The sequence below is a fragment of the Anaerococcus sp. Marseille-Q5996 genome, assembly GCF_946893725.1.
GTDB lineage: Bacteria > Bacillota > Clostridia > Tissierellales > Peptoniphilaceae > Anaerococcus > Anaerococcus martiniensis.
Genome location: NZ_CAMPPE010000003.1, coordinates 1 through 57,671 on the forward strand (window position 1 = coordinate 1; position 57,671 = coordinate 57,671).

The window sequence follows — 57,671 nt, forward strand, 5'->3', positions numbered from 1 at the left end:
GAAGCAACCCTCAAGATAAGATTTCTAAAAGTACGTAAAGAAAATACGTTAGATAGGTCCAAGGTGTAAGTGCAGTAATGCATTAAGCTAATGGATACTAAACTTTAAATCTTGACTGGAAATATTGATTGCTATTGCTTGTCCCTAACACTATTTTACTAAGTAAAATGGATGGTAGGTCAGCCGCCAGAATTCTTCAAGGTGCGTTAAGCAGCTTGAGTACAATTTACGGCGTGTTTTAAAGACAAGATAAAGGTTCAAACAAAAACTTAACCATTGAGGTTAGGTCAAGAATACAGTGGCGATGGCGCTAGGGATACACCTGTTCCCATACCGAACACAGAAGTTAAGCCTAGCAACGCCGATGGTACTCGGAGGGTGACCTCCCGGTAGAGTAGGAAGCTGCTGAATAAGACAAGCCCGTCCGGCTAATGGAGGACCCTCCATGGAATGGTCGAGCGAAGCGAGAGACTTAGTCTTTTGACTAAGTCTTTTTTAGTAAAAACAAATACACCTGTCACGAAAAGTCGCCTTCTACGAAGGCTTATCCGCGCTCCCGCGCTACTTTCCGGGGCAAATATGCCAAATCAAGGCATATTTGCCTATACCGAACACAGAAGTTAAGCTTACTAACGCCGATGGTACTCGGAGGGTGACCTCCCGGTAGAGTAGGAAGCTGCTGAATAATTGGACTTAGTCTTTTGACTAAGTCTTTTTTAGTACAAATATACACCTGTCACGAAAAGTCGCCTTCTACGAAGGCTTATCCGCGCTCCCGCGCTACTTTCCGGGGCAAATATGCCAAATCAAGGCATATTTGCCTATACCGAACACAGAAGTTAAGCCTCATTACGCTGATGGTACTCGGAGGGTGACCTCCCGGTAGAGTAGGAAGCTGCTGAATAATTGGACTTAGTCTTTTGACTAAGTCTTTTTTAGTACAAATATACACCTGTCACGAAAAGTCGCCTTCTACGAAGGCTTATCCGCGCTCCCGCGCTACTTTCCGGGGCAAATATGCCAAATCAAGGCATATTTGCCTATACCGAACACAGAAGTTAAGCCTCATTACGCTGATGGTACTCGGAGGGTGACCTCCCGGTAGAGTAGGAAGTTGCTAAATAAGACAAGCCCGTCCGGCTAATGGAGGAAAGTCCCCCGACATATTTGGGGCTCCATGGAATGGACGAGCGTAGCGAGAGACTTAGTCAATTGACTGAGTCTTTTTTTAGTAAAAACAAAAATATACCTGTCAAGGCATATTTAAGCTCGGTAGAGTAAGAAATCGCAAAATAACTTGAGAGCTGGTCAGATGACTAGTTTTTTTATTTTAAATCAAATTTCACAAATTTACCTTTATCTAATATCATTTGAAAAATCTAATTATTTATCCTATAATAAAGCTATTAATGAAAGGAATTTTTATGGTTAGTTTTAAATATAAAATTTTGGGTGTGGGACTTGCTCTTATTATTTTAAGTCCAAGCACTGCTTTTGCTGCAGAGATAATAAAATATGATGATTCTGACTTAGATCAAGTTTTTGTTGATAATAATATGGAGTATGATAAGAAAGCTGTTGAAGATCGTAAAAATGAGTATTTAGCAAATCCCAACAATGCTATTGCTCCTAATTATGAGGTTGAAAAAGTAATAATTACTGAAGAATTGACTGAAGATGATAATGGAGACATTGAAAAAACTGTGACTACGGAAACCCATTTAGAGGATACAAATCCATCACCTTTATATTCTAAAACTCCTGTTTATAAAAAAGTGGTAGATATATCTGAACATCAGAATCCTAAAAATATAAATTATGATAAATTTGCGGATGATATTGATGGGGCAATCCTGAGAACTTCAATTACCGATGCTAAAACCCTAAATATCCGCCACGATTACCATGTAAATAAGCACTATAATGAACTAAATAAACGTAATGTACCAATTGGTTTTTATCATTATTCACGTGCTATAAATGCAAGTGAAGCTGTAAGAGAAGCTAATTTTGTTTACGATTATATAAAAAATAAAAATGTTCTATTGCCGGTTTACATTGATATAGAAGATGATAATAGACAAGCAAAGGCAAGTAAGGGTGATATTTCTGCAGCTGCAGAAGCTTTTGTTACCTTTATGCAAGATAGAGGATATGTCAGTGGTATATATTCATATCCTTGGTTTGCCAATAATTATTTGACCCGTGATGTTAAAAATAAATATGAATTTTGGATAGCTGATTATAATTCTAAAGATTTTACTTCTTACAATAAATCAGACTTTTCATCTTGGCAATTTACCCACCAAGCTAGGGTAAATGGATATAATGGAAATGTTGATATGAGTGTGCATTATAAAGATTATCCTTATATGAAAACTGGTGTTTCTAGAAAACCAATGAATGTCTTGGTTGATGAAATAATTGCTGGCAAATGGGGAGTTGGAGCTGAAAGGCAAAGAAGACTTGTCTATGCTGGGTATAATTATGATATAATTCAAAAAGCTGTCAACCAAAGATTGGCAAATGCATAAAAAGGAGAATATAAATGGCTGAAATTAAATATGATATTGTTGAGACTCTTGGTGTACTTTCTGATAATGGCAAGGGTTGGACAAAGGAATTAAATCTTGTAAGCTGGAATGAACGTGATCCAAAATTTGATATTCGTGATTGGAATGAAGATCATACAAGAATGAGAAAGGGCGTAACCCTTACAAATGAAGAAGCAGAAGTATTATTTAATGTACTAAGCGAAGAATTTGGTGAATAATACTAGGACCTTAAGGATTTATTTCCTTAAGGTTTTTTATTGTCCAAAGCTTTAAAGCTCAAGCTTTTGAAGTATATTTAAAAAAGGTGATATAATGATTTATTTAGATAATGCAGCAACTGCAATCAAAAGAGAAGAAGTAATAAAATACATACTAGAACATACAAAAGAATTTGATGGTAATCCAGAAAGCACCCACGCTATGGGCCGAAATGCAAAGAAAATTTTGGAAGATTCACGTAAAAAAATTGCTGATTCAATAGGAGCCAATCCTAAAAATGTGATATTTTCATCGGGGGCTACAGAAGCAAATAATACTGTAATCAATGCCTTTCGAAACAAGGAGATTATTACAAGTGCCATAGAACATGATTCAATTTTAAATAGTATTAACAAAGATAATGCTATTTTGCTTGATGTTGATAAAAATGGACAAATTTCTGTTGATGATCTTAAAAGCAAAGTAAATGATCATACAAAACTAGTTGCAATTATGTATGTAAATAACGAAACTGGAGCAATCCAGCCGGTTAAAGAGATTGGAGACTACTTAGCAGATAGGGATATTTGGTTTCATATAGATGCAGTCCAAGCTTATGGTCACTTGGATATAGATGTAGATGAATTAAACTGTGACTCACTAGCAATATCAGGCCATAAAATTGGTGGACTTAATGGTTTTGGGGCACTTTTCTTAAGAGAAAATATTGACTCTTTTATGAAGGGTGGAGAACAAGAGAAAAATCGTAGAGCAGGCACATCCTTTGTGGCTGGGGCTTACTCAATGGCAGCTTCTTTTCCAAAGATGCTAGAAGAACGTGATCATATAAAGGAAGTTAAATCCTATTTTATAGAAAGATTGGAAAATACAAATATAAATTTTGAAATTAATGGGGATGTAGAAAAATCTTCTGCCCATATTTTAAATATTTATTTTCCTGACCAAAAGTCAGATTTCTTGCTTACATATTTAGATATGAATGGCATTTGTGTATCTGCTGGATCTGCTTGTAGGGCGGGTAGCTTTTTGCCAAGCCATGTAATTTCAAATATGTATGATGAAAATCGAGCAGAACATTCGGTAAGATTTTCCTTTGGTTATCAAAATACAAAAGAAGAAATAGATAAAGTTATAGAAGTTTTATCAAAATTATAGAATCAGCCAATATGGCTGATTTTTTTGTGCCAATATTTAAGGAAGATTTAAGCTTAGTTTAAGTTTAATCAAATGTTAGTATTTTATAATATCCATAAGGAGGAAGGGAAATGCTAACGATAAAAAACTTAAATAAAAAATTTGATAAAAAAATTATCTATGAAAATTTAAATTTAGAATTAAAACAAGGAGAAATCTTTGCCCTAATAGGTCCAAATGGTATTGGAAAAACTACCCTTATTCGCATGATGCTAGGGCTAGATAAAGATTATGAGGGAGAAATTGATAAGGGCCAAAATAAAATTTCTTATAGCCCAGAATCTCCAAATTTTTCAGAAATATTAACAGGTAAAGAATTTTTAGAGCTTATAAAATATCATCATGGATCAGATGATAATATTGGTCAATTAATGAAAAAAGTTGGACTTGATCCAGATAATAGAACTAAAATTTTAAACTATTCAAAAGGGATGCTTCAAAGGTTAGCAGTAGCCCAATCTCTAATTGGAAATCCTGATATAATTCTTTTGGATGAACCATCAAGTGGTTTAGATTTTTTTGGGCAGATGGCTATGCAAGATTTGATAAAGGGCTTAAAAACCTCGGACAAGGCAATATTATTAAACTCTCATTTGCTATATGATGTTGGAAAGATTGCAGATAGGGGAGTAATCATTATGGGTCCTAGTAATTTTAAAAAATTTTCTAAAGAGGATTTTAAGGAAAAATCACTAGCTCAGATATTTTTAGACTTTGCAAAGGAGATTGGCTATGAACCTCACTAAGTTACATATAAAGGAAAATTTAAGTAAATCTTCATTCATTATTTTTGCCATAATAGGGTTAATAATTACATTTTTAGCTAGAGGAATGAAAGTTACTGCCCCAGGAGTAAATACCAGCGGAGATTTTGGAAATTACGGTGTCCAATGGACGATAATTAGTCTAATATCTTCTCTTGCTTGTGTAACGCTAACGACTGGTAGTTTTAAAAACTATCTAAAAACTGACTTGCCAGATATATTAAAAGTACATGGGTTAAACTTAAATAAACAAATAAATCATATATTTAAGGCTAATGTAATTATTAGTATGATGATGGGTATCCTGCTTTTACTTGGATTGCTTATAAATATCTTAATAGAAAGACCTAAGATAAGTCTAATAGGATTTTTACTAGCCATTATAATTTACCTTTTAACAATATTTGTTGTAAATTTGATAATGGGAATATTAAACCTAATATTTAATTCTGCGGCAGCATCCTTATTTGGAATATTTTTTGTAATTGTTGGGGCGTTAAGAGGCATACTAACCTTTGTTTTGGAAATGCAAGGCGGACTTTTTGCTGAAATCTTGGTCAAAGTTCTATATATTTTCCCACCAATTAATGACTTGAGTAAGATTGCTCGCGATTTATTTTTAGGAGATTTTAATAATTTTGCATTAGTTGGTCAATGTTTGCTCTATGTTTGGATTTTGATTGGCTTATATTATTTAGTAAAGAAATGGAAGGTGGGAGATGAAAAATAAGATTATTTATTTTATTATTGGGCTAATATTAATTATATTTAATTACCAAAATCGTATCACTACTATTGATAATACTACCTTAGATTTACTAGAAGATGTAAATAATTATGATACGGAAAAACTATGGCCAGGATTTGAGAATAAAGACTATATGAAAGATATTAGGTATAATTCTTGTAAAGAGTATAGATATGATAAGGGAAATATTACTTTTAAAAATCCTGATCAACCAGTAGTAAGTATTGAAGCTTTAAAAGATGGTAATATTCCTTTAATAAAAGCAGTTCCATTTGAAAAATTTAGAGACATAGCCGACCAAGCTGGTTCATCAGGTGCAAATATAGAAGCAAAATATAAGTCAGTAATAATCCATGAATCATTCCACTGCTTTCAAATGGAACATGGGCTAAGTGAAGTGGCAGATATTAGTGATACAATTGATATAGAAGACCCAGATTATGAAAAATTTGTAGAAGCTTGTAAAAAATTAAATCAAGATGATACATATAAAAAACTCTGGGAAGATGAATATGAATCTTTACTATATTTATATGAAAATAATGATGCTAGCAAGTATAAAGAATCTAGGAGTAAACGATTTTCTTATGTGAAATCCAATTTTCCTGATGAATTTGATTATTTTAATAAACTAGTAACTTATAAAGAATTTATAGAAGGTAGTGCCAGATTTGTAGAGGAAAAATATATGGTAGACCTTTTAAATGACCTATATATCAATTATGAAGATAGGATTTTCTATAGTATTGATACCTCTCTTTATTCAGAAGGGTCATTAAAGGCGAAGATACTTGATAAATATTATCCACAATGGAAAGAAAATATAGATTTTTCTAGGGATAATAATTTTGATAAGATGTTTAAAAAAGGAAATATTTTGTGAATGAAAAAATTTTAGTAGTCGATGACAATGATGAAATACGTGATATAGTTAGGCTCTATCTTAAAAATAGCAACTTTGAAGTGTTTGAAGCAAAAAATGGAAAAGATGCCTTGAATTTTTTAAAAAATAATAAAATTTCTTTGATGATCCTAGACATAATGATGCCAGAAGTAGACGGGATAGAAGTTTTAAAAGCAATTGGTAATGACAGAGATTTTCCTATAATATTTCTATCAGCAAAATCTAGTGTAAAAGATAAGATAGAAGGTCTATACCTTGGAGCGGATGATTATTTATCAAAACCCTTTGACCCAGGAGAACTGGTGGCAAGGGTTATTGCACTTTTAAGAAGAAATAATCGAAAATTAAATAATAATATAGTAAAAATAGGAAATCTAAGTTGGGATAAGGAAAATAGACTTGTTTACAAAGATGATAATCTTTTGACTTTACGATCTAAAGAATATGAATTACTTACTATGTTTATGACAACCCCTGGCAAGGTATTTACCAAACAAGAAATTTACGAAAATTTATGGCAGGAGTATTATTTTGAAGATGACAATACAATTATGGTTCATATATCAAATCTTAGAGAAAAAATAGAAGATAATCCCAAAAGCCCAGCAAAAATAATTACCATAAGGGGATTAGGATATATGCTTAGGAAAGAATAATGAATACAAAAAAGAATATTTTTAAAAATACTATCATTTTTATAATAGTTTTTTTACTGTCTACAATTATATTTTTTGCAAGTCTATTAAAGATTTTAGATGGAGGCCGTTTTGAAAATTTATTCGGTGAATACATGCCCGTATCCGATAATATTGACGAAAGCTTATTAAACTGGCAAAAGATAGAAGAACTTGGTGGATCTGGTTTTGTAGTGGATGGGAACAAGGTAATAAGATCTTACAATAAAAAATATAATAAAGAATATTCTAATTCTCAGCTCTTAGATTTTGCAACAATAGATGGGAAAAATCAAAGCACTTTTGTCTTTAACACCTACGATGGAAATAAGTTTTTTTTAAATTATCCTAGCGATAAAGTTTCTACATCTATAAATATTAATTTAAACGAGGGCCAAAGCACACTTAAGACCAGTTTAATTGTTTTGTTGCTTTTAATAATTGGAATTTATATATTTATAATATATTTTATAGTTCGTTGGCTATCAAATAAGATAAGTAATGAATTGAGAGAGATATATAAAAAACAAGAAAAAGATAAGGATCTTTTATTTAAGGGCATAGCCCATGATGTAAAGACGCCTTTGTCAGTTATATTATCTTATAGTAGGGCAGTTGATGAAAATGTAATTGATAATGAAAAAAGAGAAGAATATCTAAAAGCAATAGGAAGAAATGCTGAGATTTTAAATCAAAGGGTAGATGAACTTTTAGAATTTTCAAGCTTAGATAATTTTTCTATTAGCAAAGAAAACAAAGATATTTTGGAACTTGTAAGACGATATGTCGGAGATAATTACTCATATTTTTTAGATAATAATGCAAGTGTAGAAATACTTTTTGATGAGAATGAAAAATATTTTGCCCTCGTTGATGAAAAATTATTTCAAAGGGTACTTCAAAATTTATTACAAAACTCCATAGACCATAATAAAGAAAATGTTATAATTTCAATTGATTTTATAGACGATAAACTTATCATAAAGGATAATGGTAGGGGCATAGACCCTAAAAATATAGAAAATATTTTTGACCCACTTTTTACCGAAGATTCTAGCCGCCAAGGAGAAAAACTTCGAGGTATGGGTTTATCTAATGTTAAAAAAATTTGTGAGCTTCATAACTGGCAAGTTTACTATAAAAATGGCTTTGTAATCAGCTTCTAAAATAGTATAGTATTTTTCTGATATATAGGGAGGGTGCTAATGAAAGATAAAAAAGATACAAAAGTAGTAGTAGGTATCAGCGGCGGGGTAGATTCCTCAGTTGCAGCCCTGCTTTTAAAAGAAGAAGGCTATGATGTAGTCGGAATATTTATGAAAAACTGGGATGACACAGATGAAAATGGTGTGTGCACTGCAGAAGAAGACTTCGAAGATGCAGTAGCCATTGCAAATCAAATCGGAATTCCTTATTATTCGATAAATTTTGAAAAAGAATATTATGATAGAGTATTTACCTACTTTTTAGATGAATACAAAAAAGGTAGAACTCCAAATCCTGACATAATGTGCAACAAGGAAATAAAATTTAAGGCATTTTTAGATTATGCTAAAAACCTAGGGGCTGATTATGTAGCAACAGGACACTATGCCAGAGTAGATAGATCTGGGGATGAAACAGTGATGCTACGTGGACTTGATAACAACAAAGACCAAACATATTTTTTAAGTCAATTATCCCAAGATCAAATTAAAGATGTATTATTCCCAGTAGGAGAATTACAAAAATCTGAAGTAAGAGAGATAGCAAAAAAATATAATCTTGCAACAGCAAATAAAAAAGATTCCACAGGAATTTGCTTTATTGGAGAACGCGATTTTAATGAATTTTTAAGCAACTATATGCCAGCCCAACCGGGAGATATTGTTGATACAGAAGGAAATGTTTTAGGAAAACACGATGGACTAATGTATCATACCATCGGCCAAAGACGTGGTCTGGGAATAGGTGGCGATGGAGCAGCTTGGTTTGTATGCGGCAAAGATTTAGAAAAAAATGAGCTTATAGTTTGCCAGGGAGCAGACAATCCACTTCTATTTTCAAATAAGCTATATGCTAGCGAATTTTCTACCTTCACAGATAAAAAAATCCCAAGAGAATTTGACTGTACAGCCAAATTTAGATACCGCCAAAAAGATATAAATGCCCATGTAAAAGTTTTAGATGACAATCATGTAGAAGTGACATATGATGATACCAAGGCAGTAACTCCTGGCCAAGCTGCAGTATTTTATATGGATGAAATTTGCATAGGATCAGCAATAATTGATGAAGTATATAATGGGGAAACTAAGCTAAAAGTTTAATTTTTGGAAAGATTTATTTATGATAATAGACAATGATTATAGTTTTATTGGCTCTGATATCAGAAAAATTAGAGAAGCAAAGGGTATTACTCGCAAGGAAATAGCTGAGAATATGTATGTTTCTGAAGAGACTATTAGGAGAATAGAAAAGGGAGAAAATGACCCTAGAATCTCTACTCTAGTACCTATTTGTAATTATATTGGTATTGATATCAAAGATTTAATAAATGATAGAGAATTTGAATATAATAATTTATTATCATTAAGAAAAGAAATTGGTGACTTATTAAATAATGCCTCAATTGACAAGGCAAAAATTTTAATTAGAAGCCTAGATGACTTGGATTTTTCTAAAAATTTAGCCCATGAAAAAGAATTATATGCTACAAAACATTATTTTAATGGATTGTTGGCTATAAAAAATAATAAAGAGGGATCTAATCCTTCTGATCAACTAGAAAATGCACTTTCAGATTTGAATACTAAATTTAAAATAAATAGATTTAAGAACTACAAATACGATGAGTTTTCTCTTAGGATTTTATTAGCCCTTGCCTTAAATGAATATAAAAAAGGAAATTTTGAGCTTTACAAAGACATTATGACCGAGATGAGTAGCTATATAAATTCAAACATTGAAAATTATTTTGTTTTTTGCTACAATTTAGCAGTTTTTTACACAAGAATTAAAAAATATAATCAGTCTCTTCAAATTTGCAATCAAGCCATTGCGGAGGCAAGATATGTAAAAGAAAATTCATATTTAAATATGCTTTATTATGCAAAGGGGATTAACCACCTATCCTTACACGAATATGATATGGCAAAAGAAAGTTTTGATTATTGTAAAGTATTAACGAACATATTTGCATCAGATATTATAAAATCTAGCTTGTCAAATCAAATTGACAGCTTACTAATAAAAAACAACTAATATAAAACATAAGAATCCACAAAAATGTGTATTTAAATCATTTTTTCTATATGCTACCATGTAAGCAACAAGGAGGTAGTAATATGAAAAAAATTAAAAAAGCTATAGTAGTCGCATTTTTATTAATGCTAGCATTTAACCTTAACCTAAATAAAAGCAATCAAGTAGCAATCGATGATCTTGATGAACACATCATCGATATATTTTACCTAGCATAAAAATTAGCATTGAAAATTAAGGCACATAGAAAAATGATTTATAGATAGAAGTATAGAGATAAATATTATTTCGTTTACCTCCTTAGTAAATAGCTTCTATTTGGAGATTAAACACATAGTGTAAGGAGATATTATGAAAAAAAATAAAGTATTAGTTGGCGCATTATCAATCACATTATTAACAAATACAATTTTACCAGCAACAAATATTGCTACAAAATCAAATACACCAATTGCAAGTGTTGCCTATGCTGCAAGTAATTCAAATGAATCACAAGAAGCTGTTGAAAAAATTAATTACTTAAAAGAATTAACTACTAGCCTTGAAAATATAAGTGGTGGCCTAGGAGGCAAACAAGTAAGCTGGCTAAAAGAATTAAATCACGCTGCTGATTTGATGACAAAAATTGTAAAAAGTGGAATAAATAGTGCATCTGAATTAAGAAATAAAATTATACCAAGAATTGACTTGCTAATAAATGTAGCAGAAACCATTACAGCTGATGCAACAGAGCTGGCTGATAGTGAACAACAAGCTCACATAATAGTTGGATTTTCAGTTACACGTGCCATACTTAAAGCAACAGATTTATTTGAAAACGCAGAAGGTCTAACAAAAGCATCAGAAAACTTGACAGCATCCCTAGAAAAAGCTCGCCAAGTGCCAAAACTAACCGAGGATTCAAAAAGAACCCACTATACTTTACAAAAACTTGATAAAGCCATTGCAAATGCTAAAGGAATAAGAAACAAAGAACTAAAAAATAAACTTGATCCAGCAATCCTAGCGGAAGTGGATATTTTAATCAGACAAGCTCAAGAAGTAAAAAGAAATACCTCATCAACTGTAGCTGAAGTTAACGCTATGACTCAAAAATTAAATGAAAAAATAGAACAAGCTATTTACGCCATTCCAGAAGGTGAAAGAGCTGCAAACAAAATTCAAAAAAGAGGACTTGAAAAAGATATACAGGCAGCCAAAAACCTACGTGACTTTAGCCTAAAAGGGAAAGTTGACTCATCTGTAATCAGAGAACTAAACAGAGAAATTACTCTAGCAAGTAGGGTTTTTAATAATAGCAAATCTACTTTACATCAAGTAGAGGCAGCTGATCAAGCAATTGTAGCCGCAATGAATAATGCACTTTCAAAAGCAGAAGAAATAGAAACAAAAGATGAAGAAATCCCAACTGAAGAAACTGCTCCAGAAGTAGAAGAAAACATAGATATTGAAAATGAAAGTATAGACGAAATAGAGTCTGAAACTGAAATTGAAAGTGATGATAAGGAATCGGAAGAAATAGAAGATACTGAAGCAATTGATGAAATAAACTAAATTGAAGAATAGTAGCATAGTAAAGCCTCTAATTGTAGAAAAATTAGAGGTTTTTTATTATAAAAAATTAATAAAAAAATCACAAAATTAAAGATTAAATATAGAATATAAATTATAATTTAACAAGTGATTGAATCATATTTTACGGGGTATTTTTTACATAAGTATAAAAGAAAACTTATACTTATAATATATCAAGGAGGAAGATATGAAAAAGTCACTAAAAGTAGCAATAATTACTTCACTATTATTGGTACCAACTACAGTTGTAAAAGCTGAGAATACTGACAATATAGTTCCAATTTCATCAGAAAATAAAATGGAGTTGAAAGAATACATCTTCCAAATTTTAAGTATTGATGAAAATGAAAACGTTAAATTAGTATATGTCGGCCAAGTTGATGGTAATTCATTTAGCAAAAATCTAAAGGATAACGTGAAATTAACCCTACCTAAATCATATTTTGATGAAGAGGTCAATGAAAAAGATAGAATTTTATTAAAATCTAATAAAAATCCTGAAGACCTAAATGAATTAGATATTAGCAAAGAAGACCTAAGCTTATACGAAAAGTATAAAAAACCAGAAAATAGAGAAGTAGACAAGGTTCCAGAAGATGCAACAGTAGGAACATTTGTTGTAAAAGAAGTAAATAATGAGGCAAATACACCTACAGCTGTATTAATAGATGAAAATAATCCTAGAATTGAATATGTAATTGATACTGATCAATTACGAGATGATGATGTAAAAGTAAATGATAGGTACAAAATCTACTGGAATGGAATAGCTTTCCAATCATTCCCAGCAAAATTTGGTGAAATTTATAGGGTTGAAGAACTAGAAAGTAAAAAACCTGATAATGACCCAACTGATGAAGTTCCAGAAGATGCAACAATTGATGAATTTACAGTTAAAGAAGTAAACAAAGATGGCAATAAACCAAGTGCTATCCTTTATAGTAATTCTGATAAATCAAGCGAATACTCTATCACTTTCGAACAACTAGGTGATGAAAATGTTAACGAAAAAGATAGATATAAAATTTATTGGGATGGAAAAGTTTTAAGCTCAAACCCAGCACAATTTGGAAAAATTTATAAGGTTGAAAAACTAGAAAAAGAGCAGACAGATAAAAAGAAAGAACTAGCTATCAAAATGTATGATAGTTTAGTACAATCACAGGCTGCATCAATTTTACTAGAAAAAGCTCCAAAAACTGTTGAGAGTATAAGAGATAAATTAGGTGATTACATGGGTAAAGCAAATGGGATTATGGAATATGCTTATTCAGTTTTCTTAACAGAAGAAGAGAAAAAAACTGGTAGTAGAGATTCAGCTATAATAAAGATGATGCAATATAAATATGATAAAAAATTAGAAAGTCCAAGTGATCAAGAACTGGCAAAATCAATATTCTTAAACACAATAAGTGCAAATGCTGGTAAAAAATTACTAAATGATTTTCCAAATTTATCAAAAGGTATCTCAAAGGAATTAAAAGCAAATGTAGAAAAATCAGATGAGATTATTAACAGAGCTTTAAAGAACCTTAAATAAAAATAAATAATAATAGCCCCGTTAGTTCGGGGGCTATTTTATTTAAAAATTAACACGGATTTAACATCTGATTTGATAATATGAAATTAGCAAAGGAGGTATTTATGAAAAAAATTGCAAGTTTAGCACTAGCAATGCTTGTTATTCCAAGTGTAAACTCATTTGCAGCTAGTGAGAACAATCAAATTAACGAGAATAATCAAAAAATGGAAATGAAATCCGAAAGTAAAGAACAAAAAGAAAATCAAGAGGACCTTTATGAAGTAATAGAAGTTTTTGACAATACTGTTACTTTAAAATTTATTGAAACTCTAAATGGCAACCAAATTCCAACTTACATTGGTGCAGAATTCAATGTAGCTAAAGAAAAATTCTCCCAAAAAGATATAAAAGTTGGTGATAGATTCAAAATAACCCACGATGACATAATTATGCCATCAAACCCTGCACAATTTGGTAAAATTTTTGCAATTGAAAAAGTTGAATCCAATAGTAACGAAAACGATGACGTAAAAGAAGAACAAATTACAGAAAACTTTGTAGTTGAAAAAGTTAATGAAAATGGATATACAATAGCTGATATAAATAATTTAGAAAATAAGTTCAATATCAGCAAAAAAGAAGCCAACAATATGGACCTAAATATTGGAGATAAACTAGAAATTACCCACAATGGTGTAATTTTAGAATCATATCCAGCTCAATTTGGAAAAATAATTGAAGTTTTAAAATATGATGATGAAGAAAAAGAAGAAGAAAAACCAGAAGATAATATTACTGAAACATTTATAGTAGAAAATGTGTCAGATGGTGGATATACTATTTACGAAAAATCCAACAAAGACAATAAATATTTTATTTCAAAAGATGATACAAAATCTATGGATTTGATGGAAGGTGATAAAATAGAAATCACCCATACAGGCCTTGCTACAAGATCATATCCAGCACAATTTGTCGGTGAAATAAAAGTTCGTAAATTAGATGCTGAATCAAAAGAAAAAATGCCAGCAAAAGATAAAAAAGAAGATTCAAAAATAAAAAATGAAGATAATAAAGATGTAAAACCAGCTGGCAAAGTTAGGGAAAAAGACCTTGAAAAGTCAAAAATGGATATAATGGATAAAGAAAAAATGGAATCCATGGACAACAAAATGGCGGGAGAAAACCCAAAAACTGGAATTCTTTCATCAATTGGACTAGTAGGTTCAAGTGCGGTAGCAATTGCCCTAGCAAAAAAAATTAGAAATTACCAATAAAAATAAGCCCTTGTGTTAATTCACAAGGGTTTTACTTTAAATATTTATTTCCAACACTATAGGAGTATGGTCTTGGCGTTTGCCAGAGTCAATTATATCCGAACGAGTCACATTATCCTTTATCCTATTGCTGACTAAGAAGTAATCAATTCTCCAGCCTGAATTATTGATCTTGCTTGTTTTTACTCTTTGTGCCCACCAGGTGTATTTTCCTTCTACATTTCCATGTAGGTATCTAAATGTATCAGTAAATCCGCGGCTAAGTATATAAGTAAAACCTTCACGTTCTTCATCGGTAAATCCTGCAGACATATGGTTATTTTCTGGATGAGCTAGGTCGATTTCTTCATGGGCAACATTAAAATCTCCCGCTGCAATTACAGGTTTTTCTTTATCGAGTTTTACAATATAATCAGAATATTTTCTATCCCATCTTTGCCTATCAGAAAGTCTCTTTAGCTCATTACCTGCATTTGGAGTATAGACTTGAGTAAAATAAAAATCTTCAAACTCTAAAGTAACCATTCTTCCTTCAAGATCCATAGGCTCTGGGGCATCTATAATTGGGAAATTGCTGTTACAATCCAAATCTTTTTTATAAAGCGTCATACAACCTGCATAGGATTTGCGGGCTCCCTCTGCAGAATTGATATGAACGTAATTATAATCTGGGAAAAATTCTTCTAGTTTTTCTTTATGTTTTTTAGAAAGTCCTGTTTGTGGTAATTTTGTCTCTTGAAGCGCAATTACATCAGGATCTTCTTTTTTTATAGTTTCAATAACTTCACGAGTCATAACAGCTCTGTTTGAATCACTTGTCAGTGCTGCATTTAGTGAATCTATATTCCATGAAATAAATTTCAAATTAATCTCCTTTATAATTTCTATCTTACTTTAACTATAAAATTTTTATAAATAAATGCAAGTGAATAGAGATTTAAAATTTGTAACAAATATGTAGAATGTTTTATTGTGGGTATAATAAATATAAGAAAGACTTACAAAGGAGGACATTATGAGAAAAAAAATTTTTGTATTAGGTCTTAGTATGGCATTTGTTTTTTCAATTGGAAATAATGTCTACGCTAATAATACAAGTATAGAAAATCAACAAGAAGAAAATCGTACATATGTTTATGAAGTTATCAAAGTAGGAGAAAAAAGTGTAACTTTGCTTTATCAAGAAGAAATCAAAGATGATTCTATTATTATAGAGGAGATTGATAGTAATACTAATCTAGACCTTGATAAGAAATATTTTGAAGATGATGTAAATATTCACGATATGTATCAAATCAAGAGCAAAGAGAAACTTTCTAATTTAGATAAGGAAAATATCAAAAAAGAAGATATTAGCCTTAAGGAAAAGTATGTAAAACCGACAAATATGGCCAAGGAAGATTTGCCAAAAAATACAGAAAAACTGGATTTTATAATAGAAAAACTTGAAGGCGATAAGAAAAGTGGATATGAAGCTACTATAGCCGAAGTGGGTAATAAAAATAACAAGTATTTTATAAATAGTGATAATTTGCGTGATGAGAATCCACAAAAAGATGATAAATACACTATTTATTGGGACGGTGTGACCTTAGAATCATATCCTGCTCAATTTGGCAAGATTTTTAGAGTTGAAAAATTAGCAAAAGAAAATCAAGAGAGTCTAGAATTTGAAATTGATGAGATTATAATAAATAAAGATAATAAGACTGCCATAGTTTTTGAAACAGAAAATAAGACCAATGTATTTTCAATCGACCTAGAAGATTTGAAAGATGAAAATGCAAAAGCTGGTGACAGATACGAGATTACTTGGAATGGAATAGCTACTAAGTCAATTCCAGCTCAATTTGGCGAGATTTATGAAGTAAAGAAAACTTTTGATAATAAAGAAGAGATTAAAGAAAAAGCTGAATTTGAACTTGTTGATATCACTGATAGCAAGGAAGGTAAGGATGCCAATCTTAAAAAATCTGATTCTTTTGGTGGGATTAGCCTAGTAATTCTATCAGAACTAGAAGATGACAAGGCTCAAATCGGGGATAAGTATTTGATAACCTACACAAAAGATTCGCTGGGTCACATAGGTGTCATAGAAAAGGTCGAAAAAGTTAAAAATGAAGATGATGCTGATGTAAAATTTGACGAACTTAAAAAGAGAGTTGATGAAGCAGGAAACATAGTACTAGGTGATGGCACTTTTACAAAAGAAAGTGCTGAAAGATTCCAAAAAGCTTTTGAAAATGCTAAGGAAATTTTGAATAAATCTGATGCGACCCAAGAAGAGGTTGATAAGGCGGCCAAAGAGTTAAGAGAAGCTATGGATGGACTTAGCGAAAAAATGGGAGTTATTACTCGTCAATTTGTCCTAACAGAAATTGTCGAAAAGGGCGGCAAAAAAGCTCGTCTTACTGATATAGAATATAAGAATAAGGAATTTACCATAGATTTTGAAAGCTTAGGAGATCCAAATGCCAAAGTTGGTGATATTTACAATGTCACCATGGAAAATGTTGATCCAAATGAATCACCTTATCAAATGGGCAAGGTTACAAAAATAGAAAAAGTTCCAAATTATGGAAGACTAATTGATGCTATTGAAAAAGCTAAAAAAGCCTATGACAAAAACAAAACTTACACTAAAGAAAGTTTAGCAGATTACAACAAAGCCTTTGAAACTGCACAAGATATGATTGCCAAGAATTCACTGGATAGTCCAGAAAATATCGACAAAGCAGCAAGTGAACTAGAAAAGGCGGCTGATGGTCTAAAAGAAGTCAAAAAAGACCCTGCCAAAGAAAACAAAAAGGCAAAAACTGTAAAGGGTTGGAATCCTAATACAGGCATTACTCCAGTAGCTCCACTACTTGGAATAATTGCAGGGGCCGGATATTTATTAAAAAAGAAAAAATAGATAGAAATTACGGGTAAGAAATTGCCCGTAATTTTTTTGCTTAAAGATATATGCTATAATAAAGTTATGATATTAGAAGCATTTGAAAATATCCGAATTGATAAATATATTTCTGACGAATTTGAAGAAATTCCAAGGGAGAAAATAAAAACTTTTATCAAGGATAATAAAATAAAAGTTAATAATAAAGATATCAAACCTTCATATAAGCTTGAAATTGGTGATGAGCTTGAGATATCTGATGAGCTTTTTGAAGTCCCAGAAATAAAACCAGAGCCAATGGATTTAAAGATAGTTTATGAAAATGATGATTTTGCAATAATTGATAAGGATGAAAATGTAATTGTCCATCCAGCAGGATCCATAATTACTGGGACTTTGGTAAATGGTTTACTTGATAAATACGGCTACCAAGGACTTTCTCATATAGGTGGAGATGACAGACCAGGCATTGTCCATAGGCTTGATAAGGATACGACTGGACTTATGGTTATAGCAAAAAATAATGAATCCTACAAGTATTTAAAAACTCTTTTTGAAACACGAAAAGTAGATAAGGAGTACCTTGCAATTGTTCACGGAAATTTTGAGCAAAAAACTGGCAGGATAGAAAACTTTATGGACAGGGATCCTAATAATCGCAGAAAAATGGCGGTTAGTCCTAGTGGAAGGGTTGCCATTAGTGAATATGAAGTTTTAAAAGAAGTTTCAGGATATTCTCTTATTAAAATCCATATCATAACCGGTCGTACCCATCAAATTAGGGTTCATATGACTCATTTAAATCATCCTCTTGTGGGAGATCCAGTTTATGGTAATGTAAAGACCAATTTTAATTTAGACCATCAATTGCTTCATTGTACTTATTTAGGTTTTACTGATAAAGATGGGCAATACGTCAGCTTTAATGCAAATCCCCATAAAACTTTCTTAAAATATCAAGATGTCTTAGGACTTGGAGAATAAAATGTATTCAAAAACAAACACCTGCTCACTTTTGGGTTTGGCAGGAAATTTGGTAGAAGTAGAATCAGATATCACTTCTGGCTTACCAGCATTTTTAATAGTTGGTTTGCCAGATTCATCTATAAAAGAATCAAAGGAAAGAGTAAGAGTTGCCATCAGTAACTCTGGCTATTCCTTTCCACCAGGTAGAATTACAGTTAATTTATCACCAGCTGACCTTAAAAAAGAAGGAACTCAGCTTGATTTGCCAATAGCAGTTTCACTTTTAAATTCCATGGGAGTAATCACATATCCATATGATGATTATGTATTTTTGGGAGAACTTGCTTTAGATGGAAGGATTTTGCCAGTTAGGGGTGCCCTTGCAATGGTAATTTCTATGAGAGAGCTTGGTTTTAGTAAATTTATAATCGCGGATGAAAATAAAGAAGAATGTGCAATTATAAATGATGTCGAAATTTTACCATTTTCAACTTTAAATGATATAGTTGCATTTATAAACAAGGAAAAGGAAGTAAAGGCCTATCAGTTAGATTTGTCAAAAGCAAATCAAGAAGTTGAATACGATTTGGATTTTGCTGATATTAAGGGGCAAGAAAGTCTAAAAAGAGCCCTGCAAATTGCTGCAGCCGGCAACCATAATTTATTGATGATAGGACCGCCAGGGTCAGGAAAAACTTTTTCTGCCAAACACCTACCTACCATACTGCCTGATATGAGCTTTGATGAAAAAGTTGAAGTAACCAAAATTTATTCAATAATGGGACTATTGAACAAGGGAAGATTAGTAAATGAAAGGCCATTTAGATCACCGCACCATTCAGCTAGTGAAGTAGCCCTAATAGGTGGCGGGCATTCAATACCTAAGCCTGGAGAAATTTCTCTTGCTCACAGGGGAGTTTTATTCTTAGATGAATTTCCAGAATTTAATAAAAAAACTATAGAAGCACTCAGAGAACCCCTTGAAAATCGAGAAATAAATATTTCACGTGCCCAAGCAAGTTTAAAGTATCCTTCAGATTTTATATTAATTGCTGCAATGAACCCTTGTCCTTGTGGAAATTATGGTAATCCTTTAAAGGAATGTAGCTGTTCTCAAAATGAAATTAGAAGGTATTTAAACAAAATTTCAGCTCCAATTCTTGATAGGATTGATATTCACATTGAAATATCTCCTGTTAAATACGAAGATTTGAGAAATAATACACCTTCAAAATCTTCAAAGGAACTCAAGGAAGAAGTGGTTAAAGCTAGAAAAATCCAAGAAGACCGCTACAAATGCGAAAAAGTTTCTACAAACTCAGAACTTTCTACAGCCCAGATGAAAAAATATATAAAACTTAGCCCAGAAGTTGAAAAAATAGCAAAAATGGCTTTTAATAAATACAATTTTTCAGTAAGAAGTTTTAATAAAATAATAAAAATGGCTAGAACTATAGCAGACTTAGACCAAAGTAGCAATATCGAACAAAAACACCTCTTAGAAGCAGTTAGATATAGAACTTTGGATGGGAAATATTGGGGAGAATAATATTTTGCCAATGTTTTTTATAATGGTGGTATATTCTATCTGCAAGATAAAAAGTTAAAATAATCTCAATAACGGAGGAGTTATGAAAAAAAGCAATAAAGTAAGTCTTGTTATTGTTTTAACATTGAGTTTATCATATTTACTCTTTTCAAATGAAAATTTTGTAAAGCAGAATTATAAAACTAGCGAAGAGACCTCTGTAAATATAAATGAATTTGCTGTCAAAGAAAAAATAATGCACGGTGCAAGCATAGACATAGACCGCCTTGCATTTAGAAAATCTATTATAGACAAAAATAAAAGTAATAAAAGGTCCTTGTTTGTTGATAGCAACGATGGATATAATTATGAAACATCTTTAAATATTAATGAAGAAAACGAATTGGAAGATAAGAATAGCCCAGTTTTAGTAGAAAATTTATTTACTGAAAACAATATGCCAATAGTAAGCTCTACTCAACCAGAGAATATAGAGAATAATTTGCTAAGCTCCAACGATAATCCAAGAGAGAATGACAAATTGACTGTTAGTAATGAAAATCTAACAGAGAATGAAAAATTAATTATTAAAAATGATAACAAAATAGAATATTTATATCAATTAGATAATAATGATTTTGAATATAATAAAATAGATAGTAATTCTCCTATTTTAATAAATGAAATTAATTTGCACCAAAACCCGTCAGCTGATACTAATGAAGGAAAAATTATTGAAACTAAAGTAAATAATTCTTTTGTAGAGAATAAAGAAATTAGAAACTCTCTTATCGAAAAATCTAATTCTAATATTATTGAAAAAATTAAAGATACTATTATAAAAAATAGTGAATCTATCGAGGAAATCACTTCTAATAATCTAGAAAATAACAAAAATAAAGACGCAAAGAAAAAAGAAAATTCAAAATACGGTCCTAAAGAAGATAAAATTAAGAAAAATGAATTAAAAGAACAAAAAAAGCAGTTTGATGAATTAAGTTCGAATTCAAATAAAGCAAGTAATGATAATCACTTTAAGGCATCTTTGAATAAATTGGATAATGACTTAGAAAAACAAGAAACCATTAGAAAAAATAATAAATTCGACTAAAATGAGAATTTTTGGAAATTCGAGTTTTTATCAAATCTGACAAATATTAATAACAAATAATTAAATTTAAGAGACCAGAGAGACCTGAAAGCAAGGGTTCTTTTTTTATTTATATTATCTAATTTCTATAATATAATGTAATTAAGAATAAATATTGGGCGGGAGAATTATGCTTGATCAACGTGATATATTAGAAAATATTGATAAATTTGTTTACGACTTGTTTGACTACGCTCTTTATTATCGAGCAAGTGACATACATATTGAGCCTGAAGAAAATTATGGCAGAGTAAGGCTTAGAATAGATGGTAGACTAGATGAAATACTAAGGATAACTAGGAAAAATTATGAAATGCTTGTATCAAAACTAAAGCTTCTGGCAAATATGGATATAAGCGAGCATCGAAGACCTCAAGATGAAAATTTAAAAATTCCAGCATATGCAAATGTGGACTTTCGAGTTTCAGTAATTGGCACCATTAATGGAGAAAAATTGGTAGTTAGAATCTTATCTTTGGGAGAATTTAAGGAAAATGCAAATTTACTAGGATTTAGTCAAAAATCAAAGCAAAAATTAGAAGAGGCTATGAAAAATCGTTCTGGAATGATTATTTTTTCTGGTCCAACTGGCTCAGGAAAATCTACATCTCTTTATTCTTTGCTTGAAGAACTCAATAATGATTTTGAAAATATTATAACCGTTGAAGACCCGGTAGAATACAACATCGAAGGAATAAATCAGATAAATATCAATGAAAAAATTGATTTTACTTTTGCAAAGGCCCTAAGATCAATTCTTAGACAAGACCCTGATATAATCTTAATTGGAGAAATCAGAGATTATGAAACAGCACAAATTGCAATTAGAGCTGCTATTACTGGTCATTTGGTTTTGACAACCCTACATACAAACAATGCACTTTCATCTATTATTCGTTTAAAAGATTTGGGAGTTGAAAATTATTTATTATCATCAGCCATAAATTCTGTTGCCAGCCAGAGATTAGTAAGAAAACTATGTTCTTGCAAAATTCCAGATAAAATGACAGATTTGGAATATAATTTAGCAAAAAAATATTGTGATATTGATAGAAGCCAAGAAATTTTTAGAGCTAATGGATGTCCAAATTGTAATGACGGATATAAGGGAAGGGAAGCCTGCGAAGAAGTATTTACTCTAACTGATCAATTTCGAGATATGATTAGAAATGGTAATATAGATTTGGTTAGTGTAAATGAATTTGTAAAAGAAACAGATTTTACTCCTATGGTTCATAATGGACTTCAAAAAGTTTTTGATGGAGTTACTAGTTTTGAAGAGTTAATAAATGTTATGTATGACCAAATATAAATTTACAAATTAATTAAGAAATTAGATAGATCATACAATTTTTATTAATATGATGTGGTATAATTATAAACGTGTTTTTATATTTGAAGGTTTTATGACTTTAAATGATATTATGGCGGCTTTGGGAGTTGTAATTAATGGTATCCCTCAAGCGCTTTTAGCTTTATCTGTGGGCTTTGCTGCTTTTCCAACTTCACTGGGTTTTGCGGTTGGAGTTATAGCTTGTACCATTTTACAATCACCAATTCCAATTTCTATGCAAGCTGAAACTATTGCCTTAGCAGGGGCTTACGGTGATGATGTAAGAGAAAAATTATCAGTTGTATTTTGGGCTGGGGTAATAATGACCATCCTAGGTATTACTGGTAGTTTAAATTATATTGTGGATTTAGCTGGTGAGTATGTCCTAAATGGTATGATGGCTGGAGTTGGATTAATTTTAGCGAAAATTGCTGTAGATGGATTAAAACTTGAAACAAAAATGGTAACATTAATTTCTATCCTGACAGCTTTTATCACTTATTTTATCTCAGGAAGAAATTTAGTTTATACCATAATTATTTCGGTAATTATCTCTTCAATTTATGCAAACATTAAAAAAATGGAAATCGGGAAAGACATAAATGAAGAAGAAAGAAAACTTTCTATAAAAAAACCGATTTTAAATAAAAAAGTAGTTAGGGGAGGTCTTTCTCTATCATGTTTGACCATTGGTGCTAACATTGCTTTTGGGAACATTACTGCATCATTATCAGATGGAAATGTTGTTGCAAATATTGACCACTTAACAATATATTCAGGGATCGCTGATGCTGTTTCATCTCTATTTGGTGGAGCACCAGTAGAAGCAATTATTTCTGCAACAGGAGCAAGCGATAATCCAGTAAATTCAGGTATTTTAATGATGGCAATACTTGGAATAATTATGTTTATGGGACTGTTACCAAAGCTTGGAAAATATGTACCAGGAGAATCAATCCATGGATTTTTATTCGTACTAGGAGCTTTAGTAACAGTTCCTACAAATGCAAACATTGCCTTTGCGGCGGGTGGCGATACAGCCTTAGTTGCAGGTATTGCTATGGCAACAACTGCAGCAAGCGATCCATTCATTGGACTTATATCTGGAATTATTCTTAAGCTTATTATTTTATAGGAGATTTTATGGATAATTATAAATTAAATGTATGTGGACTAGAAAGAGACTTACCTATTATACAAATATCAGAAAATTTAAAAATTGCATCCTTTGTTTTATTGGGAGATGCAGAACTAGCAGCAAAAGCAGGCTATGAATTAAGTAAGAAGATAAATTGTGATATTATCATCACAGCAGAAGCCAAGGGAATTCAACTTGCTCATGAAATTGCTAGAAACTTAGATGAAAAATCATTTATAGTGGCTAGAAAATCAGAAAAAGCTTATATGAATGACCCAGTAAGTGTAGAAGTAAACTCTATAACAACTACAAATGTACAGAACTTATATCTCGATGCAAAAGATGCAGAAAAAATAAAAGGAAAAAGAGTAGCTATTGTAGATGATGTAATATCTACTGGCCAATCTATAGCAGCTCTTGAAGCCTTAGTAGAAAAGGCAGGTGGTGATGTTGTTCAAAAGCTTGCTATCCTTGCAGAAGGTGATGCTGCAAATAGGAAAGATATAATCTACTTAGAAAAACTTCCCTTATTTGAAATATAAATTTTAAAAGCTTCCAAAGAAATTTGGGAGTTTATTATTAATTATAAATAATACTAGTTTAGTAGTGAATTTTATAAGAGTTTAAAATCTTGATTATTTTTGGTAAACTTTTTTAATTCTGGGTATATATTATAATAACGACATAAAAAGGATAATAAGAAAGGAATAATAATGAAAATTACAATTGGTGACTATATTCTTAAAAGACTTAAGGAATTAAATATAAAACACATTATCGGAGAACCAGGAGACTTTAACCTAGAGTTTCTAGAACAAATTTCAGAAGATAAAGATATAGAGTTTGTAGGTATGTCTAATGAACTTAATGCTGCATTTGCGGCTGACGGATATGCAAATGAAAATGGCATTTCAGCACTAATGACGACTTATAGTGTAGGAGACCTAAACGCACTTGGAGGTATAGCTGGATCTGTTGCTGAACACAGACCCATTATAATTATTTCTGGTACACCACCTTTATTTGCTATGAGAGAAAGAAAAATGACCCACCACACTCTAGCAGATGGAGATTATGAAAATGTACGTCGTGCTATGAATGAGTTTGTGGATGATTCTGTTTTAATTACTCATGAAAATGCAAGATATGAGATAGATAGGCTAATTGAAAGAGCTGTAACATACAGTAAATCAGTAAACATAGAATTACCATCAAATATTGCCTACCTTGATATAGAAATAGAAGATGATTTAAAACCAATAGAAAAAAAGAAAACTAAATCAGATGAAGAAAGATTGAAAGCAGCTGCTAAAAAAATTGCTCAAAGATTTGAAAATGCAAAAAATCCTGTAGTTTTAATTGATGAGGCTGTTGATAGATATGATGTAGCTGACAAAGTGTTAGAATTAATCGAAAGAGCCCAAGTACCATTTGCAGCTCTTGCTACTGCAAAAGCATATTATAATGAATCTCACCCTCTATATTTAGGAATCTACCAAGGTGATGAATCAGATGAGGGAGTTCAAGAAAAGATAGAAAATTCTGACTTTCTAATCTCAATTGAGCCTGTGTTTATGCAAGCAAATAATGGTGAATTTACAGCAAAATTACCAGAAGATGCAATTATTATCAATGCAGATTATACAAAAGTCGGCGAAGAAATCTTTGAAGCGGTTTATGTAAGTGATTTAGTAGAGCTTGGTCTAAAAAACATTCCACAAAGAGAAAAAATCGAAAGTGTAAACAATACAAAACAAAAAGAATACAATTTTGAAGCTGATAAACTAATCATGCAAGAAGATTTCTATGCACAAATTGCAAGATACTTTAAAGAAAATGATGTAGTTTATGGAGAAACTGGTACAGCAAGCCACGGTCTTACAGAAATAAAAATTCCTGACGGAGTAAAACTTGTAAGAAGCCAAATTTGGGGCTCTATTGGAGCAATGCTACCAATGCAAATGGGTGGTATGCTTGCAAGTCCAGAAAAACGCCACATTCTTCTAATGGGTGATGGCTCATTCCAAGTAAGTGCTCAAGCTCTATCAAGAATGATTTATAATGAACAAAATCCTATTATTTTCCTAATTGATAACGACGGTTATACAATCGAACGTTACATTATGGGCATGAAAAGAGATTATAACGATATTCCAAAATGGGATTACTCATTGCTACCACAAGCATTCAGCAAAGGTCAATCAAAAATGAAAACTGCTGAAGCAAGAACTCAAGGAGAATTAGAAGAAATCTTAAAAACACTTGATGATGTAAATGAAGGAATTATTATCACTGTTTACATGCACCAAGAAGATTCACCAGAAGTAATGGTAGGTTATGGTAAAAATAAAGAAGAATTTAACTTTGGAAAAAGAGGTCCTGAAAACCCAGAACCAGACTTTAAAGCTTAAGAAAACAAAAATAAAAACTGCAGGAATCAACCTGCAGTTTTTTTATTTATTTAATTCAAAAATTTTTTGTAATCCGTAAAGGCCTAGATTTTCTAATATTTCAAAATTGTACTTTTCTATATTTAGAATATCAGCAAAAGAACCAGTTAAAATTATTTTTACCTTATCCGCTTCCAATTTATTTTCTATTAATATCTTTTCTATAATTCCATTTATAGCAAAATTATATGCATGATAAATTCCACTTTGAATTGATTTTTTTGTAGTGTTTCCTAAAACATTATTAGCCTTCAAAATTTCTACTTGGGGAAGTTTTGCACCTTGTTCATTTAATGATTTTGCATATAAATCAATGCCTGGTAAAATGACACCGCCCAGAAATTGTTTTTTATTATTAATAAAATCAATTGTGGTAATGCTTGCAGCAGAGATGATTATCAAATCATTATTAAAATCATTTGCACCAACAGCCCTAATTATTCTATCAGATCCCACATCTTTTGGATTTTCACATTTTATATTAAGACCTGTTTTTACTCCAGATGATATAAGCATAGGATTTTTGCCTATAATAACCATAGCGACTTTTTGATAAATATCCAACAACTCTGGCACAACTGATGAAATTATAATATTGTTTATATCTATAAAATAAATATTATTATCATTTAACATTAATTTAAGAAGTAATTTTACCTCATCACTAGATTTATTTTTATCAGTATTAATCTTAAAATCAGCTATTAAATTTTCATTATCAAAGACTCCAAAATTGGTAAATTTATTGTCTATATCAATTGTAAGTAACATTTATCTCTTCACCTTTAATACTGATTTTACAACACCTGTAACAATAATTATTGATAAAAAGGCCTCAGGTAGTCCCGAGCTAATAGAAACTCCAAGTATGGCAGACCTAGCATTTTCTAATGGGATATTTAAAGCTTCTACATATTTTTGAGCATACATTAAATATATTCCGCCTAAAACTAAAATTGTATTTGTCATTGACCCTACAAAAGCTCCTATTGCTATGGGAAAATCTTTTGTTGATGTTTTGATAGAATAATAAAAAAGTCCTAAGCAAAGAAGAATTAAAATTATAATTAATATAATATTTACTTTTGAAGCACCAGTTTTAATGTTTTTGTAAAGGATATAGGATAAAAATATTAAGATCAAGGACCAAAGAATTTTGGATGCGATTTTTAAGTTTTTATCATCAAATCTTTTCACAGACTGGTAGGCATAGTAAGAAGTAATACCTATCAAAATACGTGGAATGACTGAAATGAGTGGATTGTAAAATACAAAAGAAATTGGTGTTGGCCTTAAAATAGCATTTATTAGGGAAAATACTCCAAAAATAAGTCCAACAAGTCCCCCAACAACGGGTCCTTCTACAATTGCTGCAATAATTACTGGAATATGCATTGTAGTTGCATTTATGATTCCAAGGGGAATTAGTCCAAGTGGTGTAATGCCCAAAACAATTGTAATGGCACCAAGAACAGCAGCAGTGGTTAATTTTCTGCTGGTTAGAATTTTTTTATTCATTTTTGCCTCCTGATACGGTTCGATAATGATACCGTTCTTTTTTGTTACTCCTGGTTTTAATTTTCTCATGGCTAGAATCAGATGTATCCTGCCTCAAAATTTTTAAACCCATTTGATTATAACATAAGCAAAAATCTTGGTAAATATTTGCAAAGTGGAGTCCGAAATTTGCCTTAAAAAATGGTATAATATTGCTAGACTTTTAAAAGAGGAAATTATGGAAACTTTAAATATACCAAATCACCTTGCAATTATCCTTGATGGCAACGGACGCTGGGCCAAAAAACAAAATAAGCCAAGAACTTTTGGTCATAAAAATGGAGCGGAAAATGTCGTAGATATTGCAATACATGCAAAAAAACGTGGGGTAAAATACCTTACTTTATATGCTTTTTCTACTGAAAACTGGAAAAGACCAGCTAGTGAAGTGGATTATTTAATGAAACTTTTAATTAAATTTGTAGAAAAAAAGATAGATCAACTTATGGAAGAGGATTGCAAAATTAATTTCTTGGGAGATTTGTCTGCTCTTCCAGATGCAACTAGAAAGGCAGTTAACAAGGCTTTAGAAAAAACAAAAAATAATAAGTCTTTGTATATAAATATTGCCCTAAATTATGGGGGTAGGGATGAAATTGTTCATGCTGTAAAAAATATTGTTGAAAAAGGATATAGGCCAGATGAAATCACAGAAGAATTAATTTCTGAAAATCTTTATACAGCAAGTATTCCTGATCCAGATTTACTGATCAGACCAGGGGGAGAGTTGCGCATATCAAATTTTTTGATATATCAAATCGCCTATTCTGAATTATATTTTACTGATGTTTTATGGCCAGATTTTGATGAAGACGAGCTTGATAAGGCTCTGGAGGCTTTTGCAAATAGAAATAGAAGATTTGGAGCACTCGATGAATCTAATTAAAAGAACTTTGGGTGGAGCTATCATCCTTTTAGTTTTATTTGCGGTAACTTTTTTTGGAAAAACTAGCCTAGCAATTGGATTTGCTATTTTTTCGCTAATTGCAATCAAAGAGCTAACAGATGCTTTTTCTAAGATAGGATTTAGGTTTAATAAGCCTTTACTGTATTTTTCGGATTTGTTGGTTATGGCAGCTAGTTTTGCAAAAGAAAGAGAACTTTTTGCAGTAAGCATCACCCTTTCATTCGCAATAATATTTGGAATATTAATCTTTGATGAAAGAAGAAATCTATATGACATTCTAGTTCATATTTTTATTTTGATTTATGTAGCTGGACTAATGGGTTCTATTGTAAAAACCCATGATGTGAGATTTTTATGGATGCTTTATCTTACTGCTTGGGGCTCAGATACCTTTGCATATCTAACAGGATCAACAATTGGAAAAAGGAAGATAGAATCAGTAAGACATATTAGTCCTAAAAAAACCCTTGAGGGTTCTATTGGAGGAGTAATTGGGGCTGTGATTTTAAACTTAATTTATAATCACTACTCAGGACTTCATATAGATATTAGTTTAGTAATTATATTTTCAGCACTAGGTGCTATACTATCACAAATTGGTGATTTGGTAGCATCATATATAAAAAGAAAAACAGGAATAAAAGACTTTGGTAATCTTATTCCAGGTCATGGGGGTATAATGGATCGCTTTGACTCTATGATATTTATCGCTCCATTATTTTATTTATTTTCTGTTTTGTAAGGAGAAAAAATGGGAACAATTATTATTGCCCTAATAATGTTTTTAGCCTTGGTAACCATCCATGAGTTTGGACATTTTATTGTGGCAAAATTATCAGATATAAAAGTAAATGAATTTGCTGTTGGCATGGGACCAGAAATTTTTAGTAATCAAAAGGGAGAAACAAAATATTCTTTGCGCGCCTTACCAATTGGTGGATACTGTGCCATGGAAGGTGAGGAAGAATCTTCATCTGATCCTAGAAGCTATGACAATGCGCCTGCCTATAAAAGATTTTTGACAATTCTTGCAGGACCAGTCATGAATTTACTTTTAGCAATTATAGTTTTTACTATTGTATCCTTTAATACTGGAACAAGTACAAATTTTGTAGGAGGATTTGCTGAAAATTCTCCAGCAAAAGAAGCTGGAATTAGCTTAGATGATCAGATAGTCTCTATAAATAATAAGGAAATTAAGGAATTTACTGATATTTCAAATGTGCTTAGAGATTATTATGCTAGCAACGCAAAAGACAAAGCAGTTGAAGTTAAAGTAAAATCTGCTAACAATGGGGAAACTAAAAATTATCATATTACACCAACTTTTGAAAATGATATTCCACTTTTAGGAATCACTTCAAAAATGAGAAATGTAAGTTTTCCAGAGGCCATTGGCCTAGGATTTAAAGAAACCTGGCGCAATGTCAAAATGATTTTTAATATTTTTGGCATGCTTTTTACTGGAAAATTATCTTTTGGTGCACTTTCAGGACCAGTTGGTGTTGTAAAAGAAATTGGCAACCAAGCTCAAAGTGGGGTTATGAATGTTTTATATTTCCTATCCTACATTAGCGTAAACCTTGCTGTTTTTAACTTGATACCATTTCCAGCCCTTGATGGATCAAAGCTTGTAACAAATCTTTATGAGATGATTACTAAAAAAAGGGTTAACAAAAAAATTGAAGAAAGAGTTACTATTGTTGGTTTTATAATATTAATTAGTTTAATATTAATAATCACAATTAAAGATATATTTACACTTTTTTAAGGAGATGTAATGAGAAGAGAAACTAGAAAAATTTATGTAGGAGATGTTGCAATTGGAGGTAACTCTCCTATTTCTATCCAATCAATGACTACAGCAAAAACAAGTGACATTGATGCAGTTGTCAAGCAAATTAATGATTTAGAAGAGGCAGGATGTGATATTTCAAGATCAGCTATAAATGATATGGATGATGCAAAAGCAATTAGTGAAATCAAAAAAAGAACTAATTTACCATTTGTTGCAGACATTCAATTTGATTACAAATTAGCCTTAGCTGCAGTTGAAAATGGCTGCGATTGCCTAAGGTACAATCCTGGCAATATTGGTAGTGAAGATAAGGTGCGTGAAATTGTTGAAGCATGTAAGGAAAAAAACATACCAATAAGAATCGGTGTAAATTCTGGATCTATTTCCCGTGAAATAGTAGATAAATTTGGCGGAGTAAATGCTGATAGTCTTGTAGCAAGTGCTATGGAAGAGATAAAAATTCTAGAAGATATGAACTTTTATGATATGAAAATTTCTGTAAAATCATCGGATGTAAATACTATGATAGATGCCTATAGAAAACTATCTTCACTAGTAGATTATCCTCTACATTTAGGAGTTACAGAAGCAGGACCACTTTACCAAGCCCTTGTAAAATCATCAATAGGTATTGGATGTTTACTAAAAGATGGCATTGGTGATACAATCAGAGTTTCAATAACGGGTGATCCGGTTGAAGAAATCAAAGCTGGAAAAGCAATCCTAAAAGCTTTAAATTTACGCCGTGACGGTCTGGATATAGTTTCTTGCCCAACTTGCTCAAGAACTACAGTCAACCTTGAAGAAATAGTGGCGGAAGTAGAAGAAAAAGCAGCTGGCTTAAATATAGATGCTAAAGTTGCAATTATGGGTTGTCCAGTAAATGGACCTGGGGAAAGTAAAGAAGCTGATTATGGAATTTCTGCTGCAAATGGCATGGGATTTTTATTTAAAGATGGAAAGACAATTAAAAAAGTAAAGGAAGATGAAATAGTAGATACACTTTTAGATGTATTAAAAGAAAGCTATAAGAATGAAGATTGATTTAAGCAAATTTGTTGACATCAAAGAAAATGAATACACTATTACAAATGCCATTTATTATAAAAATAAAAATGAATTAAAATTAACAATCGAGTCTGATTTAGACCACTTTGATGATAAGGTGAGGGCAGAGCTTGATGATTTTTTGTCATTTGTAACTCTTACAATTGAGTTTATAAATATTTCTCCAGATATTGATAAGGATATTTGTGGAAATGATGAAGATACTAGTATAAACGAAGTAGAAATTATAGAGGACAAGGATTTAGGGCCTCAGACCAAGGAAATGACTGAAAAAACATCTGATAATTGTGATGAGGATCCAATTTCTGATTTGATAGATCAAAAGGAAAAGGACCTCCAAGCTCGTATTAGCCATGCCATCAGTCACAACAACAAAGAAGAAGTCAAGGAAATTGAGCCTGTTGACGGGCTTGATTATGGCGGCAAGATTAAAAATGATGTGATAAATATATCTGAAATTTACGATAAAAAAGGACTGCGAGTTTCATTAATCGGAACGGTTTATAATTTAGATGTTTTTGAAACAAAAAATCACTATTTTATATTCACCTTTGACCTTGAAGATAGCACTGATGCCATTTCTTGTAAGATATTTTCTTCTGAGAAGAATAAAGAAAAACTAAGACTTTTAAGAAATGGTGTGTGTGTCCAAGTAGAGGGTGTGCTAAACTATGATGATTATGCCCACGAAGAAATTTTTACAGCAAATATCTTAAAAGAAGCAGTTACTAGCAAGAAAATCGACACAGCCTATGAAAAAAGAATTGAACTAGAAGTCCACACAAAGATGACAAACCTAGATGGTTTTGTGGACAATTCTGACATTTTAAAAGTACTTGGCGAGTGGGAATGGGATGCAATTGGTATTACAGACACCCAAACCTTGCAGGGTCTGCCAGACTTATACTCAGCAATTAGCAAGACTGGAAAAAAAATGTTACCGGGTGCTGAACTTTTGCTTGTAGAAGATGAACTAAGAATTTTAACCAACCTTTCATCTAATCCTGTTCCTACTACAAAGGATATAAAAGATCAGGAATTTGTAGTATTTGACTTAGAAACCACAGGTCTTTCACGATTTGCTGATAAGATTACAGAAATTGGTGCTGTTAGAGTTAAAAATGGAGAAATCACAGAAGAATTTAATGAACTTGTTAACCCAGAACAATTAATACCAGAAAAAGTTATTGAGCTAACTGGTATTACAAATGAAATGGTAATGGATAAGCCAAAGATTGATGAAATTTTGCCTAAGTTTTTGGATTTTGCGGGAGATGCTATATTAGTAGGTCAAAATTCAGACTTTGATATTGGTTTTGTAAGAGAAAATGCGAGAAATTTAAATTTAGATTTTGATCCAATCTATATGGATACCTTGCCTATGGCCCGTGCACTTTTTGATGATATGGGCAGATTTTCACTTGATAAAATTGCCAAAAAATTAAATATACCAGCCTTTAACCATCACAGAGCGAGTGATGATGCTAGGGCAACAGCTCAAATTTTTATCAAGATGTATAAGATGATAATGGAACAAGACCTTGATTTATCAACTATAAATAAGCTTGAAACTCATTATCCAAAGGCCAAGTTTGAAAACTTTTCTGCCCTTGTTTATGCAAAAAATGAAATTGGTTTAAAAAATTTATATAAATTAATTTCCAAATCAAGGATGGAGAACTTCCACAATGAAGCAAAGACACCCATTTCACTTCTAAAAGAATATAGGGAAGGGCTAATTATAGGTTCTGGTGGTCATGAGGGACTTCTTTTTAACTACCTAGTTAATGATTATCCTCAAGAAAAAATAGATGAATTAGTAGATTTATTTGACTTTTTCCAAGTGGAACCTCTAGGAATATTTGCAGATGAAGTTTCTAAAGGAAGGGTTAGAAATCTAGACCAAGTTATAGACATAAACAAAAAAATAATTGAACTAGCAAAGGCAAATAATAAATTAGTGGCGGCTACTGGAGGAGTGAGATATTTTAAGCCAGATGATTATATTTTAAGAAATATTCTCCATAAGGGCCAATATTTTAGATACCATGAAAATGAACCATTATATTATTTAAGAACTACAAATGAAATGCTAGAAGGTTTTTCATATTTGGATAAGGATACTCAAAGAGAGATTGTAATCCAAAATCCAAAAAAAATTGCCGATGAGATTGAGGACATTAGACCTATTCCTCCAGGCACATTCCCACCGGTAATTGATGGGTCAGATGAAAAACTAAGAAATACTTGCTTTGAAAAAGCTTATTCAATATATGGCAATCCACTGCCAAAAATTGTTGAAGATAGGTTAAATAAGGAATTAAATTCCATTATTTCCAATGGCTATGCAGTTCTTTATATTATTGCCAAAGACCTAGTAGGAAAATCAAACGAGGATGGTTACCTAGTAGGATCTAGGGGATCGGTTGGTTCTTCTTTTGCAGCAACTATGGCTGATATTACAGAGGTAAATCCACTTTCTCCCCACTATGTTTGCCCAAACTGCAAACACAGTGAGTTTTTCGAAGAAGATAGACTTGGATCTGGTATAGACTATCCAGATAAGGACTGCCCTGAATGCGGGACATTGATGGCAAAAGATGGCCACAATATACCATTTGAGGTGTTTTTAGGTTTTGAAGGGGATAAGGAACCAGATATAGATTTAAACTTTGCTGGTGAATACCAAGCAACTATCCATAGATTTACAGAGGAATTATTTGGTGAGGGCAAAGTTTTCCGTGCTGGAACTATTGGAGCTATCCAAGACAACACAGCCTTTGGTTATATCAAAAAATACACCGAAGAATATGGCCAGGAATTTACCAATGCACAAATTAGAAAAATTCAACGTGGGCTTAAGGATGTAAAAAGAACAACTGGCCAGCACCCTGGTGGACTGATTGTTGTTCCAAATGATATAGATATTTTTGATATAACACCTATCCAATATCCTGCAGATGATCCAGCAGGTGATATAAAAACTACCCACTTTACCTACAATATGATGCACGAAACTCTGCTAAAACTAGATTTGCTGGGCCATGATGTGCCTTCAATTATACGTGCCCTCTATGATATGACTGGTGTTGATCCCCTAAAAATAAAAATGGATGACCAAAATGTTATGAAGATATTTTCTTCTACAGAAACTTTGGATATTAAGCACGATTTTTCAAATAATGAGATTGGTACACTTGGTATACCAGAATTTGGAACATCTTTTGTAAGGGGTATGCTAAAGGATATAAAACTTAGCAAATTTTCTGAAATGACAAGAGTTTCTGGTCTTTCCCATGGGACTGATGTTTGGTTAAATAACGCCCAAGATCTTGTAAGAGATGGCACAGCAGGATTTGACCAAATTATTTCAACCCGTGATGACATCATGAACTCCCTTATCCAACAAGGACTGGAAAAGAAAAAATCCTTCCAAATTATGGAGATTGTTAGAAAGGGTAGGGCTTTGTCAGAAGAACAAGTAGACTATATGAGAGATAAGGGTGTACCTGAATGGTATATAGAATCTTGTCTAAAAATACAATATCTATTCCCAAAGGCACATGCAGTTGCATATTGCTTGATGTCTTATAGGATTGCATATTTTAAAGTCTATTACCCAGCCGCATTTTATGCCACATATTTTAATACCAAACTAAATGATTTTGTATATTCAATTATCATAAATGGCCTAGAATCTATCCAAGTTGCAATCAAATCATATGGTGAAAGATTTGACCTTACTGCAAGGGATAAGGATGTAAGAAAAGTATTAGAAGTTGCAGAAGAAATGTATGCCAGAGATATTAAAATTGATAAGGCTGATTTGTACAAATCAGATGCTATAAAATTTATACTAAACGAAGAAAATGGATACTTAATTCCACCTTTAAGTTCTGTAGACAATGTATCAGAGGCTATGGCTCTAGATATAGTAGAAGAACGAGAAAAGGGAGAGTTCATATCTATTGAGGATTTTAATAAAAGAACAAAAGTAAATAAAAATGCTCTAGAAAGCCTAAAAACTTTTGGTATCATAGATGGCATCCAAGAAGAAAATCAAATGAGCTTATTTGATGGGATGTTTTAGTTTTAAACTGCTATTTTTATAATAGCAGTTTTTTTGTTTTAATTTTTTATTTAGAATTTCTAATATATATTTTGATAAAAATAAAAATGATTGACTTACTATAAGTAAGGTGTTATACTAAACATAACACACTAGTGCTATTGAATTTGGAGGTTATTATGAAAAGGAGTATAAGTGACAAGTTACTTATAGTTTTGATAGTCATACAATCAATAATATTTGCTGTAGTAACAAGCCTTTATCTAGATCAAAAATATACGGAAAATTTTGATAATTTAGTTAGCGATTACAAAGAGGTCTCTATAAATAATATTGATATAACTAAAGGCAATGAAGTAGGAGATTACATAGATGATTTTTTAAAGGAAAACCAGGCACTAATGATAAAAAAAGTCGAAGGTACTGACTATACTGGAAGAAAGTTACTACACGGATACTGGATGAGTGGGGACTACGAAGCTAATAAAGAAAAATTAAATTTAGAATTTCTAGACAAGCAATATGCTTCAGATAATAGTTTTAAAAATTTAGATAAGGGTGGGACTATTGGTTTGCTAGAAGGAGATTATAGTATGATAGAGTCCACTCCTAGATTTATTTTAGGGGATAGTTATTTTTTTATAAATTTAACTGGAACTGGAAAAATTGGAGGGTTTAACGGCGAATATAAGCTAGTTGGTCTAGATGATAAAGGTGTAAATAGATTTTATGAAGGTTTATCTAAAGTAACCGGCCTAAGTGTAGATGAGATTAAAACTTCAAATGGTGGCTCGGCTGTAATGGGAGGCGGATTTTCTCTTAGTTTTATAATTATCTATGCAATTTTGACTCTAGTAATCATCACAATTTTAACAACTACAACTGTGGCTTCACTAAAAGATATGGGAGTCTACCTGCTCCAAGGTTGGTCTAAAAAATCTTATATAAAAAGTATATACGAACCTATAAATAAAATAGCATATTTTTCACCACTTTTATTTATTCCCTATGGCTTTATCTTAACTATGGGAAGCTTTAATACTTTAAAATTTTACTCGGTATTTTTGCTAGCAGGGATAATAAATCTAGCTATATTTTTACTTTTTGAATTTTTAATATCACTAATCTTAAGAACTGTTAAGCCAATAGATGCTATCCATGGCAGGACATCAAAAAAGGGCTTACTTATTTTTGGCATAATTTTATTTATGATATTTAATACTTCAACAAGTGCCTTATCCTTTATGGATATAGATAATATGATAATCGAGTTAAAAGATCAGATAGTTACTAAAAATGAATGGGAAAATGTATCTGATTATTATGTAAGTACTTCTTTTTACGAAGGAGATGATTTTGAGGGTGATCACTCTCGTACTCCTATGAGTTTTCACAGAGATTTTTATAAATTTTATGAGTCTATAGAAAATGAGGATGGAGTTAAATTTATAAGTACAGACTTTCGTAGAAAAAATTGGAATAAAGAAGTGAAAGAAATGGGGCTATATAATCATGCACCTAATTTTTCTTATCTCTTATTTACTGCTAATAAAAATTATATAGAAGATGATATGCAAGTAAAAGTGACAGATGAAATGGAAAATTTTGCTAATGAAGGTTATAGAGTTTATCTGATACCAAAAAGTTTTTCAAAAGAAGATAGAAAGTCCTTGGAGACATCTTTAACAGAGATGGATGAAAAAATGTTTCTTGATGACACTGATGATAGCGATAGGGAAAATTTTGATATAAAGTTTAAAGGGATTAAGTTCTTTAGCTATGATAATAATAAAGATTATTTTGCCTATCCAAGCAACATTGATGATGAAATGTTTGGTGAAGAATTTCCGGTTACATCTAAAAATCCAGTTATAAACTATGTTAATACTAATAATATGAGTGTTCTTGAAACATTAAATTTAGTAACTGGTGGAGAAACTAATTCAGAAATAAAATTAAATCAAGAGGCTTATGATAAGTTTGTAAATAATGAATACTATAAAAAATATGATATTGATGATAATAAACCTGAATTTGTTCAAATAAGAGAACTGATAGGTGGCATGATTAGAAGTCTAACTCAAGCTATCTTTACATTTTTATTAGTTGGACTACTATTTTTTGGGATATCGGCAGCGATATTATCTGCACTCATAAACCTTTATAGGGAGATCTACCTAGAAGAAGTAAATATCAAAAAGTTCTTAGGCTATGATAATAAAAAAATATATAAGACAATTTATATAATGGTTATAGTTGCAAGTATTATAAACTTAATAATTGCAATATTTAATGGGTCAATATTTGGTATATCTTTTGGTATCATTTTTGCTATAATTGAGCTAATGCTATTAAAAAAGTTTACCAATAAAAATCAGTTTGAAATGCTAGTAGAGTTTTTAAAATAGGGGATAAAAATGAAACACATAGAATTAAATAATATTTCTAAGGCTTATGGTAATAGAAAAATAATAGATGATTTATCATTTTCAATAGATGAAAATGAGATAGTAGCGATAGTTGGAAAAAGTGGATCAGGCAAATCAACTCTTTTAAATATGATTGGACTTTTAGAAACTTATGATAGTGGAGAGATCTTACTAAAAGGAGAAAAACTTCCTAATCTTAATAGTAAAGAAGCTACATTATTAAGGAGAAATGAAATAAATTATCTTTTTCAAACAAATGCTTTGATAAGTGAAAAAACTGTTAGGGAAAATCTAAAGCTAGCTATGGAGTATGTAGATATAAAAGATGAGGAGAAATTTGAAAAAATAAGTGAGGTATTAGATAGACTAGATATTTTAGATACAATAGACCAAAAGGCAAATACTGTATCAGGGGGAGAAGCTCAAAGAGTAGCCCTTGCTAGGTGTATTTTAAAACCTGGTGATTTGATTTTGGCAGATGAGCCAACTGGTTCATTAGATCCAAAGATGAGTGACAAAGTGTTTTCTTTACTTTTAGGTTTAAGAAATGATTATAATAAAACGATACTAGTTGTAACCCATGACATGGATATAGCTAAAAAATGTGATAGGATGATAGACATAAATAAATAGCAAATAAAAAATTCCATTTTTTTATAAATGGAATTTTTTTATGAATTCAAAGGTGAAAACTCTGTTGCTGTATAAAAACTTTTTATCTTACCTATGCCAAAAACTGATATTTCTACCTCTGGATAGTTCATAAGTAGGGAGTCAAGTTTTGGATCATAATAAGTGGTTACTATCCCGGAGTATTCTTTTTTTAATTTATCTTCATTAGCTCCCTTTTGACTTATTTTTAACTTTATAGATCCTAAATCACAGCAACCCATTCCTCTTTCGATATCTTCTCTTATAAAGATTTTTTCTATATTATTTTTCTTTATATAATCTCTTGCTTTTTTTGTATATATAAATCTCATTTTGTATCCTTTAAAAAAGGGGGAGAATAGTTCTCCCCAATTTTTATTTTAGTTTAATATGATATTTGCAATTCTATCTTGATTTTTACGAGCTTTCCTAACTGTTAGAACAGCTATTACTAAACTGATAATTGCTCCTAAGATGTATGCAATATTATAATCAGCACCAAATCCTACTCCCTTATCAGAAATGATAAATGCAAATACTATGAATGCATAGAATAATTCTGGTATTAATGCAATCCAGTAATTGTTATGGTTATTTAATAGATAGCTTGTTGCAGTTGCTAGAGCAAAGATTGCTACTAATTGGTTTGTAAATCCGAAGTATCTCCACAATAAGTTGAATCCGTTTGGATCATTTTTAGCCCATACTAGGATTAGGATAGCTGGGATAAATAGTACTGCAGCAACAGCAATTCTTTTTGCAGGAACTTTTTGATCGATATTTAATTCTTCAGCTACGATTAATCTTAATGATCTAAATGCAGTATCTCCAGATGTGATTGGAAGTACGATAACCCCGATAATTGCTAGAAGACCACCAATATTACCCATGAAATATTTTGAAATTTCTCCTACCATTAAAGTAGCTCTTGTATCTAATGGAACGATTCCTTGTGAGAATATTACCATTGCACCAGCAGCCCAAACCATAGCAATGATACCTTCAGCAATCATTGTTGAGTAGAATGTTGCTCTATTTTCTCTTTCGCTTGCAACAGTTCTTGAAACAAGTGTAACTTGAGAACCATGGAAACCAGAAAGGATACCACAAGCGACAGTAATAAAGAATGCTGGTATAAACCTTTGACCAAGTGGATGTTCACTTAAGTATCCAGCACCTTGAAATTCTAAATGAGATGCACCTTTTGTAAGAACTCCAAATAAAACTCCGATAGCTGAAATAATTAAAAATGCACCAAATAGAGGATAGATTCTACCGATAAGTTGGTCAATTGGAAGTACTGTAGAAAGAATGTAGTAAGCAAATATTACACCATATATAATCCAAATTCCTTGAGAGCCTTCAGAAAGACCAATTATATCATTGGCAAGTAAGTCCCCAGGTGTGTAAACGAAAACAGTACCTGTTAATAGAAGTAAGATTCCGATAACTACATTATAAATTTTTCTAGTACCATTACCTAAATATTTACCTACAAGTTTTGGAACTTGAGCTCCACCGTTTCTCATTGACATAGTACCTACTAAAAAGTCGTGAGTAGCACCTGCTATAACACAACCAATTGGAATTGCTAAAAAGGCAATTTTTCCAAAAAGTATACCTTGGATAGGTCCTAAGATTGGGCCAGTACCTGCAATATTTAGTAAGTTAATTAGCCAGTTTTTCCATTTTGGCATAGCAACAAAGTCGATACCATCAGCTTTTGATACTGCTGGTGTTGGTCTATCATCTAAATCTAGTTGGCTTTCAACATATTTTGAATAAAAGTAACCACCAACTAAGAGGATAAAAATACCAATTAAAAATAATACCATATAAACCTCCTAATAATAATATGTATTATGTAGCTATATTATAAACTTAATTAAGAGATAAAAGCAAATTTTTCGTAAAAAATTTATCAATAAAAGCTGAGCTTGCATTAGATTATATATTATTGAATAAAGTAAGCATTGCAGTATAATATCTCTATCAAAGAGTGGGCAAGGTATCCGCTCTTTTAATCTGTATAGGCAAAGGATGGTAAGATGGATTTAATAACAAACCTAAAAGAAACCTTTGAAGATGATATTAATAACTTAGGATACGAATTAGTTGATATAGAATTTAGAACAACAAAAGATGGTAAAACATTGACATTTTTTATCTACGACCAAGATGGCATAACAATCGATGATTGTGAAAAAGTTAGTACTTTTTTAGATGAGAAATTAGATGAACTTGACCTTATCAAGGGCCAATATTACCTAGAAGTTTCCTCTCAAGACCTATCAAGACCATTAAAAACAGATAGGGACCTAGAAAGAAATGCTAGCGAACTTTTAAAAGTAACTATGAAAAATGGAGAAAGTTTTCTAGGTCACATAGATGAAATAAATGAAAAAACTTATGTTTTTACTCTTAATGAAGATGAGGAAATAGAAGTAGAAAAAGAAGATATCAAGCAAATAAAAATTGAGATTGTGTTTTAAGGAGAACATATGAATGAAGAGTTTATACTAGCCTTAGAAGAGCTGGAAAAGGATAAAAACATTGATAAAGATGTCATCTTAGATGCGTTAGAAAAAGCCCTAGTAAAAAGTTATCAAAAAAATTATGACAATGCAGAAAATGTAGATGTCATAGTTGATAAGCAAACAGGGGATATAGAGGTTTTTGCTTTAAGAGAAGTTGTAGATGATGTAAATGATAACATCAACGAAATTTCTCTAAAAGAAGCAAAAGAAGAAGTTGATAGCAATCTAGAAATAGGTGATGTTGCAAGAATAAAAATTGCTCCAAAAAACTTTGGCAGAGTTGCAGCACAAACTGCTAGAAATATTGTTATCCAAAAAATTAGAGATGCCCAAAGAGATTCTGTTTATGGAGAGTACCTAGATCGTGAAAATGAAATGATAACAGGAACTATCCAAAGACAAGATAATTATAATCTTTATGTAAACTTAGATAAAATAGAAGGGATTGTTCCAGTTAAGGAACAAGTTGTTAATGAGAGATACATCCCAAATGAAAGGATGAAATTTCTAATAAAAGATGTTAAAAATTCATCAAAAGAACCACAAATTATCCTATCTCGTACAAGTGAAAATCTTGTTACAAGACTTTTTGAACTAGAAGTACCAGAAATTACTGAAGGGGTGATTGAAATTTACTCAATTGCCCGTGAAGCTGGATCTCGTACAAAAATTGCAGTCTTCTCAAACGATGAAGCAATAGACCCAGTTGGCGCTTGTATTGGATATAAGGGAGCTCGTGTAAATTCAATAGTTGAAGAGCTTCAAAATGAAAAAATAGATATTATAAATTACAACAAGGACATAGAAGAATTCATTTCAAATGCCCTATCTCCAGCAGATATAATTGAAGTTTTGACAAATGAAAAAAATAAACAATCTCTAGTTGTGGTAAATGACCAACAACTATCCCTTGCTATTGGTAAGGAAGGGCAGAACGCAAGACTTGCAGCAAGACTTACAGGCTGGAAAATAGATATAAAATCAAAAGAAGATTTCGATACTATGACAAATGAAGATATCGATGAAATTTTAGGTTTAAACGAGAAGATGGAAGAAGATGCTATCATAGATGAAAATTTAATTGATAACCCAGATGAAATCACTGAGGATATGGCAGCTGAAGATGAGAAAATCATAGAAGAAGCCAGTGAAGAACTTTCTGATCAAGAGCTTGAAGATATTACAAGTGATACATTAGAAGAAATCTATGATGATCAAAACGATGAATTAACTAATCAAATCGAAATAGAAGATAGTGAATTAGATGAAGTTTATACTGATGAATCTGACCTTGTTCCAAACAGGGAAAGTGACAAAGAAGAAGAGGATCAGTAAAAAATGAAGAAGACAAAAAAGATTCCCCAAAGAAAATGTATTAATTGCGGAAATCTTTTCGATAAAAACGACCTTCTAAGAGTTGTAAATAACAAGGAATTAGGGGTTGTTATTGATGAAAGTGGAAAACTTAACGGACGAGGCGCATATATTTGTAAAAATAGTGATTGTCTTTCAGATGTTAAGAAAAATAATAAGCTTAATCGTGTATTTAAACAAAAAATAGATGACAAACTTTACGAGGAGTTAGAAGCTTATGAAGTAAAATGAGGTGAAATAGATGGCTGATAAAATAAGAGTTTACGAACTAGCAAAAGAACAAGGAATGCCAGCAAAAGAAATGGTTGAACTTTTGAATAATGAATTTGGTTTAGGAATTAAATCCCACATGTCAAATGTAAGTGGTGATGATCTTGAGCTTATTAAAGAATATTTCAAAGAAGATTCTAACCAAGAAAAAACAAAAGACTCAAAAGAAAAACCAAAAGAAGATAGAAAAAAAGATAGAGAAACTAAAAACAACAAAAAATCAAATAAGATTACAGCTAAAAAATCAAATATGAAAAATATTAATACTAGTAATAACGACCAGTACGATGAAATGGATGAATACGATGATGATGAAAGCATGCACGGATCAAAACAAAAAATCGGAAAGTCAAATAAATCTAAAAATCAAAATAAATCAAAATCTAAGAAAAACTTTGACAATGATGATAACGACGATTTTGAATTAAATAAACCAAATAAAAATCGTAAGAAAAAAAATAGAAAATCAAAATCAAACAAAGCAGGTAACCAACAAGCTAAAGAAAATGAAACTAGTGGAAAAATAGAAATCCCAGAGGTTATCAATGTTGGAACTTTTGCAGAAAAAATTGGTGAAAATTCAAATGCAGTTATAGGAAAGTTAATTCAACTTGGAGTAATGGCAGGTCTTAATGATCCAATCGAATTTGAACAAGCAGAATTAATAGCAATGGATTTTGGAAAAGAAATCACCCTAGAACAAGAATATTCTGCAATCGAAGAGCAAGCCATTGACCTAGATTATGAAGATAATGAAGAAGATTTAATTACACGTGCACCAGTAGTGTCTGTTATGGGACACGTAGACCACGGTAAGACTTCTATACTTGATGCGATTAAAAACACTCGTGTAACAAGTGGGGAAGCTGGTGGTATTACCCAACATATCGGTGCTTATTCTGTAGATTTAGATGGTAGACCTATCACATTCCTAGATACTCCAGGCCACGAAGCCTTCACAGAAATGAGAATGAGAGGTGCTCAATCGACAGATATTGCAATTCTTGTAGTTGCTGCTGATGATGGAGTTATGCCTCAAACTGTAGAAGCTATTAACCACGCAAGAGCAGCTGAAATTCCAATAGTTGTTGCAGTAAACAAAGTAGATAAAGAACAATCTGATCCAAATAGAGTAAAACAAGAGCTTATGGAACATGGATTAGTATCAGAAGATTGGGGTGGAGATACCATCACAGTTGATGTTTCTGCAAAAACTGGCCAAGGAATCGAAGATTTACTAGAAATGGTCCTACTTGTAGCAGAAATGAGAGAACTAAAAGCAAATCCAAATAGGGATGCTGTTGGTTTAATTATCGAAGCCCAACTTGATAAGGCACGTGGACCAGTTGCAACAGTTCTAGTACAAAAAGGTACCCTTCACGAAAGTGACTATGTACTTACAGGATCTGCGTCAGGTAGGATTCGTGCTATGTTTGACTCAAAAGGAAATTCCATCAAAGAAGCAGGTCCATCTGTTCCAGTACAAATCTTAGGTTTATCAGATGTAGCAGAAGCTGGAGATAAATTATTTGCCGTAGAAGATGAAAAAACTGCTAGAGCCTATGCAGAGCGTGCAGAAGAACAAAAAAGAGAAGAACGTCTTATGGCAAAAGGTGCAAGCCTTGAAGATATATCAGGCGATGCAGCTGAAGGTGAGTTAAAAGACCTAAATATCATCGTAAAAACAGACGTAAAAGGTACTGTAGATGCCATGAGCCAATCACTTCTAAAACTTTCAAATGAAGAAGTAAAAGTTTCAGTGGTAGCTGGAGCTGTTGGTGGTATTACAGAATCAGATGTACTTTTAGCCCAAGCTTCAAATGCTATCATTATCGGATTTAACGTTCGTCCAACCCAAGGGGCAATGGAGAGAGCAAAAGATAATGGAATCGAAATTAGAACTTATAGTGTAATCTATGAAGCAATAGAAGATGTAGAAAAAGCTATAAAAGGTATGCTTGATCCAGAATTTGTTGAAGAAGTTCTAGGTCGTGCAGAAGTTCGTGATACATTTAAAGTACCAAGTGTAGGAACTATAGCTGGTGTTATGGTAACAAGCGGTTCAGTACCAAGACGAGCAAAAATTAGACTTCTTCGTGACAATGTAGTTATATTTGATGGAGATATTTCTTCAATGAAGAGATTTAAAGATGATGCCAAAGAGCTAGCAAATGGTTATGAAGGTGGTATCGGCTTAAACAGATTTAATGACATCAAAGTAGGCGATGTTATGGAAGCATACGAAGTAGTCGAAAAAGAAAGAGAATAAGAATGAAGAAAATAAGAACTGAAAGAATTGGAGCAGAAATCCAAAAAGAATTATCAAAAATAATTAGAGATGATTTAAATGATCCAAGACTATCAGATACAGCAAGAGTTTCAGTAATAGAAGTAAAGGTCACAAATGACCTTTCTTTTGCTGATTGCTACATCTCTGTCCTAGGAGATACTAGCAAAAAAGATGATGTCCTAGATGCTCTAAATCAAGCAAAAGGATATATCAAAGTGCTAATTGGTGATAGAATGAGACTTCGTTCCATGCCAGAGTTTAGATTCAAACTTGACGAATCAATTGAATATGGCGCGTATATGGAAAAATTAATAAAAGAAACCATTGCAAAAGATGAGAGGGCTCACCAAGAAAATGATAATTAGTAATGAAAATATCGAAAAACTTAAAAATCTAATAGATGAGGCAAATACAATTGGGGTTGTTTCTCACGTAAATCCAGATGGGGACAACCTAGGATCATCATTAGGATTTGCAAGAGCACTTAGAAATTATGGCAAAGACACTGAAGTGGTGGGTCATGATACTATTGATAATTATCTAAAATTTTTACCTGACTTAGAATTTTATGAAAATAATTATAAAGATTCATATGATTTGCTTTTAATCCTAGATGCATCAGAGATTGACCGTATAGGAGATGCTCAAAGTGTAGCAGTAAATTCAAAAAAAACTGCGGTAATTGACCACCACCTAGGAGGTAAAATCACATCAGATTTAAATATTATCCATCCAGAAGCACCAGCAACTTGCCAACTAATATACGAAATAATTCAAAGAATTGGCATGCCATTAGATGAAAAAACTGCCAACCTATTATTTACAGGCATAGTAACAGATACAGGTAGATTTATGTATTACGATACAAATCGTGCAACCTTTGAAATTGCGGGTAAATTGTTAGACGCTGGAGCAGATAAAGAAAATATTTACTCAGCCCTCTACCAAAATAAACCTATAGATGTTTTAAAATTTGAAACAGACCTTATTGCCAATGCAGAATTTATGGGAGATAGGGTTTTTGCCCTTGCATCAATTGATAAGGTAGATGAATATGGTGTGCAAATGGGTGATAGTGAACACATTGTAAATATCTTAAGAGATTTAGAGGGTATAAGCATTTCTATGCTTGTGAAAGAATATGGCAATGGAGAATATAAGGTGTCTATGAGATCAAAAGGCATTGATATTTCTAAAACTGCCAGAGAAAATGGCGGTGGTGGCCATGCAAATGCCAGTGGATTTTCGATATTTGATGACAGTCTTGAGTCAGCAGCAGCTAAGGCTCGTGTAATTTTACAAAATATATAGATGATAAGTGGAATTTTAAATGTAAATAAAGAAGTGGGCATTTCTTCTAATAAATGCGTAAGTCTTGTAAAAAAAGCACTTGATACAAAAAAAGTGGGTCATACTGGCACCTTAGATCTTGAAGCTAGTGGAGTTTTGCCAATTGTAATTGGAAAAGCTACTAGAGTTTCAGATTTTTTGATGGATGAGAAAAAAGAATACATCACAGAAGCAATCTTTGGAAAAAGAACTGATACTCTTGATTATGATGGGGAAGTTGTGGATATGTCTGATAAAGTCTTTTCTAGAGAAGAATTAGAAAAAGAAATGGAAAATTTTACCGGCAAAATAACACAAATCCCACCCATGTACTCAGCCCTAAAGGTAAATGGTCAAAAACTCTATGATCTTGCAAGAAAGGGAATCGAGGTTGAGAGAAAAAAACGAGAAATTATAATTTTTTCTTTTGAAATATTGGATTTTGATTTTCCGAAAGCAAGATTTAAGATTACATGTTCAAAAGGAACTTATATCAGAACCCTAATCGATGATTTGGGTGAGAAATTAGGAAGCTTTGCCTATGTAAATAGTCTGACTCGTTCTAAAGTTGGTGATTTTTATATAGAAGATGCGATCAATTCTCAAAATTTACTTGAAATGAGCAAGGATGAAATTTTAAATAAGATAATGCCAGTTGACTACGCACTAAAAGCTTATCCTGAAATTGTGCTTGATAAAACATATTTAAAACAAGCAACAAATGGTATGACCATGCATATTGATGAGTGCCATTATGATGGATTGATTAGAGTTTATGTAGAAGATGATTTTATAGGACTAGGAAAGACTCACAAAAATAACGACAAATATTTTCTAAAAATGGAGAAAGTATTTTATGAAAAATAATATAAAAATATACGACCTAGACAGAGGCATGACAGACTTTGAGCCAAAGGCTATTGCACTAGGTAATTTTGATGGCATCCATATTGGCCATCAAAAGCTTATAAAAAAAGACTTGGAAATTGCTAGGCAACTTAATCTGGTCCCATCAGTTTTACTTTTTAAGGAAAATAGCAAAAAAACTTTAATAGATGAAAAAGATTATTTAACAAGTCTAAATGATAAAATCGAAATTTTTTCAAATATGGGCATGGATACATTTTGTATCCTAGAATTTAACGAAGACTTTAGGTCTTTAAGCCCTAGGGAATTTATTTCAGAAATTTTGTACAAAAAACTTAATACCAAATATATTGTAATTGGTGAAGACTACCGTTTCGGTAAAAATGCTGAAGGTGACATAAAAACTCTTGCTCGCTTTCAAGATGAATTTGGATTTGAAACTACCATAGTTGATTTTGAAGTTGATGATGGAGTAAAAATATCATCAGGTTCAATAAAAGAACTTATCAAAAATGGTAATATTGCAAAAGCAAACAAATATTTGGGCAGGAACTACAAAATAATAGGTCATGTGGTTGATGGCCACAAAAGAGGTCGCACACTGAATTTCCCAACTGCTAACTTAGAAATGAATTTTTCTTATACTGTTCCAAAAGATGGAGTATATTTAACAAGGGTCAATGTACGGGGAAAAAATCATTTTGCCCTTACTAATATTGGTTCAAATCCTACTTTTGAGAATGACTTTAGAAAAATAGAAACATATATCCTAGATTTTAGCGAGGATATATATGGAGAAAATATAACAATTGAGTTTTTAGAATTTTTCCGTGGTGATTTGAAATTTGAATCAGTAGATGATTTGATAAATCAAATGGAAATTGATAAAAAAAGAGCAATTGATACTATAAATAATAAGTATTTGTAATCTTTACAAATACTTTTTTTGTTGGTATAATTACTTAGGTACCTTGGCTTTGTAAACGCAACCTCGACTTTTACACGGTCAAAGGCAAATACAACATATAGGAGGAAAAATATGTTATCACAAGACAAAAAGACAGAACTTATCAAAGAATACCAATTAGAAGAAGGAGACACAGGTTCTCCAGAAGTACAAATAGCTATTTTAAGCTACAGAATTAAAGATTTAACTGAACATTTAAAAGCTAATCCAAAAGACCACTCATCAAGAAGAGGACTTTTTAAAATGATTAGACGTAGAAAAGGGTTATTAAACTACTTAAAAGATAATGATATCGAAAGATATAGAGCTATTATCGAAAAAGTAGGCATAAGAGGTTAGTAGATTGGCGGGGTATATCCCGCCTTATTTTTTAGGAGAAAAGATGGAGAAAAATTATATTTATACATCAAGCCATGGATATGAACTTGATGTAACAATAGGAAAATTTGCAGAACAGGCTAATGGCGAATGTTACATAAAATGTGGGGATACTTCTCTTTTAGTAACAGCAGTAGCTAGTGAAAAACCAAGAGAAGGGATAGACTTTTTTCCACTAATTTGTGATTTTCAAGAAAAGCTATACGCAGTTGGTAAAATCCCAGGTGGTTTTTTAAAAAGAGAAGGTAAAGCATCTGATGAAGCAACCCTAATTTCCCGCCAAATGGATAGACCTTTGCGTCCACTTTTCCCAGAAAATTATTATAATGACGTACAAATAATTGCAACAGTTTTATCTATGGATGAGGACAATTTGCCAGATTGCCTATCCACAATTGGTGCAAGTATTGCTCTTGGAATATCAGATATACCATTTAATGGACCAGTAGGTGCTGTTTCTGTTGGTTTTGTTGATGGAGAATTTGTAGTATTCCCAAATGAAGACCAAAGAAAAAAATCTCAGCTTGACCTAACAGTTGCAGGTAGCAAAGATGCTATAAACATGGTTGAAGCTGGAGCAAATGAGCTAACAGAAGCACAAATGCTTGAAGCAATGTTAATTGCCCATGAAGAAATCGGACATATTTCAGACTTTATCCAAGGAATTATTGATGAAATTGGTAAAGAAAAAAATATGGTAGAAGTTATCGTGCCATCAGAGCTTGAAGAAAAAATTACAGCAGAATATGCTGAAGCTATTAAAGGCTCTATCAGAACAACTGATAAAATGGAACGTGGCGAAGCTATGTTTAATATAGAAGAATCTGCAAAAGAAAGATTTTTGCCAGAATACCCAGAAAGTGAAGATGAAATCCACAGAGTAATTGATAATATCATGAAACTTGAAGTTCGCCGTATGATTTCAATCGATAAAATCAGACCAGATGGACGTGATTTAAAAGAAATCAGACCACTTTCAGCAGAAGCAGGGCTATTGCCTAGAGTACATGGATCAGGTTTATTTAAACGTGGACAAACTCAAGTTTTATCAGTAACCACACTTGGTTCACCAGCTGACGTTCAAATAATTGATGGACTTAACCGTGAAGAAATTCAAAAAAGATATATGCACCAATACAATTTCCCACCATTCAGTGTTGGAGATGTAAAACCACTTCGTGCACCAGGACGTCGTGAAGTTGGTCACGGACACTTGGCAGAAAGAGCTCTTGTACCAGTTTTACCAGATGAAAGTGACTTCCCATACACAATTAGAGTTGTATCTGAGGTTTTAAGTTCAAATGGTTCAAGTTCCCAAGCATCAATCTGTGGGTCTACACTGTCACTAATGGATGCAGGTGTACCAATTAAAAAACCAGTTGCAGGTATTGCAATGGGACTAATAAAAGAAGATGAATCTATTTCAATTCTTACAGACATCCAAGGTCTTGAAGACCACCTAGGAGATATGGACTTTAAAGTTGCAGGAACTCGTGATGGAATTACTGCCCTACAAATGGATATGAAAATTGCAGGGATAACTCGTGAAGTCTTAGAAGAATCGCTTGATAATGCAAAAGAAGCTAGAATGCAAATTCTAGATTTAATAGAAGCTACAATCGATAAACCAAGAGAAGATATATCTGACTATGCCCCAAGATTATTTACAATTGACATTGATCCAGAAAAAGTACGTGATGTTATAGGATCAGGCGGTAAAACAATTAATAAAATTATCGATGAGACTGGTGTAACAATCGAGACAGAAGATGATGGACACATAACAGTAGCATCAACAGATGGAGCAAGTGGTAAAAAAGCAATCGAAATGATTCGTGCCATTGTAACTGATCCACAAGTAGGAGATGTTTATACAGGAAAGGTTACTAGAATTATGAACTTCGGTGCCTTTATCGAAATTGCCATTGGAAAAGAAGGACTTCTTCACATTTCTCAAATCGACCATGCTAGAACTGATAAAGTAGAAGATGTACTTGCTGTTGGAGATGAAGTTACTGTAAAAGTAACAGAAATTGACAAGCAAGGGAGAATCAACCTTTCAAGAAAAGCTCTTATAGAAAAACCAGAAAGAGAAGAAAAAGAAGATTACAAAAACAATCCAAATGCACAAGCATGGCCAGCTGATGAAGATCCAAGAAATAAATAATTAAAATACAAATCGGTTATTAAGAAAAATCTTAATGCCGATTTTTTTGTACCATCTAAAAAAATGTAAAATATATTTTAAATATTAGATTAATTATTAAATGAGAATATAATTTCCCTAGGAGGATCTTATGGAAAATATAATTGAAATAAGAGGATTAGAAAAATCTTACAAAAAAATAAAAGCCATTGATAATTTGGATTTAGATGTAAAAAAAGGCAGAATACTAGGACTTTTAGGCCCAAATGGATCTGGAAAATCAACAACTATAAATTGCCTTCTAGCCCTTATAAAAAAAGATAAGGGTTCAATTAAAATTTATGGCGAAGAAATGACACCGGAATCTTATGATATAAAAGAAAAAATTGGTGCAGTATTTCAAGATGTAGGTGTATATGATGAACTAAATGTCTATGAAAATATCGATTATTTTTGTGGCCTCTACATAAAAGATAAGGAGCAAAGAAAAAAACTTATCAGAGAAACTATAGACCTAGTAGCTTTAAATGATTTTCTAAATTTCAAACCAAAGGAACTATCAGGTGGTTTGTTAAGAAGGCTAAATATAGCATGTGGTATAGCCCACAAACCAGAAATAATAATTTTTGATGAGCCAACCGTTGCTGTAGATCCTCAATCTAGAAATAATATTTTAGAAGGCATTAAAAAATTAAATGAGAATGGGGCTACCATAATTTATACTTCTCACTACATGGATGAAGTCGAAGAACTATGTGATGATATAGTTATAATTGACAGGGGAAAAGTCATTGCTAAAGGCAGCTCTGAGAGTCTAAAAAATATTATTGATATAAATGAAAAAGTTTCTTTTGTTAGTGAAAATCTAGATGAATCTGTAATAAAGAAAATAAAATCAATTGAAACTCTTGTTAATTTTGAATCTAAGGACAATTTTTATCATCTAAGTTTTGGCCATGGAAAGGATAATTTAATAAAACTAATTAGTATTTTAAATGATAATTCAGTGGCCTATGACAGTCTTACTAGCCAGTCTCCCTCACTTAATGATGTATTTTTATCACTAACTGGCAAAGAATTGAGGGACTAGTATGTTTTTTCATGAATTTAAAAAGACATTTAAAGTCTTTGTTAGACAAAAATCTTTATTATTTTGGGCCTTAATATTTCCCTTAGTGCTTGGGGTGTTTTTTAAACTAGCACTTGGAAATATTGTAAATTCTGATGAATTTGAACCTATAAAAGTTGCAGTTAATGAAAGATTACTAGATGATCAAAATTTTAAGAACTTCACTGATAATATTATAGAAGAAGAAATATTAGATATTTCTCCAGTCGATGATGATAAGGATTTAGACAAGGAAGAAATCAAGGCCTATATTGATAAAAAAGATAAAATTATTGTTAAGAAAAATGGGGTTTTTGAAAGCATCTTGGTAAGTCTATTAAAATATTATAATATGAGGGAATCAATGATAAAAACAATCCTTGAAAAAAATCCAAATCCTGATTTCGATACTATTTTAGAGGAAAAGTCCCACTTAAATATTAAGGGTCCTAGAAAAAAAATAGATCCAGTAATGACATTTTTCTTTGCTTTGATTGGTTATCAATTAATATATGGCTATTCTTGGGGGCTTGAAATAATCCACCAATATGAAGCAAATTTATCTACTGTTGCAAAAAGAAATGCAATATCTCCAGTAAATAAAAAAGTAAGTTTGCTTGCTTCTATGTGTGTTGGATTTATTTTAAATTTTCTAATATCAATAGTAACTATGATTATTTTTAATAAAATATTAGGGGTTGATTTTTCTGAAAATCTTGCAGAACTACTGTTGATTACTGGTATAGGTGCCCTTTGTGGAGTATCTTTGGGTATGCTAATTGGTTCTAGCAATAAAGCTAATATTGAAATCAAATCAGCAATTGGTTTGGCTTTGTCATTATTAATGTCTTTTTTAGCTGGAATGATGGTTTCAAGTGTCAAAGTAATGATTGCTGATAATGCTCCAATTATCAACAAATTAAATCCGGTTGCTCTTATAAGTGATGGGATATATTCTTTGTACTATTACGATACCTTTGATAGATTTTACAATAATATAGCTTGGCTTTTGGCAGTAACATTATTTTTTATAGTCCTAACATATATATTTACTAGGGGTAAGCAATATGATAGTATTTAAAAATTATTTTAAGATATTAAAAAGCCATATTAAGTCACTCTTACTATATTCGTTAATATTTTTAGTATTAATTTTTATATTTACGAAATCTGGTGATCCTGTTGATAAATATAGTAATTTAAAATTGCCTATTTATGTAAATGATCAATCAAATACAGATAGGTCTAAGGCTTTAGTAGAGTTTATAGATAAAAATCACAAACTAGTAAAAATTGATGATGATAAGATTGATGACAAATTGTTTTATGAAGAGATAGTCTGTGCTTTAACAATACCTATAGATTTTGATGAAAAAGGCATGGTAGATTTTAAAGAAGTATATGATGATTCCTATACACTTTATGCAAAAAATGAAATAAATTCATTTTTAAACCAAATTGATACATTTGAAAAAGCAGGATTTTCGACAAAAGATTCTATAAAAAATGCAAAAGAAAATTTTGACAAAGATATTGATGTGGAAGTTAAATCGCTTGTAAAAAATCAAAAAGATAATGCACCATACTTTTTTAGGATGCTTGGATATGTAATTATGAGCCAGATTATAATGATAGTTGGTATTATAAGTTTAACATACAATAAAGAAAGTACTAACAAAAGAAATTTAATATCTCCTTTTAAAAAATCTAAGCAAAATTTACAATTAATCCTTGGCCATATAGTTTGCGGACTAGTAGTTTGGTTAGTCTATATGATTTTTTATTGTATATTCTTTAAAGATTTCACATTTTCAAGACCAACTAAGCAAATGATGGCAAATGCACTCTTATTTACAGCAACTATCGTATGTTTTGCAGTAATGATTTCAAAACTAGCCAAAAATCAAAATACAATTACAGGGATAATGAATGTATTTTCTTTGGGATCATCATTTTTGACAGGAATATTTGTCCCACAAGAACTATTAGGAGATTTGGCTAGCAAATTAGGAAAAATATTTCCTTCCTATTATTATGTGGAAAATATTAAAAATATAAATACAGATTTAAATTACTCATTTTTCAATACTAATACCTTGATTTTGCTAGGATTTTCAATTGTTTTTATTATAATAACCATATTTACAAAAATGAATGTAGAAAAAACCAAGGCTGAGTAATAAATTTTTTTGGGCAGCTAAGTTTTATTAGCTGCCTTTTACCTTTGCCAAGGTTTATTTTTTTGCCCATTTCATATATAATTTATAATGAGGTAATTATGACAAATAGTAAAAATGACAATCGAATAAGAAAAAAATCTACAAATAAACCTCCTAGAAATAGAGCCAAGAAAAAAAGAGAATGGACCTTTGATTTTAATGTATTTTCATTAGTTGTGATGGGTCTATCTTTAATTTTATTTATATTTATTTTTTCATCAAATACTGGAAAAGTTGGAAATGCAATAACCAATAGTTTTACTAATACATTTGGCAAACTAGCCCTAGCCTTTCCAGCCATTATTTTTATCAGTTTTTTATTTGCCTACAGAGATAAATACAGGGAAAATATCAAACATTTTTTGCTTTTATACTTACTTTTTATAATGACCCTGGCATTTTTATCCAAAGCTTATGTAAGAAACGATTTAAATTGGACTATAGATTATAATATACAAAATGCAGCTGATTCTGGTGGAATGATTGGCGGATTTTTTGCATATTATATTATTAGTTTTTTGGGAACTTTGGGACTAGATATTTTATTTGCTCTTTCAATATTTTTATTTGTAATTGGTATAAGTCCACTTACCTATGGTGAATTTTTAAGAAAGATTAGAGATATTATAATCCTAATTGCAAGTAAGATTTCAGATTTATTTGCAAGTCTTAAAGAAAAAAGAAATGAATCTAGCAAAAACATTAAGGAAAGTGAAGATGAGGAAATCTTCATAGCAAATGATAACCATAATCTAGGACCAACTTTAGAAGAAAAGCCTATTACAGAAACTGAGCTTATAGAAAAAATAGATCAGCCTATTGAAAAAGAAGTAAGGCCAAAGAAAAAGGCTATTAAAACTTACGATTTTTCAGATGATGAAGAAATTGAAGTAAGAAGCTATAAGTCAAAGCAAATAGAAATGAAAGACTTGGATGAGACTTTCAAAAAAGAATTTGACAACTATAATTATCCACCGGTTGACTTGCTAGAAGATAGGACTGATGCAGGATCAGTTGATGAGGGTGAAATAAAGGAAAAAGCAATCGCCATAGAAGAGACACTAGAAAGTTTTGGCATAGAAGCAAAAGTGGTTCAAATAGACATAGGACCCACAGTTACTTGCTATGAATTAAAACCACAAAGAGGGGTAAAGGTAAGTAAGATATTAAATCTTGCTGATGATTTGGCCCTATCACTTGCAACAAGTGGTATTAGAATCCTAGCACCTATTCCAGGCAAAAGTCATGTGGGTATTGAAGTTCCAAATGATAGCAAAGAAATAGTAGGATTTAAGGAAATAATTAGCACAAATAAATTTGCAAATGCTAAATCAAAAATTCCTTTTGCTATGGGTAAGTCAATTTCAGGTGAACCTGTGGTCTCTGGTATTGAAAAGATGCCACATTTACTAGTTTCTGGAGCAACAGGATCTGGTAAGTCGGTATGTATAAATACTATTATTATGAGTATACTTTACAAACACTCTCCAGATGAAGTTAAGCTATTGATGATAGATCCAAAAGTAGTTGAACTTTCAGTTTATAATGGTATTCCTCATTTAATTATGCCGGTTATTACAGATCCTAAAAAAGCAAGTTCCTCTTTATTTTGGGCCATTTCTGAAATGGAAAAAAGATATAAGGCCTTTCAAAAGTACCATGTTCGTGATATAGAAGGCTATAAAAGAGCAGCTGAAACTGACGAGTCTATGGAAAATTTACCATATATTGTTGTAATCATAGACGAGCTTGCGGATCTTATGATGACTGCAGCAAGTGAAGTGGAAGATTACATCATGCGCCTAGCTCAAAAATCAAGGGCATGTGGAATTCATTTAGTAATTGCAACCCAAAGGCCAACAGTAGATGTTATCACAGGTACAATAAAGGCAAATATACCATCTAGGATTTCATTTGCTGTAACCAGCCAAACAGATTCTAGAACTATACTTGATGCTTCTGGAGCAGAAAAACTTTTAGGAAAAGGGGATATGCTTTATGCATCAAGTGACTCTATGAAACCACTTAGAATCCAAGGAGCTTTTGTATCAGACAAGGAAGTATTGGATGTGGTTGAATATATTAAAGAAGAGACTAAGGCAGATTATAACCAAGAAGCCATAGAAACGGTAGAGGAAAATTCTCAAGTAAAAGAAGTGGATGATGAGGATGAATTAATTGATGAAGCAACTCAAATAATTATAGATGAAAACACCGCATCAGTTTCACTTTTACAAAGAAAACTTAGAATTGGCTATGCAAGGGCAGGTAGAATTATCGACCAGCTTGAAGCAAAAGGAATTGTAGGTCCATATGAGGGCAGCAAACCAAGAAAAGTCTTGGTAGATAGGTCTTATTTTGAAGGAGATTTAGGTGAATATAGCGAATAAAGTTACAGTTTTAAGATTACTTTTAATCCCAGTATTTCTAGTTTTATATTATATTTATGGTACAAGTTATAATATAGCAGCCATAGTATTTGTAATAGCTTCTCTTACAGATGCCCTAGATGGACACCTAGCACGTAGTAGAAACTTAGTTACAACCTTTGGGAAATTTGTAGATCCATTGGTGGATAAATTACTAACTATGGCGGCATTTGTAGTTTTAGTAGAAGCAAGCATAATTCCTGCTTGGGCTGTTATAATAATTATTGCAAGGGAACTTATAATTACAGGTTTTAGGACACTTGCAGCGGATAAGGGTATAACAATTGCAGCCAGCAAATGGGGAAAACTTAAAACAACTAGCCAAATGATAGCACTAGTTTTACTTTTACTAAATAATAGCACTTTAAATATTGCTGGAGTTTATGTATTTTATATAGCAGTTATACTAACAATTATTTCAGGACTAGATTATATAATTAAAAACAAAGAAGTTTTAGATTTAGAAAATATATAGGAGATTAATATGGATGATAACAAACAAAAAGCACTAGACCAAGCCTTTAAAAATATTGAAAAAAAATATGGTAAAGGATCAATAATGAAAATGGGAGAAGCTCCAAAGGTAGCAGTATCAGCTATCCCAACAGGAGCTATAAATCTAGATATTGCACTTGGAATTGGTGGTATTCCAAGGGGAAGAGTTATAGAAATATTTGGGCCAGAATCTTCTGGTAAAACAACACTTGCCCTTCATATGATAGCAGAAGATCAAAAACAAGGCCATATGTGTGCATTTATAGACGCAGAGCATGCTATGGATGCAGAATATGCTAGAAATCTAGGGGTAGATATAGAAAATCTTATTTTGTCACAGCCAGATACGGGTGAACAAGGATTAGATATTGCAGAATCTCTAGTACGTTCTGGTGCCGTAGATTTAATAATCATCGACTCAGTAGCAGCCCTAGTACCAAGAGCAGAAATCGAAGGAGAGATGGGAGATAGCCACGTAGGTCTTCAAGCAAGACTAATGAGCCAGGCTCTTAGAAGACTTACAGGTGTAATTGCAAAATCAAATACAACTGTAGTATTTATCAACCAATTAAGAGAAAAAGTTGGGGTCATGTTTGGTTCACCAGAAACTACAACAGGTGGTCGTGCCCTTAAATTCTACTCATCAG

At 31.8% G+C, this 57,671-nt stretch carries 50 protein-coding genes and 2 rRNA genes (1 of these 52 running past the window's edge); 47 read left to right on the forward strand and 5 right to left on the reverse strand.

Annotation, left to right across the window (positions count from 1 at the left end; translation table 11 throughout):
* The 16 genes from OC526_RS04390 to OC526_RS04465 all read left to right on the forward strand — a co-directional run.
* Positions 1 to 119 (forward strand): 23S ribosomal RNA (locus OC526_RS04390); the annotation flags it as partial.
* 175 nt (positions 120 to 294) lie between these two features.
* Positions 295 to 411: ribosomal RNA gene (rrf, locus tag OC526_RS04395) — 5S ribosomal RNA — on the forward strand.
* 1,013 nt (positions 412 to 1,424) lie between these two features.
* Entirely contained in the window at positions 1,425 to 2,534 is a 1,110-nt protein-coding gene (locus tag OC526_RS04400) for a GH25 family lysozyme (RefSeq protein ID WP_262122378.1), read from the forward strand.
* A 14-nt stretch (positions 2,535 to 2,548) separates the two neighbouring features.
* On the forward strand, positions 2,549 to 2,773 hold the full coding sequence (locus OC526_RS04405; RefSeq protein WP_262122379.1) for a YdbC family protein: 225 nt from the start codon (positions 2,549 to 2,551) through the stop codon (positions 2,771 to 2,773).
* Between the two features lie 94 nt (positions 2,774 to 2,867).
* Positions 2,868 to 3,929 carry a cysteine desulfurase family protein gene (locus OC526_RS04410; protein WP_262122380.1) on the forward strand — a complete coding sequence of 354 codons (1,062 nt, stop codon included), beginning with the start codon at positions 2,868 to 2,870 and terminating at the stop codon, positions 3,927 to 3,929.
* Between the two features lie 110 nt (positions 3,930 to 4,039).
* On the forward strand, positions 4,040 to 4,714 hold the full coding sequence (locus OC526_RS04415; RefSeq protein ID WP_262122381.1) for an ABC transporter ATP-binding protein: 675 nt from the start codon (positions 4,040 to 4,042) through the stop codon (positions 4,712 to 4,714).
* Positions 4,701 to 5,462 (forward strand): hypothetical protein, encoded by a 762-nt coding sequence (locus tag OC526_RS04420; RefSeq protein ID WP_262122382.1) that lies wholly within the window; start codon positions 4,701 to 4,703, stop codon positions 5,460 to 5,462. The genes OC526_RS04415 and OC526_RS04420 overlap by 14 nt, the downstream gene beginning before the upstream one ends.
* Complete coding sequence (locus OC526_RS04425) at positions 5,452 to 6,363, forward strand: hypothetical protein (RefSeq protein WP_262122383.1); 912 nt, start codon at positions 5,452 to 5,454, stop codon at positions 6,361 to 6,363. Before OC526_RS04420 ends, OC526_RS04425 begins: the two co-directional genes overlap by 11 nt.
* Positions 6,360 to 7,040, forward strand: coding sequence for a response regulator transcription factor (locus OC526_RS04430; protein WP_262122384.1), 681 nt, complete (start codon positions 6,360 to 6,362; stop codon positions 7,038 to 7,040). The genes OC526_RS04425 and OC526_RS04430 overlap by 4 nt, the downstream gene beginning before the upstream one ends.
* Positions 7,040 to 8,224 carry a sensor histidine kinase gene (locus tag OC526_RS04435; RefSeq protein ID WP_262122385.1) on the forward strand — a complete coding sequence of 395 codons (1,185 nt, stop codon included), beginning with the start codon at positions 7,040 to 7,042 and terminating at the stop codon, positions 8,222 to 8,224. Before OC526_RS04430 ends, OC526_RS04435 begins: the two co-directional genes overlap by 1 nt.
* Before the next feature lie 39 nt (positions 8,225 to 8,263).
* Positions 8,264 to 9,367 carry a tRNA 2-thiouridine(34) synthase MnmA gene (gene mnmA, locus OC526_RS04440; protein WP_262122386.1) on the forward strand — a complete coding sequence of 368 codons (1,104 nt, stop codon included), beginning with the start codon at positions 8,264 to 8,266 and terminating at the stop codon, positions 9,365 to 9,367.
* A gap of 19 nt (positions 9,368 to 9,386) precedes the next feature.
* On the forward strand, positions 9,387 to 10,301 hold the full coding sequence (locus OC526_RS04445) for a helix-turn-helix domain-containing protein (RefSeq protein WP_262122387.1): 915 nt from the start codon (positions 9,387 to 9,389) through the stop codon (positions 10,299 to 10,301).
* 83 nt (positions 10,302 to 10,384) lie between these two features.
* The gene (locus OC526_RS04450; RefSeq protein WP_262122388.1) at positions 10,385 to 10,519 is read left to right on the forward strand and encodes a hypothetical protein; all 135 of its coding nucleotides are present in this window, start codon (positions 10,385 to 10,387) and stop codon (positions 10,517 to 10,519) included.
* 133 nt (positions 10,520 to 10,652) lie between these two features.
* On the forward strand, positions 10,653 to 11,855 hold the full coding sequence (locus OC526_RS04455; RefSeq protein WP_262122389.1) for a CAMP factor family pore-forming toxin: 1,203 nt from the start codon (positions 10,653 to 10,655) through the stop codon (positions 11,853 to 11,855).
* A 208-nt stretch (positions 11,856 to 12,063) separates the two neighbouring features.
* Positions 12,064 to 13,416: a hypothetical protein gene (locus tag OC526_RS04460; RefSeq protein ID WP_262122390.1), complete on the forward strand. Its 1,353-nt coding sequence runs from the start codon at positions 12,064 to 12,066 to the stop codon at positions 13,414 to 13,416.
* A 104-nt stretch (positions 13,417 to 13,520) separates the two neighbouring features.
* Positions 13,521 to 14,675 carry a hypothetical protein gene (locus tag OC526_RS04465; RefSeq protein WP_262122391.1) on the forward strand — a complete coding sequence of 385 codons (1,155 nt, stop codon included), beginning with the start codon at positions 13,521 to 13,523 and terminating at the stop codon, positions 14,673 to 14,675.
* Between the two features lie 36 nt (positions 14,676 to 14,711).
* On the opposite strand, the gene OC526_RS04470 is transcribed toward OC526_RS04465, so the two are convergent.
* Positions 14,712 to 15,539: an exodeoxyribonuclease III gene (locus tag OC526_RS04470; RefSeq protein WP_262122392.1), complete on the reverse strand. Its 828-nt coding sequence runs from the start codon at positions 15,537 to 15,539 to the stop codon at positions 14,712 to 14,714.
* 151 nt (positions 15,540 to 15,690) lie between these two features.
* On the opposite strand from OC526_RS04470, the gene OC526_RS04475 reads away from it, so the two are divergent.
* The 8 genes from OC526_RS04475 to OC526_RS04510 all read left to right on the forward strand — a co-directional run bounded on the left by OC526_RS04475 (position 15,691) and on the right by OC526_RS04510 (position 26,097).
* A complete protein-coding gene (locus OC526_RS04475) occupies positions 15,691 to 17,589 on the forward strand; it encodes a hypothetical protein (protein WP_262122393.1) in 1,899 nt (632 codons plus the stop codon).
* 66 nt (positions 17,590 to 17,655) lie between these two features.
* On the forward strand, positions 17,656 to 18,555 hold the full coding sequence (locus OC526_RS04480) for an RluA family pseudouridine synthase (RefSeq protein WP_262122394.1): 900 nt from the start codon (positions 17,656 to 17,658) through the stop codon (positions 18,553 to 18,555).
* Between the two features lies 1 nt (position 18,556).
* Positions 18,557 to 20,086: a YifB family Mg chelatase-like AAA ATPase gene (locus tag OC526_RS04485; protein WP_262122395.1), complete on the forward strand. Its 1,530-nt coding sequence runs from the start codon at positions 18,557 to 18,559 to the stop codon at positions 20,084 to 20,086.
* Between the two features lie 82 nt (positions 20,087 to 20,168).
* Positions 20,169 to 21,176, forward strand: a complete 1,008-nt coding sequence (locus OC526_RS04490; RefSeq protein ID WP_262122396.1) for a hypothetical protein — start codon at positions 20,169 to 20,171, stop codon at positions 21,174 to 21,176.
* Positions 21,177 to 21,345: 169 nt separating this feature from the next.
* Positions 21,346 to 22,527, forward strand: a complete 1,182-nt coding sequence (locus OC526_RS04495) for a GspE/PulE family protein (protein ID WP_262122397.1) — start codon at positions 21,346 to 21,348, stop codon at positions 22,525 to 22,527.
* A 94-nt stretch (positions 22,528 to 22,621) separates the two neighbouring features.
* Complete coding sequence (locus tag OC526_RS04500) at positions 22,622 to 23,683, forward strand: NCS2 family permease (protein ID WP_262122398.1); 1,062 nt, start codon at positions 22,622 to 22,624, stop codon at positions 23,681 to 23,683.
* Positions 23,684 to 23,691: 8 nt separating this feature from the next.
* Entirely contained in the window at positions 23,692 to 24,228 is a 537-nt protein-coding gene (locus OC526_RS04505; protein ID WP_262122399.1) for a phosphoribosyltransferase family protein, read from the forward strand.
* Between the two features lie 171 nt (positions 24,229 to 24,399).
* Positions 24,400 to 26,097 carry an alpha-keto acid decarboxylase family protein gene (locus OC526_RS04510; RefSeq protein WP_262122400.1) on the forward strand — a complete coding sequence of 566 codons (1,698 nt, stop codon included), beginning with the start codon at positions 24,400 to 24,402 and terminating at the stop codon, positions 26,095 to 26,097.
* A 42-nt stretch (positions 26,098 to 26,139) separates the two neighbouring features.
* Here the strand turns inward: OC526_RS04510 and OC526_RS04515 are convergent, their stop codons facing one another.
* Both OC526_RS04515 and OC526_RS04520 read right to left on the reverse strand, forming a co-directional pair.
* Complete coding sequence (locus OC526_RS04515) at positions 26,140 to 26,907, reverse strand: type III pantothenate kinase (RefSeq protein ID WP_262122401.1); 768 nt, start codon at positions 26,905 to 26,907, stop codon at positions 26,140 to 26,142.
* Entirely contained in the window at positions 26,908 to 27,654 is a 747-nt protein-coding gene (locus OC526_RS04520) for an ECF transporter S component (protein WP_262122402.1), read from the reverse strand.
* Positions 27,655 to 27,844: 190 nt separating this feature from the next.
* Between OC526_RS04520 and OC526_RS04525 the strand changes: the two genes are divergently transcribed.
* The 7 genes from OC526_RS04525 (at position 27,845) to OC526_RS04555 (ending at position 38,597) form a co-directional block, all read left to right on the forward strand.
* The gene (locus tag OC526_RS04525; protein ID WP_262122703.1) at positions 27,845 to 28,579 is read left to right on the forward strand and encodes an isoprenyl transferase; all 735 of its coding nucleotides are present in this window, start codon (positions 27,845 to 27,847) and stop codon (positions 28,577 to 28,579) included.
* Positions 28,566 to 29,342: a phosphatidate cytidylyltransferase gene (locus OC526_RS04530; protein WP_262122403.1), complete on the forward strand. Its 777-nt coding sequence runs from the start codon at positions 28,566 to 28,568 to the stop codon at positions 29,340 to 29,342. Before OC526_RS04525 ends, OC526_RS04530 begins: the two co-directional genes overlap by 14 nt.
* A 9-nt stretch (positions 29,343 to 29,351) precedes the next feature.
* A complete protein-coding gene (rseP, locus tag OC526_RS04535; protein WP_262122404.1) occupies positions 29,352 to 30,371 on the forward strand; it encodes an RIP metalloprotease RseP in 1,020 nt (339 codons plus the stop codon).
* A gap of 9 nt (positions 30,372 to 30,380) precedes the next feature.
* Positions 30,381 to 31,442: a flavodoxin-dependent (E)-4-hydroxy-3-methylbut-2-enyl-diphosphate synthase gene (ispG, locus tag OC526_RS04540; RefSeq protein WP_262122405.1), complete on the forward strand. Its 1,062-nt coding sequence runs from the start codon at positions 30,381 to 30,383 to the stop codon at positions 31,440 to 31,442.
* Positions 31,432 to 35,556, forward strand: coding sequence for a PolC-type DNA polymerase III (locus OC526_RS04545; protein WP_262122406.1), 4,125 nt, complete (start codon positions 31,432 to 31,434; stop codon positions 35,554 to 35,556). The genes ispG and OC526_RS04545 overlap by 11 nt, the downstream gene beginning before the upstream one ends.
* 158 nt (positions 35,557 to 35,714) lie before the next feature.
* Complete coding sequence (locus OC526_RS04550) at positions 35,715 to 37,943, forward strand: hypothetical protein (RefSeq protein ID WP_262122407.1); 2,229 nt, start codon at positions 35,715 to 35,717, stop codon at positions 37,941 to 37,943.
* A 9-nt stretch (positions 37,944 to 37,952) separates the two neighbouring features.
* Positions 37,953 to 38,597: an ABC transporter ATP-binding protein gene (locus OC526_RS04555; protein WP_262122408.1), complete on the forward strand. Its 645-nt coding sequence runs from the start codon at positions 37,953 to 37,955 to the stop codon at positions 38,595 to 38,597.
* 38 nt (positions 38,598 to 38,635) lie between these two features.
* On the opposite strand, the gene OC526_RS04560 is transcribed toward OC526_RS04555, so the two are convergent.
* Both OC526_RS04560 and OC526_RS04565 read right to left on the reverse strand, forming a co-directional pair.
* Positions 38,636 to 38,947 (reverse strand): hypothetical protein, encoded by a 312-nt coding sequence (locus OC526_RS04560; protein ID WP_262122409.1) that lies wholly within the window; start codon positions 38,945 to 38,947, stop codon positions 38,636 to 38,638.
* Between the two features lie 48 nt (positions 38,948 to 38,995).
* The gene (locus OC526_RS04565; RefSeq protein ID WP_262122410.1) at positions 38,996 to 40,450 is read right to left on the reverse strand and encodes a carbon starvation protein A; all 1,455 of its coding nucleotides are present in this window, start codon (positions 40,448 to 40,450) and stop codon (positions 38,996 to 38,998) included.
* Between the two features lie 213 nt (positions 40,451 to 40,663).
* On the opposite strand from OC526_RS04565, the gene rimP reads away from it, so the two are divergent.
* From rimP to recA, 16 genes are all read left to right on the forward strand, one after another.
* Positions 40,664 to 41,107: a ribosome maturation factor RimP gene (gene rimP / locus OC526_RS04570; RefSeq protein WP_262122411.1), complete on the forward strand. Its 444-nt coding sequence runs from the start codon at positions 40,664 to 40,666 to the stop codon at positions 41,105 to 41,107.
* Between the two features lie 9 nt (positions 41,108 to 41,116).
* Positions 41,117 to 42,487 (forward strand): transcription termination factor NusA, encoded by a 1,371-nt coding sequence (nusA, locus tag OC526_RS04575; protein ID WP_262122412.1) that lies wholly within the window; start codon positions 41,117 to 41,119, stop codon positions 42,485 to 42,487.
* Between the two features lie 3 nt (positions 42,488 to 42,490).
* On the forward strand, positions 42,491 to 42,757 hold the full coding sequence (rnpM, locus tag OC526_RS04580) for an RNase P modulator RnpM (RefSeq protein ID WP_262122413.1): 267 nt from the start codon (positions 42,491 to 42,493) through the stop codon (positions 42,755 to 42,757).
* 10 nt (positions 42,758 to 42,767) lie between these two features.
* A complete protein-coding gene (gene infB / locus OC526_RS04585; protein ID WP_262122414.1) occupies positions 42,768 to 45,065 on the forward strand; it encodes a translation initiation factor IF-2 in 2,298 nt (765 codons plus the stop codon).
* A gap of 2 nt (positions 45,066 to 45,067) precedes the next feature.
* The gene (rbfA, locus tag OC526_RS04590) at positions 45,068 to 45,451 is read left to right on the forward strand and encodes a 30S ribosome-binding factor RbfA (protein WP_262122415.1); all 384 of its coding nucleotides are present in this window, start codon (positions 45,068 to 45,070) and stop codon (positions 45,449 to 45,451) included.
* The gene (locus OC526_RS04595; protein WP_262122416.1) at positions 45,441 to 46,397 is read left to right on the forward strand and encodes a DHH family phosphoesterase; all 957 of its coding nucleotides are present in this window, start codon (positions 45,441 to 45,443) and stop codon (positions 46,395 to 46,397) included. The genes rbfA and OC526_RS04595 overlap by 11 nt, the downstream gene beginning before the upstream one ends.
* The gene (gene truB, locus OC526_RS04600; RefSeq protein ID WP_262122417.1) at positions 46,398 to 47,282 is read left to right on the forward strand and encodes a tRNA pseudouridine(55) synthase TruB; all 885 of its coding nucleotides are present in this window, start codon (positions 46,398 to 46,400) and stop codon (positions 47,280 to 47,282) included.
* A complete protein-coding gene (locus OC526_RS04605; protein ID WP_262122418.1) occupies positions 47,272 to 48,210 on the forward strand; it encodes a bifunctional riboflavin kinase/FAD synthetase in 939 nt (312 codons plus the stop codon). The genes truB and OC526_RS04605 overlap by 11 nt, the downstream gene beginning before the upstream one ends.
* A gap of 111 nt (positions 48,211 to 48,321) precedes the next feature.
* Positions 48,322 to 48,588 (forward strand): 30S ribosomal protein S15, encoded by a 267-nt coding sequence (rpsO, locus tag OC526_RS04610; RefSeq protein WP_262122419.1) that lies wholly within the window; start codon positions 48,322 to 48,324, stop codon positions 48,586 to 48,588.
* A gap of 43 nt (positions 48,589 to 48,631) precedes the next feature.
* The gene (locus OC526_RS04615; protein WP_262122420.1) at positions 48,632 to 50,794 is read left to right on the forward strand and encodes a polyribonucleotide nucleotidyltransferase; all 2,163 of its coding nucleotides are present in this window, start codon (positions 48,632 to 48,634) and stop codon (positions 50,792 to 50,794) included.
* 130 nt (positions 50,795 to 50,924) lie between these two features.
* Positions 50,925 to 51,863, forward strand: coding sequence for an ABC transporter ATP-binding protein (locus tag OC526_RS04620; protein WP_262122421.1), 939 nt, complete (start codon positions 50,925 to 50,927; stop codon positions 51,861 to 51,863).
* Between the two features lies 1 nt (position 51,864).
* Positions 51,865 to 52,962, forward strand: coding sequence for an ABC transporter permease (locus tag OC526_RS04625; protein WP_262122422.1), 1,098 nt, complete (start codon positions 51,865 to 51,867; stop codon positions 52,960 to 52,962).
* Positions 52,949 to 54,061 carry an ABC transporter permease gene (locus OC526_RS04630; protein ID WP_262122423.1) on the forward strand — a complete coding sequence of 371 codons (1,113 nt, stop codon included), beginning with the start codon at positions 52,949 to 52,951 and terminating at the stop codon, positions 54,059 to 54,061. The genes OC526_RS04625 and OC526_RS04630 overlap by 14 nt, the downstream gene beginning before the upstream one ends.
* 98 nt (positions 54,062 to 54,159) lie before the next feature.
* Positions 54,160 to 56,490: an FtsK/SpoIIIE family DNA translocase gene (locus tag OC526_RS04635; protein ID WP_262122424.1), complete on the forward strand. Its 2,331-nt coding sequence runs from the start codon at positions 54,160 to 54,162 to the stop codon at positions 56,488 to 56,490.
* Entirely contained in the window at positions 56,474 to 57,004 is a 531-nt protein-coding gene (pgsA, locus tag OC526_RS04640) for a CDP-diacylglycerol--glycerol-3-phosphate 3-phosphatidyltransferase (RefSeq protein ID WP_262122425.1), read from the forward strand. The genes OC526_RS04635 and pgsA overlap by 17 nt, the downstream gene beginning before the upstream one ends.
* Before the next feature lie 9 nt (positions 57,005 to 57,013).
* On the forward strand, positions 57,014 to 57,671 hold the 5' portion of the coding sequence (gene recA / locus OC526_RS04645; RefSeq protein ID WP_262122426.1) for a recombinase RecA. 383 nt of this gene lie beyond the right edge of the window; the window shows 658 of its 1,041 coding nt (coding positions 1-658); it begins with the start codon at positions 57,014 to 57,016; its stop codon lies beyond the right edge, outside the window.

Excerpts from the sequence above, each read along its gene's own strand:
- OC526_RS04400 (WP_262122378.1), top strand. The coding sequence starts at position 1,425 with ATGGTTAGTTTTAAATATAAAATTTTGGGTGTGGGACTTGCTCTTATT.
- OC526_RS04405 (WP_262122379.1), top strand. The coding sequence starts at position 2,549 with ATGGCTGAAATTAAATATGATATTGTTGAGACTCTTGGTGTACTTTCT.
- OC526_RS04410 (WP_262122380.1), top strand. The coding sequence starts at position 2,868 with ATGATTTATTTAGATAATGCAGCAACTGCAATCAAAAGAGAAGAAGTA.
- OC526_RS04415 (WP_262122381.1), top strand. The coding sequence starts at position 4,040 with ATGCTAACGATAAAAAACTTAAATAAAAAATTTGATAAAAAAATTATC.
- OC526_RS04420 (WP_262122382.1), top strand. The coding sequence starts at position 4,701 with ATGAACCTCACTAAGTTACATATAAAGGAAAATTTAAGTAAATCTTCA.
- OC526_RS04425 (WP_262122383.1), top strand. The coding sequence starts at position 5,452 with ATGAAAAATAAGATTATTTATTTTATTATTGGGCTAATATTAATTATA.
- OC526_RS04435 (WP_262122385.1), top strand. The coding sequence starts at position 7,040 with ATGAATACAAAAAAGAATATTTTTAAAAATACTATCATTTTTATAATA.
- mnmA (WP_262122386.1), top strand. The coding sequence starts at position 8,264 with ATGAAAGATAAAAAAGATACAAAAGTAGTAGTAGGTATCAGCGGCGGG.
- OC526_RS04445 (WP_262122387.1), top strand. The coding sequence starts at position 9,387 with ATGATAATAGACAATGATTATAGTTTTATTGGCTCTGATATCAGAAAA.
- OC526_RS04450 (WP_262122388.1), top strand. The coding sequence starts at position 10,385 with ATGAAAAAAATTAAAAAAGCTATAGTAGTCGCATTTTTATTAATGCTA.
- OC526_RS04455 (WP_262122389.1), top strand. The coding sequence starts at position 10,653 with ATGAAAAAAAATAAAGTATTAGTTGGCGCATTATCAATCACATTATTA.
- OC526_RS04460 (WP_262122390.1), top strand. The coding sequence starts at position 12,064 with ATGAAAAAGTCACTAAAAGTAGCAATAATTACTTCACTATTATTGGTA.
- OC526_RS04465 (WP_262122391.1), top strand. The coding sequence starts at position 13,521 with ATGAAAAAAATTGCAAGTTTAGCACTAGCAATGCTTGTTATTCCAAGT.
- OC526_RS04475 (WP_262122393.1), top strand. The coding sequence starts at position 15,691 with ATGAGAAAAAAAATTTTTGTATTAGGTCTTAGTATGGCATTTGTTTTT.
- OC526_RS04480 (WP_262122394.1), top strand. The coding sequence starts at position 17,656 with ATGATATTAGAAGCATTTGAAAATATCCGAATTGATAAATATATTTCT.
- OC526_RS04485 (WP_262122395.1), top strand. The coding sequence starts at position 18,557 with ATGTATTCAAAAACAAACACCTGCTCACTTTTGGGTTTGGCAGGAAAT.
- OC526_RS04490 (WP_262122396.1), top strand. The coding sequence starts at position 20,169 with ATGAAAAAAAGCAATAAAGTAAGTCTTGTTATTGTTTTAACATTGAGT.
- OC526_RS04495 (WP_262122397.1), top strand. The coding sequence starts at position 21,346 with ATGCTTGATCAACGTGATATATTAGAAAATATTGATAAATTTGTTTAC.
- OC526_RS04500 (WP_262122398.1), top strand. The coding sequence starts at position 22,622 with ATGACTTTAAATGATATTATGGCGGCTTTGGGAGTTGTAATTAATGGT.
- OC526_RS04505 (WP_262122399.1), top strand. The coding sequence starts at position 23,692 with ATGGATAATTATAAATTAAATGTATGTGGACTAGAAAGAGACTTACCT.
- OC526_RS04510 (WP_262122400.1), top strand. The coding sequence starts at position 24,400 with ATGAAAATTACAATTGGTGACTATATTCTTAAAAGACTTAAGGAATTA.
- OC526_RS04515 (WP_262122401.1), bottom strand. The coding sequence starts at position 26,907 with ATGTTACTTACAATTGATATAGACAATAAATTTACCAATTTTGGAGTC.
- OC526_RS04520 (WP_262122402.1), bottom strand. The coding sequence starts at position 27,654 with ATGAATAAAAAAATTCTAACCAGCAGAAAATTAACCACTGCTGCTGTT.
- OC526_RS04530 (WP_262122403.1), top strand. The coding sequence starts at position 28,566 with ATGAATCTAATTAAAAGAACTTTGGGTGGAGCTATCATCCTTTTAGTT.
- rseP (WP_262122404.1), top strand. The coding sequence starts at position 29,352 with ATGGGAACAATTATTATTGCCCTAATAATGTTTTTAGCCTTGGTAACC.
- ispG (WP_262122405.1), top strand. The coding sequence starts at position 30,381 with ATGAGAAGAGAAACTAGAAAAATTTATGTAGGAGATGTTGCAATTGGA.
- OC526_RS04545 (WP_262122406.1), top strand. The coding sequence starts at position 31,432 with ATGAAGATTGATTTAAGCAAATTTGTTGACATCAAAGAAAATGAATAC.
- OC526_RS04550 (WP_262122407.1), top strand. The coding sequence starts at position 35,715 with ATGAAAAGGAGTATAAGTGACAAGTTACTTATAGTTTTGATAGTCATA.
- OC526_RS04555 (WP_262122408.1), top strand. The coding sequence starts at position 37,953 with ATGAAACACATAGAATTAAATAATATTTCTAAGGCTTATGGTAATAGA.
- OC526_RS04560 (WP_262122409.1), bottom strand. The coding sequence starts at position 38,947 with ATGAGATTTATATATACAAAAAAAGCAAGAGATTATATAAAGAAAAAT.
- OC526_RS04565 (WP_262122410.1), bottom strand. The coding sequence starts at position 40,450 with ATGGTATTATTTTTAATTGGTATTTTTATCCTCTTAGTTGGTGGTTAC.
- rimP (WP_262122411.1), top strand. The coding sequence starts at position 40,664 with ATGGATTTAATAACAAACCTAAAAGAAACCTTTGAAGATGATATTAAT.
- nusA (WP_262122412.1), top strand. The coding sequence starts at position 41,117 with ATGAATGAAGAGTTTATACTAGCCTTAGAAGAGCTGGAAAAGGATAAA.
- rnpM (WP_262122413.1), top strand. The coding sequence starts at position 42,491 with ATGAAGAAGACAAAAAAGATTCCCCAAAGAAAATGTATTAATTGCGGA.
- infB (WP_262122414.1), top strand. The coding sequence starts at position 42,768 with ATGGCTGATAAAATAAGAGTTTACGAACTAGCAAAAGAACAAGGAATG.
- rbfA (WP_262122415.1), top strand. The coding sequence starts at position 45,068 with ATGAAGAAAATAAGAACTGAAAGAATTGGAGCAGAAATCCAAAAAGAA.
- OC526_RS04595 (WP_262122416.1), top strand. The coding sequence starts at position 45,441 with ATGATAATTAGTAATGAAAATATCGAAAAACTTAAAAATCTAATAGAT.
- truB (WP_262122417.1), top strand. The coding sequence starts at position 46,398 with ATGATAAGTGGAATTTTAAATGTAAATAAAGAAGTGGGCATTTCTTCT.
- OC526_RS04605 (WP_262122418.1), top strand. The coding sequence starts at position 47,272 with ATGAAAAATAATATAAAAATATACGACCTAGACAGAGGCATGACAGAC.
- rpsO (WP_262122419.1), top strand. The coding sequence starts at position 48,322 with ATGTTATCACAAGACAAAAAGACAGAACTTATCAAAGAATACCAATTA.
- OC526_RS04615 (WP_262122420.1), top strand. The coding sequence starts at position 48,632 with ATGGAGAAAAATTATATTTATACATCAAGCCATGGATATGAACTTGAT.
- OC526_RS04620 (WP_262122421.1), top strand. The coding sequence starts at position 50,925 with ATGGAAAATATAATTGAAATAAGAGGATTAGAAAAATCTTACAAAAAA.
- OC526_RS04625 (WP_262122422.1), top strand. The coding sequence starts at position 51,865 with ATGTTTTTTCATGAATTTAAAAAGACATTTAAAGTCTTTGTTAGACAA.
- OC526_RS04630 (WP_262122423.1), top strand. The coding sequence starts at position 52,949 with ATGATAGTATTTAAAAATTATTTTAAGATATTAAAAAGCCATATTAAG.
- OC526_RS04635 (WP_262122424.1), top strand. The coding sequence starts at position 54,160 with ATGACAAATAGTAAAAATGACAATCGAATAAGAAAAAAATCTACAAAT.